The sequence below is a fragment of the Lysinibacillus sp. NPDC093712 genome (assembly GCF_050280025.1).
Classification (GTDB): Bacteria; Bacillota; Bacilli; order Bacillales_A; family Planococcaceae; genus Lysinibacillus.
The window spans coordinates 1-57,671 of sequence record NZ_JBNNUU010000007.1; the positions used below are offsets into that span (position 1 = coordinate 1).

Here is a 57,671-nt window from a genome sequence, read left to right on the forward strand (position 1 = left end):
CATTCGAATTCATGGGACACTAGGCTATTTAACTCCAGTGGAATTCAAGCAACAGACCTTATAATTTTTGTCCAGTTTAGTGTTGACATACCAATATACATCATTCAAAGGAAGTTTTGTTAACTCTTGAATTTTCTTTTGATATATTAATTTTTCAGATTCACTACATCTAATTTTGGCTTAATTGAAACTATACCTTTGCATTTCTACTTTTTTTGAAGTAGAATTAGAGCATGTTAAGCGCTCATATTTATTTATATTAGGTACTACTAAACTAATGCGTTGATACTAACGTGTCTTCAAACAATTAGTATATAGGAGAGTGTTCTTAGCGCTCTCCTTTTTATTTTGTCTATAGCTCACATAAAATCTCGTAAGCTCTCTTCTACTTCCTTAACATTCAATTCTAAATATTGCATTACAGCTAAATTACTGTGTCCTAGCGCTTTACTAGTTAAAGGAATACTTTCTCTTTTTTCTAATATACTCTTTGCATAAGCTCTCCTAATGGCATGTGCATAAATAGTCTTATACCAAACTTTTTCGAATACTTATTCATTTGCTTTATAATGGTACAGTTCGTTGAATTAGACGTACTCATAGATAAACCATTTTGGGTTATAAACATACTTTGAATAATAACCTTGTACTTGTTACGAATCTTTTTGTTGTGTCTCCTATGTAGCTATAACATCTCTAGCAACTCATTATCTATCTAGTCGTATCTTCAATATCTTATGATTCTTTAATGTTGAGCCATCTAAATTCAAACACTTACGTTAAATATCAATTTGCCGCTCCTTCAGCTCACATACAGTATGGATTCGATTACCAGTGCGATATCGCTGTAACATCTCTAAGCCCTAAATGTTAATTTATCAAAGAAATGAACTAGCTTTGTTGATATATTTATAACTATGAATTGTGTGCCGATCTATTGCCAGCAATGTTCACTTGCTTAAATATAACTTCCAATGCGTAAGTAATCGGTATCCAATGATCATACTTCACTTTAAGATGGATATGCTGTGCTTTCCCCATAGAAAAAATGCTTCCTGCTTTTGTCCAAACAAAAAACCTCCTATTCATCGTGTGAATAAGAAAGTTTATAAACGTAAGTATTCAATTAAATTTACCCTTAAAAAAGAAAAAAGTTAGGGAGTCTTTTTGAAAGTCTAACACCTTCAACTATTTACCCAAACTCTGATAAACTTTGATTTAACAGTATTACTACAGTATTACTACTGCTAAACATCTTGTAAGGAGACGGCGGGAGTCGACCCTTCAGTCTAATAAATGTATGATAATCAGAGTTTTTAAGGTTATTTAGCTACTAATGAAATTAATTGACTACCTTAGATAAGAAATGTATTGCGGGGACGAAATAATTAGATCTACTAATTCAGTCTTTGAGGACAGTACCTAAGTTTTTCTTTATTAACAGGCTATTGATCTTAAAAGAAATTGTATAGAAATAGTTGAAATGTACTTTGAATTAATTTGTTTTTAATTATATCTCAGTATAAATAAATAGCTGTTAAACTAATTTTATATTAAAATATACTTTATCGTATTTTTTAATCCATATACATTTGAATTGAAAAATATATCAGGAGGAATATAAATGCAATTAGAGTTATTTGAAGAAATAGCACATAATTTTCAAGAATTTAACAATAAACATAGAATTACAAATTATGTCGACACTTTTAACGTAGATAAATCTGGCGATAAGTTTACTGTTTTATCACTATTTTCAGGTTGCGGAGGACTTGACCTTGGTTTTAAAGGTGGATTTGAGTTTTTGTCTAAAAAATATCCAAAAAACAATTTTGAAATTATCTGGGCTAATGAAATTGTTGAAAAAGCTGCCGAGACATATAAGCATCATTTTGGTGAGCATATTGTTTGTGAAGATGTCAATAATGTACCCTCTGAAAAATTTCCTAAAGCAGATATAGTAATTGGTGGGTTTCCATGTCAAGATTTTAGTCTAGCAGGGAAAAGACAAGGGTTATCTGTTGAACGAGGTAGATTATATTTACAAATGAAGAGGGTTATTGATAGCGTTAAACCAAAAGCGTTTATTGCTGAAAATGTAAAAAATTTATTAATGATGGAAGATGGGTTAATTTTAAAAACTATAATAGAGGATTTTAAAGAAAGTGGTTATCAAGTTTATTTCCATTTATTCCATGCAGCTAATTATGGTGTGCCTCAAAATCGCGAAAGGGTAATTATATATGGAATACGTAATGACCTGAAAGGCGTAGAGACTTACTTACCCAAAGAAACACATTCTCAGGAAAATTGGGTTACCTCGTCACAAGCCATCGATGATTTATGGGATAAATTAGATGATCCAAAAGTTTATAATCATAGAACTAAAGATTATTCAAAAGCAAAATTTTATGAAGGTAAAAAAATGCAAGGAAATACAAGAATAAAAGCTGATAGTATTGCACCTACTATACGTTCTGAGCACCATGGTAATATTGAAGGTCATTATAGAACTATAGGCGATGATGAAAATGATATGATTACTTGGAGAAGATTATCTGTTAGAGAATGTGCTCGACTTCAATCTTTCCCTGATAATTTTGACTTCCCTTGCGCAGCATCAAGTGCATATAAGCAAATAGGAAATGCTGTACCCCCTGTATTAGCATGGCATATAGCAAGTGCTCTTTATTATTCTTTAACTAAATAAAGCAATATATACAGAGGTGGATGAAGTCTTTCAACCACCTCTTTATCTATATTATTCTTCCCATTATTTAATCTGTACTTTTTTCATATTCTATTTCAGTTTTTAATTTATTTAATAATTGTTTTTGTTCTAAATGGCTTAATTTTTCGTATCTCTCCAATAAATTTATAGTGAATTTTTTTATTGTATGGTTAAACCAAGAAACTTTCTTTTTAGTATTAGGTATTGCAATTACATCTAACCATCTATTCACTAATACATTTTGCCAATCATTAATAAGTTCCTGTTTTTTATCTATCAGATCCTTAGGATACTTTATTTTTAGACTTTCAGTATCATTATTAATAAATTCGTCGTTCCAATCCAATATAGTTTTAAAAGAAACTGATGGGCGAGGACTTCTATCAGGAAACTGCATGTTTTCATTTACTGCACATAAGTATCTTCCAATAGTTACATTAAAACTCTTATTTGTATGTTTTACAAAAATAACCCATTCATCACCCTGTATTTGCTGAACACTTGAACCAGGAATACTATTATCTTTCGTTGATTTTAATTCTAACGGCACTAGGTAACTACTTTCTCCATCTGTAACTATTAATAACAAATCCGGATGAGTATAAACAACATTTGGTCTACGTAAATGAATTTTTAATCCTTCTGTAATTTCATTGGGTAAAAGAATCCTTGATACTTTAAAATTGAAATAATATTTATACTCATAAGATGATAAAAGGTTTTCATCTTGATCGTATAACTCAAGTGTTTTATTATGTAAGTTATTCGGAATACTATTAAATTTTGTTTGTAAAATATTTTTTATAGATTCTTTTAGAGGTCTATCAGTATTAGCTTCATCAGAATGGAATGTAACTTTTTTTAATTCTTCAAGGCAAAACTGATTTAAGTAACGTTCTAATTCAAAAAAATAGATATTTAAAAATACACTTATTTGATCTTTAGGAATCAAATTTAAAACCACCTTTCTATATATAAATTATATAATAGAAAAATAGTAATAAATAGAGGGGAATGAAAAATATGGACGATTGTATAATAGTTAGCATAAAACCTAAATATAAACGCTTATTATTCTCTAAAGAGAAAATTCATGAGTTCAGGAATGTTATACCAAAAAAAAATGTGAAATATATATGTGTCTATGAAACATCACCTATTAAAGAATTAAGTTATGTTTTAGTAGTAGATCAACCAATTGTATTACCAAATATGATTCTAGAAGATACCTATGGTAAAGAAAGATTTAATAGTGGTGAAATGAATTGTAAAATAGCTTATCCAATTAACAACATATATGAATTTAACCCGATTAGTTTAGAGGATTTAAAAAGTAATTTTGATTTCATAATACCTCAGTCATTTATATACTTGGATTCAATTCCTAAATTAAAATTATACTTGAACAACGTTGAAGTTACGAATATATGGTAATTATTATAAACTCAATAGAAATTTAATTTATCACCGTTAAAGGGAAGAACCTATATAAAAGAATAAACTATTCTCTTTCAAGCTTGTCGGTAACATTAAAACCCTAAAAACGAGCGTGAACTGCACCCCAATTGTTAGACACATCTAACAATTGGAGGTGCATTTTTTTATAGCTAAATATACTGCAGAGGAAAAATTACAAGCAGCTTTACGATACTTAGAAGGCAAAGAAAGTTCACATGAAATTGCTAAATCGATTGGGACAGATAATAAGGCAATTCTTAATTGGGCTAAGCAATATGAGTATAACGGTGTAGAAGCATTTATAAAATCGTATACAAACTATACAGCACAGTTTAAACTAGACGTACTAAACTTCATGATTGAAAACGGTACCTCCTTACTTGAAACAGCGGCAATCTTCCAAATAGCTGCCCCATCCACGATTCTGAAGTGGAGAAAACAATTCGAAACAAAAGGATTAGATGCCCTTCAATCAAAGAAAAAGGGGCGTCCATCCATGAAAAAAGAAACGAATAAACAAACAAAACAAGCACCGGTAGAAGGCTCACCTGAAGCACTTCAAGCAGAAATCGACCGTCTACGCATGGAGAACGAGTATTTAAAAAAGTTGAACGCCTTAGTTCAAGCCAAGGAAACATCACCAAAGAAGACAAAGTAAAGATCATCTATGAATTAAGGCATAAATACTCGGTGAAGGCACTTGTCGCATTCGCACAGATTCCACGTAGTACGTATTATGACTTAGTGAAGAAACTGAATCGTCCAGATCCAGATACCGACTTAAAGGCCGAAATTCAATCCATCTATAACGAACATGAAGGCCGTTATGGATACCGTCACATTCGTGATGAACTCGCAAATCGTGGACGAAGAGTGAATCATAAGAAGGTACAACGTATCATGAAAACACTTCGTTTAAAGAGCGTAGTCAGAATGAAAAAGTATAAATCATATAAAGGGACAGTCGGTAAAATCGCACCAAATATTTTAGACCGCAATTTTACAGCTGAAGCCCCTAATGAAAAGTGGGTAACAGATATTTCAGAGTTTAAATTGTTTGGTGAAAAACTCTATTTATCCCCTGTTCCAGACTTATTTAACGGAGAAATTTTTACTTACACAATAGGTCATCGACCAACGTATTCACTTGTTTCAGAAATGTTGGAGAAAGCATTAGAGAAGTTACCAGAGGAAGGCTAATTATTGATGCATTCCGATCAAGGCTGGCATTATCAAATGAAGGAATACCGTCACGCACTTGAATCAAGAGGCATTGTGCAAAGTATGTCACGTAAAGGCAACTGTTATGACAACTCGGTGATGGAGAATTTCTTTGGGATTTTGAAATCGGAATTTCTTTATTTAAAGGAGTTTGAAAGTGTTGAGCATTTTAAATTGGAACTCGAAAACTATATTACGTATTACAACACGAAACGAATTAAGGCAAAATTAAAACTGAGTCCGGTACAATACCGAACTCAGTTTACCCAAGCTGCCTAAATGAAATAACCGTGTCTAACTTTTAGGGGTCACTTCAATTGTTATAATAGCTTATATAGTCTTTGACGGTTTGCTCTACGATGGCTGTCGTAGTATTTCTCAAATCGTCTAAGTAGAACGTTTCAGACTTTAACACAGAATGGAACAATTCGATTGGGGCATTATCAGCGGGCGTTCCTTTACGGGACATGCTCATGGTAATGCCTTTTGTTTTTACAGCCTGTTGATAGTCATACGATGTGTACACCGCCCCTTGGTCACTGTGCAACGTACACCCTTCGGGCAAATGATGAAGTTGGGCTAATGTATGCAGCACAAAATCAGTATCTTGGCAGTCACCAATCGAATAGGCAATAATTTCACCATTATATAAATCTTGAATACTTGAAAGATACAACTGTTTCTGGCCAAATGGCAAGTAAGTAATATCAGTTACGAGCTGCTGTAACGGTGCTGTGGCTTCAAAATCGCGATTTAATAAATTCGCTGCGATCGCGTAAGGTTGTCCTGTTCGTTTCCGTTTTTTCACTTTCACGCGACATTGCCAACCATATTTTTGCATGATACGTTGAACAACTTTATGATTGACGCACATTTCTTGACGTAAGAGAGCTGTAATTTTTCTGTAGCCATAGCGAAATTTATTTGCACGACAGAGTTCACCGATACGTCTCTCTATTGCTTGACGCGACCTTGCATCGGTAGATGCTCGTTTCCAACGATAGTAGGTGGATCGGGCAATCTCAAAGTGTAGACAAATATCCTTTACAGACATCACGCCTCTTAGTGATGCAACTAACTGTACAGCTACTTCTCCAACCACTTCCTCTCCAACTCTGCGTACTTTTTTAGCACCTCAATTTGTTGCTTTAAATAACGGTTTTCCAAGGCTAATTTCGTTTGTTCATCGTCCGGTTCAGGACCCTTATTAAAGATATATTGTTTGCCTACAGGTTGTTTCAAACGATTGACTTCGCCATTTCTATACCAACGCACCCACGTTTCGACCTGTGTTTTATGGCGTATATTTAATTCCAATAAAATCGGTTTGGTTTGACAGGTACACCCGCTAATCGCATCTCAATCGCTTTCATTTTTACTTCATAGGGATAACTCACTCTTGTTCCCATAGAAAAAACACCTCCAAATTGAAATTTAAGTATCTATACCCGAATTTCAATCGAAGATGCTTTTTTTATTTGTCTATACCTACTGGGGTCAGTTCCCACAAAAGCAGAGTACTTTATTGTTTTTTATACTCTTTTGTTCAATTACAATGTTTTTACCCGTTCCTTGTTAAGGTTTACAATACCGTTCTTATAATAATGATGTCAGAGAAAACATTACAACTAGGAGGTTTTAATGGAATGGAGTTTTTAACAGTAAGGTCACTAGCCAACCTTATCGGCATGTCGGAACAAACTGCTTACAAGCTATTACGAGAAGGAGTAATTCCAGGACGTGTAAAGGTAGGTAAGTCTGTTCGCTTTAACAAAGAGGTTGTCATGGTTTGGTTACAGAATGGAGGGGCCGCAGATGATGGTAAAGACTGAAAATCTCTATAGCTTTTCACAAGCAGCTGAAATACTTGGGGTAAATATACAAAGCTTTTTGAACTTACAGCTTCCCCTTACGTGAAGGTGATGTTTAATGATTAGCGTAGAGCAGACTAGCACGAATACTAAACTACTTTAATATAAGTTTTACGGAACAAGCTGTTCTTAGTTTCATACAACGTGGAATATTAGAGAAAGCCCCTCGTATTGATAGTGGGTATCACTCACGTTTTAGTAAGTATAATTACAGTGTAAACAAGGATAGCTTAGTACGTTTCTTATTGGATCATGGGGCTACTGAAAAAGAAGTAAACGATAACTTATCAGCATTAGCTATTTAAATTAAAATTCGACCGCTCTCCAATATTTTGACAAAGAGCGGTAATACATAATAAAATTCCATATCTGCTTTAATCGTGGTTTTTACTAAGAGAACACGTTAAAAACTAGCCCGTCTAACAAACGGTGGCGGGATTACCGCATAGTTTTATAGCATTCCCTAGATTTATACCATCGCAGAGCCTTTGGCTGGTGGCCTGACAGAGTTATTTAGAATATACGTGATAAAGCTGCACCTAGGCACGTTGAATATCATGAAGATACCTCAGGATTAGTCCTCAATATCGACATCCCCCTTTATGGGGGGGTGGTATGTTTCCTCAAATTAGCACCATAACCCAACCATTAACCCAATAAATTAAAATAAAAATCGAGCCTGCGAGCTCGGTGAGCGTAGCGAACGAAGACTAGAATAATTCTAGTCTACAACCATGTTGAGTTAAAAGGTTATAGAAACATTGCATTAATTTTAAATAAAAGTTAAACCTATCTTTTAGTCCCCACGCTTCATAGACAATTCTAACCTTTGGCTCAACCTTTCAGGAGATGGGTAGTCACTTTTATTCTTAGGTAAACGAATGTTACCAAAATCAATTCTAGTTTTTCTGTCTACTATAAATATCTCACCATTTGATTTAACGTAAATATTCCCGTCTTCGTATAATTTGTCATGAATTTTACATAGGCAAATACCATTATTCACTGTATCATCCGCACATAAATGGGCTGGATATATATGAGCAGCCACTAAAATTGAAATATCATCTTTCTCACACATAGCACATTGGTTATCATATGCAGAAAGTATCTTAGTTCTAAAACTATTGTCTCTAATTATTGTTCTACTTACTTTTTCTATGTATTCCCTACCTTCAGGATATAGCCTTCTAGCATTAATTGATTCTTTTGACTCAAGTTCGACTGTTCCATCTTCTTTAACAATTGCCGCTGGTAAGAGATTATATCTATTTTTTGTTAAATCTAAAAAGCCCATTGTACCTTTTTTCTCATCGAACAAAATTTGTACTCTGATTTCTCCTCTATTATGTTCATCAAAAGAGAGCAAAATTGGATAAACATTTTCGTCTGTTAATCTATCTAAATACTCTTCGTTTAGTTGACGATTTCTATCTTCTCTAATAGCAGCATTATTTGCTTCAATTAAAAGTTTCTTCGTAAAATATTTACCCTTACTATCAATGTAATGCATAAAATCCCCTCACTGTTCCTGATTATTTATCCCTTTATTAAATAGGCTCTCTGATTTTTGCTGTACTTCTTTAGTACGCTATCCACTCATCTCCGAAGATATTGGCATTATTTACAAAATTAACCAATAAAAAAATATACCTACATCCACTCCAATTATTAGGGATAAAACTTCTACATATTATTTAATTTGGAATAAACCTATGGTTATACTACCAAATATTTTGAACCAATACTAGAGAACTATTAGAAACATCCCCCTTGATTAGAAAAATATGTACAAAATAAATTAGAGTTTTAATATAGACAATCCTAAACAATATATCGCAACTATCCCCTACCATGTTCCGACTACTAAATTACAAAACATATGTGGGGGTATTTTTATTGGAATTAGAAACGTTGAATATTTTTAAAAAATACGGTATTAAGTACAATGCAACGAGCTATTAATAACTATCAACCGAAGGAATGGTTGAGCTTAAAAGAGGGAGCTTCATATGCTGGGGTTAGTTATAACACGTTCATCAATTGAGAGAAATGGGGTTAGAAGTGATAGAAATTGATGGTATAAAACGGGTTTCAAAATCAACAATAGATTCCTTTTTTCATCAACATAGTTCTTAAATACTAAGCGGGGAAACAAAATATTTTATAATTAAGCTATGACGCTGATACTATCATGTCATGGCTTTTATATTATAATATAGACTTAATGCTACGTATTACTAACTTAGAATTATTCCTCTATAAATCTTGCCCTCACAAGAGTAAGAATGAAAATCATGACCAAGAAAAAAGTATCACCAATCAAAAGCTACAAGCTAAAAAAATGGAGAGCTACGATACGAGTTCCCTGCTTATTTAGGTGTTGATGCACTAACAGGTAAGCAGAAGCGCACTATTAAGCGAGGTTTTAAAACATGTAAGGAGGCTTAATTAGCATTAGCTCGTCTTAAGTTAGCTGTTGCGAATGGTACGTACCAACAAGAACGTGCTGAAACGTACCAAGATGTTTACGACTTATGGGTAAAACAATATGAGAAGACTGTGGAAGAAAGCACATATGTAAAAACAACTGGTGTCTTTAAGAATCTTATTTCACCTTCGATGGGTGCTTATAAAATTGAAAAGATACATGTCGTTGTATGTCAGAAACATGTGGATGAATGTGCGTCGAAGTTAAAGAAGTTTCGCATGGTAAAAGCATATGCCGCTAAGGTACTGGACTTTGCTATTAAGCGTGCTATATACAAACAAATCCAATTGCACATGTAGATTTGACCGCTAACACTTCTAAAAAGGCTATAGAAGCAGAGATGATAATGAGAACTTCTACACACGTGAGCAGCTTATTGAGTTCCTAACATGCTTAGAGCGTGAAAGTAACCACAAGGCGTATGTCCTATTTCGCTTACTCGCTTTCAGTGGCATGCGTAAAAGGTGAAGCCCTGGCTCTCACATGGAATGACCTAAACTTCACAACAAACGAACTGCGCATCAACAAGGCCCTTTCACGAGGTAAAGATAGTAGACTATATATAAAATCTACGAAAACAGGTGCTGCACGTACAATTAAAATGGACGACAAGACAATGGCTGTTTTAAAAGAGTGGAAGCAAAAGCAAGATTATTTAGTGCTTGGCTTCAATACACTGCAGCGAAAACAACTTGTATTTAGTAATGAACACAACGAATACATGCAGCCTACAAAAACTCGTAAGTGGATTATACATGCTCAGAATAAATACCAGCTAGGCACAATCACAACACATGGTTTACGTCATACGCATTGCTTATTGCTATTTGAAGCGGGTGCTAGTTTGAAGGAAGTACAAGTTAGTTTAGGTCACACTGAAGTAAAAATAACAATGGATATTTACACACACGTTACACAGAAAGCAAAAGATGAAGCAATTTTAAAGTTTGCCAGCTACATTGAAATCTAATGGGTGACTACGTTTTTGACTACGTTCGATTGATACTCATTGAAACTAGATGATATAGACAAAAAGAAAAAACCCTTGATATACAAGGGTTTTGACACTGTATGAAATCATATGATTTCGAAATATGGAGACGGCGGGAGTCGAACCCGCGTCCAAAGACTCCAATACTTCAGCTTCTACGCGTGTAGTTTGCCTATTTAGGATTCACGTAACATTGCCGACCTTAGAGCCACAAGCGATTGAGAACTATCCATATTTCTATATTCAACAATTTTCTCCACTAGGGAGTATTACATATTTACGAACTTGGTTCAAAGACCTTACTAATTCCATTGTATATCAATTGATTCTCAAATGGAATCGTTTCGTTAGTAACTTCAATTCAGGTGAGTATAACAGGTAACTTATTAATAAAAAAGATACTCTACCTCAATATCAGAAAACCAAGCTCTCATAATGTTATTTTGTCTGGACACTCATTGGAATTCAAATTATTATTTGGCTATCACAAGAATGCTAACAACATTCTTTAACCTTACAATGGTCTTCAGCAATACTTAATCTACTTACTAAACATAATAATTTTTAAAGGAATGTATCTTTCAAGGCTAGATACATATCTTATTTTTAAACTCATCAAAGGATTCTTCAAGCAGTGCAAGAGAGCAAGTCAAAATAGACTGCATCAGATTCATAAAGGGGTTTGTGACCTATCAAATTGATACCTGATTTAACCGTCATTACAATCATTAAGTATCTCAAAGACTTCCTTATACTCGTTTAAATCGACATTGGGAACAATCATTATTTTATCTTTGTTACTACAAATTATCCGTCTACATATTGATTGATACCTATAGCCATTCGCTCTGGAACTATCATTAGACCTTGACTCCATGCTTGATTTTAAGTTATAAAGAGCATAATTTATTTTTCCGATGCATTCGCTATCCCATTCTAAATAATTGAAGCAACGTTCTATACGTTCAGATTCTTCAGACCGTAACCTCCTATAATTATTATATTGTGAGGTTGCGTCTGTGTGAAAGAACCAACTTGATAATTCAAAAATATATTTTTTGAACACTTCTTTACTGTTAAGTACCCGCAAATTTCTTTCATCTTGTTCAAAAGAATCAATTAGTTCAAGAGTTTTATAATTTATGATTTTATCAATGTCCACATGTTCCCTATATTTTTCTAAAACTTCAACTAAAATAACCCAAAATATTTTCTTGAAATCATATGTATTATCATATGGCTCTTTTAGCCACTTTGATAAATCATTCATAATAAACTTGGGGTTGAGCGCAATTGACATTTCGAGTAATCGAGGATAATAGTTATAGAAGTTAAAGAAATATCTCGCATCATTTGAAATGACTTCTACTATGCCATCCCTCACATCTTCATGACTCGATTCTAATATATCATCCCAAAATTTTGTATTTGCATCATTGACTAATTCCCTTCCTACTGCAACCTTCACTAGATTTTTAAATAGTTCTTGGAAGAATTCTTTAGAATTTTTATTATAAATTACATTTACATCATTAATTATTGCATTCACTGTCGCTGGTTTAACTATCTCTGGATATCTATAATATTTATATAGATTTTCTAATTCCCTTAATAAGTATTCCTCACCACCCAGAACATAGAATTTACTTAAATTATCAATTAAATAATTCCAGAAACACTCTACTGTTGCGTTATCAATTGTTATATTCTTTTTCGCATGAGCGCAATCATTTCTGATATTTCTCCAATAATTGTAAGCCACTTTAATCTGTTCTCCATTTGTGAAATGTAAAATTGCCATATCTGTTTTATTTTTTTCATCTACACAAGATGCTTCCACAATTGTATTCAAATGACTTTCCCAAATTTCATCATTTTTTAATTTTTTAATAATTTCATTCTCCCAAAACTTCGGGTTACGTTTAACAAGTTCTTTACCATAAGTACATCCCAAAATTCTATTTCGGATAATAGTTTTAAAGGAAAGGTAAGACATAATAAAAGCTGATTTATATGCTCCAATTTTGTAGCAACGGACAGATTCTTCAAAAAATTCATTAGCTGTGTCTGATTCCTTAAATGGCTGCGTTTCCTCAGCCCATTTTTCAATTCGTAGTTTCATAGATATTCCCTCCATATATAGTGATTACATGTACCATAAATGTATATTTTTTCACCTCACTAGAAGAACGATAGGCTTTTAATACTATTTTCTATTGACTCTTCTGTAATACCAATATAACGCAATGTAGTCTTTTGTGAGCTATGATTAAATATTTCCATGAGTGTTGCTACATCTTTCGTTGCTTGATAGTATGTGTAACCGAATGTCTTACGCATCGTATGTGTTCCTATTGAATGGTTGCCTATCATATCACCAGCTTTAGTAATAATGCGATACGCTTGTGTCGTTGTGATATGACTATCACCTTTACGACTAGGGAACAAATAAATTGCATCAAATGGCAATGTTTCAATATAATCTGCAATATCAGCCATTAAATTGTTCAAATAAACCGTTCTCTCCTTCTTTGTTTTACCTTCACGAATCTTGAATGAAGATTTACCTTTCACTTGTTCCACTTTCAAAGCCACTAAGTCACCACAACGTAAGCCTGTGGAGATTCCTAGCTTAAATAATAGCTGGTCACGTAATCCATTTTGTGACATTCCTAATGCTTCGATTAATTCATTAATTTCTTGTTTACTTTTTATGGGTTGTACATCAATCAACATGCCTTTCTTTTCATTCAAATTAGCCATGATTTTACCCCCTTTTCAATGTATGCTATTTTAATTAATTTTAAAATACCATACATACAATAGAGTATCAATATAAGAATGGCTTCATATCAACATTTCATATGTATGCTAATTTCGAAAAGCATACATTAGTTAACAGTTCCTACTATCATAAATAAAAAATTAAACAAACAAAAATCCCTATGACATTCATAGAGATTTAATAATTTTTTTAATCAACTACTTCTTTTAGAAAAATAGCACTCTGGATTTTCTATATCTCATTACGAATATCAAGTCCGTTTGCTGTTAATGACAACAAATATGTAGTTCAAAATTATACCAATTACAAACAAGTTAATTATTTTATTTATAATAACTTGCAATATTTGAAAAACATATATATACGTATGCTCACCAATAATCGAGATATATTCGGTATATTTTGCACCAATCGGCAAAGTATTTGAGATAATTATACTTAAATAAAAACTCTCTAAGAAACTCAAATCATCAATATTTTCAATAGGAGCAAAAAACATACTATATATAAATGAAAAAACTAAATCAGGTACTATGGAAATAAACATAATCCCAAAACAAATAAATGCTACAATCCTTAAATTCAAAACATTTATTTCCGTTGCTAATTGTTTAATTTTTAAAACTAAAGATAATATATTTCTACATATACCGTAAAGTAATATTAAAGCGAATAACCAACAAAAAAAGATAATCAGAGGAACTGATTGATTATATTTTGTATTAGTAATTAAATATACAACAACTAAAACCCCAAAATAGAAAAATACTATTTGTAACCAAGGAATAGAGAGCTTATATGCTATCCAATCGCCTATATTATTAAATTCAACTTTAAAATTAATGACATCACAATATATTAAAGAAACTAATACAACCAAACTAATTAATATTAAAAATGATGGTTTACTAATTGAGTACAATGGGTTTGAAATAGCTAATAATGCCAACATAACTGATATAAAAAAATTACTTTTAATAAAAGATAGATTCATCACTTACTCCTTAAAATAGTTACTTCCAAGAGATTTTCCACATCGTTTATGTAATATATCACCAGTTAAAACTAAAAGAAACTGAAGTTTTTCCTACATTTCAACCCAAAATGAATTTCTCTACTAGGAATAATAGATATTTCAAATATTTTTAATCTGTATTATGCGTCAATCACTCAAAATAAAAATTGAAGTTATTATGAATTAAGAATCTTCTCTAACTTATCAAACTCTACATTTATTATCTCAAAATTGGTATTTATATTATTCTCTCTTACTGCTTTTCTTCTAAACTCAATATCTTGATTCTGAATGCTCTCTATTTCTTTTATTAATCCCTCTTCCTCAAAAAATTCAGTAGTATTTATTTCGGGGATTGGATAAAACTCAAAAGTTTCTTTATGTAATATAAAACCCCTAATCTTAAACAACGTTATGAGTTCTTTTAGCTTTTTGTCATGTGATAAAAACAAGGGTATAAAATAAGAATTCTTTTTATTAGCGGTAATATTAAATTCCATAACCCTTGGAACCAAAAAATCCCATACTATATTTTCAATTTTCCATAGTAAATCCTTCTGTTTCCCCCCTTTATTAATTTTATTAAGCATCGCTACCGATTTTGGGTTTTTGAAATATTCGTAAGCGACAATCATTTCTCTTTCGTAGTAGATACCTACTTTCTCTATCATGTAATCAATGAGTTTTTTCATTTTGTTTTTTGGGCTTGCTTTACTTTCAAATTGAATTTGCCATATCCCAATTAAAAGTAATTTTATATTTTTATGAGTTTCTATAAATATTCTTAAACCATCTTTTTCTTTATAAATACTCTCAATTAGATAATCTGTATTTAATTGAGCCTCAATAGGAGTAATTTGAAACTCAATTTTTCTTTCATTTAAATATACTTGAGAGTTAATACTTTTAAATAGTTCTAAATGGTATAAATTTCTATATAAAGCTATATGACTTTCATTGGTAACCGAAAATTCTCTCTCACCGGCTAAAAATAAATTATGATAATTCTCGATTAAGTAGAATGTATAATCATAATTGAAATTATTTTTAAGCATGATATCTATAGTTTTATAAACACTTTCTTGCGTGAAATTAGGATTGTTTTGTTGATTTAAAAAGTCATCAATATAGCTTGTATAATTTGTATCTAACATTATTGAATAATCATATTTAATCTGTGTTTCTGGAAACTCTAACATATCATTTATAATTTCTTTATCTAAAAACAATATTTTTTCTGATTGAAAATAGGGAACAAAATCAGTATTTTCTTGGTTCAAGATATTAGTAAGCCCTTCAGGATAAATATCTTTTTCATAATTCTCCATTGTTATGATTAATCTAAAGTCTTTTGTTAAGTCTTCATAAATCTTCCAAGCTGCCATAACCTCTAAAGGATTTTCTGCATCAATCAACTCATATAATAATTCTCCCATTACCATTAATCTATTCCCTCCTATGATAAGTAATGTTTATATCCATTAGGGCTTAACAATTAATATTTCATTTCCCCAATCTCTCAATATTACGTTAGTAATTTCCCTTAAGTTTAATAACACCTTTAAATTTATATTTAAATTCTATTTTTTGATTGAATAGTTTTTTCTCTCTATCTAAACCATAGTATTTATATAATTTTCTAGTCAATTCAATTAAGGTTAACGAGCCATAAGTAATCACATGTTCAATATTTTTTTCTATTATATAAATAGATGAAATCTTTTCATCCGCTTCTTCAAATGCAAATTGTTTACCACCATCTTTAGCATGTGTTTCTGTAGAAAACAACTTAAACAGAAGATAATGCTCTTCACCTAATCCTAATGATTCACACAACTCTCTGAAATTATTATTCCCTTTCTCACTTTGATACCAGTTCTTCTTTTTTTTACCTACATATTCGGTAAACTTTTCATGCATTTCATTTACTTTATCCTCAAATTCTTCTATAAATTTCTCTTTAGAAATATTTAAAAACCGTCTTAATTCTATACTTTTTGCATCTTCTGCAATTATTCCTTGATATATATCTAATTCTTTCTTCTTGACAGAATAAAAATAAGCTTTAGACCTTTTAACAATATCTTTATCTTTTTCTAAAATATAGATTAAATATGCATGTGCTTCTAAAATCCCTCTTGCAATTGCCTCTATTCCGAAAAGTTTGTCTGCCTCTGCTAAATATAAAATAGAATCGAATCTTGATACAATACCATCAAATAATCCCAAGATTACGTAATCTTCTATATTAAAATCTTTTGGATATTTTAGACTAGTAAATTTTTTATCAAGAATTGTCTTCACTACAACATCAACTTGCTTTAATAGTTCCTTACTAAACTGGATATCCATATTTCCCTCCAAAAATATTCACCTCAATACTTGAGTAAAAATACAAACATTGTTTATAGCATCCTATTTCAAATAGGTTACCTTACATAAGTGAATCAATAAGACTATCATCTTTAAAGTATTTGAAATATTTACATGAGTAATTATTTATTGTCATCTATCCATTCCAGCATATGAATTCGATAAAAATTACCAACATATATTTTTTCATGTTTAGGATGAATCCGTTCATAAAGAAAGTCCTAGAAAGTTTGTGCCTTTCTGAATTAGCTATGTAAGTCCCTACTGACAAAAGTAACACAGATTGAATAGTCATATTCTTTATTCGCTAACCCACACATTTTAAATGCCCCTATTTACAACATCAACCATATAAATTAAATCGTTTATACCACTTCCGCTAAATCCAGCTTTAATTACTAATGCTCTCCCTAAAGCTACACCTATTCCAGCTTGAATCTCTTTAAAATTAACGCCCCATCTTTTTATAAATTTAAAATTTAAAACACTCATCATTACATTTGAAATAGAGGCTGCTTGTACTGCTTCTATTATAGGTAATTCACTATCTTTCTCTTCTCCAGCGAATATTGCTGATACACAATCGCCCACAATGTTAATTTATTACAAGTATTGAATATATTAACAATAGCTACAATTTCACTAATGTAAGCTCGATAAATTCTAGCAAGCGTTTTCGATTTTCGTCCTTGTGTCTTAATTAAGTCTGTAGAACCTCTCAAATCTATGAAGAAAGCCGCACATTTAACATATTTTCCATTTTTAAAAGTAAAATCTTCAACCTTTGGAATATCATCAGCTTCATCGTAAGTTATTGGTGAGTTTAATATATCATCCATTTTTTTAGACTTGCATCAAAATCAATTTTTTTTGTATTTGCTCGCATTTAGTTAGCATCCTTTCGTTTAAAACAATATTAATTTTTTCACTCAATAAATTTTTGTTCATAATGCTCAAATCTATCTTGGAAGCCTAACTGATTTAAAATATTACGTGCTTTTTTTAGTCCTTCTGCATTAGGTGAAAAGAGTTTAATATTTTGTTTTATAAGCTCATAAAATTCAACCTTTTTGTCTATTCTCCTCACTACATCTATAATGTCTGAATCCCAAGGCATCCCACCATTAGCGATTGGAAAACTAGAAAACCACTCTTCTATTAAATTATACGCTATATTTAAATTAAACTTTTTAGTATAAGGAACTAATCTCCAATAATATAATTTATTACTTTTCAAATCCAAATGTGTTTTTCCAATTTTGTCACCTAATTCAATAAGATACTTTATTTCTTCCAAAGCTTTTTCAAATTCAAAGGTTTTCAAATTATCTGATAGGAATTTTGCCCTTATGTTAAATTCTACTTCCGTCTTTTTGAATTCTATTTCCCTAACTTCGCTAGACCTCATTGCATCAAGTGATTGCTGTTGTTCTTTTAGTCTTTTTTCTTGTAATTCTATTTCTCCATCTTTAATCTGTAACTTTCTCTCTCTTTCTTCGATAGCAACTTCTCGCCTAACAACCGTTTCAAATCGTTGCATCATTGCCTCTGTTTGTTGTTTGGTTCCTTGTACTATCGAGTTAATTATGTCATTAACATTCAAATCTCCTGTACTATCAAATGAAAACATCGTTTTAACAACTTCAAATTCTTTTTGATTCTCGGATACTTCTTCATTCATACAATCTAAATAAAAATTCTGTTTGGCAAAACCTTCAAAGAAAGAATTTCCTTTTAGTCTTAATACAGATTCCCATCCAATTTCATCAGTTTTAAGATTTGCAGATAAATTACTATGGAATCGTTTTGTAACGAAGATTTCCCCTTCTTCAGCTAAATCTGTATGCTTACTTGCCATATTAGCTATTTTTCCAGCCCAAACTAAGTCTTTTGCTTCTTCTTCTTGGGCTTTCATTCCAACCTGTGTAAGTAAAACCTTTCCATAATCTATTCCTACTCCACATTGTATTTCTTTTCCATTAACTTTTTCCTACACTCTGGATTAAAATAATAATCTATGATTGTTATGATGGCTCGTGCTGCCTCTAAAGCTTTTTCTGTTCCTTTTTTCTCTTTATCGTTGACGAATACCCCCATAACTCTATCCCCAACTATTTGTCTAACTCTACCACCGCTTTTATATACACATAAAACCATAGCACGAACAAACGCCCGATATATTTTCGCCATACTTTTTGCCCAAGAAGTATCAGATAATGTAGTAGAGCCTCGTATATCAACAAACAATATTGCACATTCAACTAATAGTCCTTCGTTCGCATCAGTTAAATCCTCTACAGCTGGAACAACATCGCCTTCATATTCCTCGACTTCCATCGGTGAATCTAAAACTTCTATGATTTTATCACTAATTTCTAACAATTCAACATTTGTAAGTATACTCACGGCTTTCGACTCCCTTTCTTGAAGAATTAAATGTATAATTATTTTGAAGAATGCTACTTTTTGAAAGCATATATTTGGATATTACTATTATAATACAGGATGCAAATTTACTAACAATAATTTACTCTTTTAATGGAAGTAGGTAGATTGCAAATGAAATATGTAAATTATAATAAGGGTGGATTTCAAGTATGGAAAACTAAAATAATAACATAGTTAGACTTTATACTTAGGGGGTAATGAAATGACTAATAACAACAATAAAGTTAGCCATTCCGATGGGCAAAACAGAGAAGAATTGGGTAAAATTTTAGAAAGGATAAACTTCTGGATAAGTAATTGTGATACAAAAATATCATTCGCTTTAGCGTTTGCGGGTGTTTTATTAGCTGGTTTTTTTTCTAGTAGCATTATTACTGGCTCATTAAATACATTAATTGAGAAGACCGCTAAAATAAATATTGCATCATTTTGGGAAGTAGTAGTTTTGATTGTGTGTACATTGGTCTTAATAGTATTTATCATTTGCACAGTTGTAGCTGTCACCTATCTATTTAAGGCTTTAAAAGGAGCAATTGATACTTCTGTATACAAAGAAAGCGGATTAACATCTGATTCGTTGATTTTCTTTGGAACTATAGCAAATCAAACTTTTCAAGCATTTAAAGATAAAACAAACACATCTGACGATAATAAAATGAAGAACGATTTACTGTCACAGATATATATAAATTCGAAAAATTGTGATAATAAATTTAAATTGTATAATATTGGAGTCAATCTTTTAATAATCTCCGTCATATTATTTGTACTACTGAATATTCTTTTTTTGTTTATTTAATAGTGTAAAATACAGTACTTGATAAAATTCAAATTCTTTATTTATCTAAAAGAATAAAGAGTGAATGGAACTTTATTCATTCCATCCACTCTCCTTATTCCTCTATATCTCCAAAAACGCTTCTTAAATATTTTTGTCGCTCTTCACTTAAACTATTAAAAATTTCTTCATTAAAATATTCTTTCATTTCTTCTACTGTACAAATACCTTCTACCTCATCAGTAAAAATTCCATCATCAATTTCACATTCTTTAAATACCAAGACAATAAACCCTTCTATTTCTACAGCTCTATCAAGTGCTATTTGTGCAAATAAAAACGTATCATTGATTTTCTCTTTAATATTGTAAAAATCACTTACTTTTAGCAAGCCATTGGCATTATTAATATAATGCCATACTACACCTGCTTCTCTTTCAATAATTTTTTCTAATGCACCTTTTTCTTCTGCTACATTTTGATAATATGCTGCCAATGATATATTGAAATCACGCTCTATAAATACCTCATAGTCGCATGAAAAACCTTCTAAATCAATCTCATTGCTACTCATCCCAAACCATTCATTCAATTCTTCAATAAAAATGCCCTCATACTGTTCTTGACCTTTATTCGCAAAATCCACTTGAATCACTTTACTTTTATCATTTTTCATAAAATAGCTCCTCCATATTTAATCATGCTTATCCCATTAAATCCTTTAAATTGACCACATTGCCATTCGTATGACCTTGCTCTACTTTATTTTCTATAAAATCCTCCAACTCGCCTTTAATCACACCAAAGCATTGTTGCACACGCTTTGATTTACCATTCTTCTTAATGGGCTTCTTCACAACTCGCCCTTCAAATCCTTCTATATCCACAAACAAATCTATTTCAAAATTCCCTCTATTTTTGGCTCGATAATTATTATTTTTACACCACTCAAAATATAATTCATACAGCTCGTCCAGCGTTAGATAATCGCTTTCTAATAGCTTCAATACTTCCATTTCATTTTGCTGATTTTTATACGTCAATTCCATCATCAATTCGTGCTTCCCATGACGCATTTCATAATCCAACAGCGTGACATTTTCCATCATAAATTTCTTAACAACTTTTAAAGAATTAAGATATTCTTCAATGAGCCTTTCCATTGTTGGTGTAACTGTTAATTGCTTTGTATGATTGATAACATTGCTATAAGCCTTGACACCTAAATGTATCAAGCATTGAATAACTTTTTCATCTGCTACATACATGGCTATTTCCTCACTATTATAAACAGCTTTTTCAGCAACTTTATATGGACAATTAACAATTCTTAACCGCCTTTTAATTGCCTCACCACTCTCATTAAATTGTGGTATAAAGTTACAAGAGAAAATCAAGTTTGCATAGCTGCTTTTAAATTCACTATCTTTAAATTTCCTCTCCATTCTTAAATTATCTTCGCCTGTCAATAGCTTTAGATTTTTCATATCCACGATACCGTTCTTGCCTAGCTCACCACCAATATTAGCCAACTTCCCTTCTAGCAAACCAAGCGTGAAACTTTTATCATTGGATAAATCCTCTAAGCTCACATTACTTACATTCGCTGCACCTAGTAAATTGGTGATAAGACTTAATAATGTACTTTTACCATTACCGCCTTCACCATATAAAATCACAAATTGTTGATGCAATATCCCCGCTGTCATACACATGCCAATATATTCTAATAAAACAGGAATGGATTCCTCTTCTACAATTGTTTTTAAAATATTCATCAATATGTCCATAGATTGCTCATCATACTGCTCACTATAATTGAATGGAATTTGATTCTTTGATAAAAAAGCAGGTGTATGAGACTTTAGCTCATTTGTTTTTAAATCATATAATCCATTCATAAAATTAATTGTTGTAGCAAGTTGATTTTTATATTGATAATTTGTATGTTTTTCGGTATCATCATATTGTGTTAATTCAATGTCCAGTTGATTTAGCACTTCTCTACTATTCTTAATATCGCTATATAACACGCCTAATTTATCTTTGATTTTCTTATTCATTATCTTGTGATAATCCACATAAACACCTTTATCATAGATATAATTCGTATTGCCCTCTCGCATAAAATGCTCTTCTTTTAGTAATTCCTCTGCTACAAGCCAATAATTTAACCGATTATCAATTAAATATTTTTTCATTCGATTTTTTTCAGCGTTGATTGTTTCCATATTGTTATCCTTCAAATTTTTATAATAATCCGCTAATAACTTACTAATAGATTGATAGACGATATCAAAGTCCTTTGCTTTCACATCCAACTCTCTCAACATTTTATTTTTATATCTTATAAAATAATGAGCGTAGCCACGCTCTCGCTCCACCGCATACAACAAACTGAGCAAATAATAATTGAATAGCTCATCTTCATCGAGATTTACAGAAGACTTTAATTGTTTTAAAGCAACTATTTCCTTATCTATTTTTAAACAAATATCTTCTATCTCCAAAACACTCTCTAATTCATCATTAATATGTTCTAAATTAATAAAAAATTCTTTTCTATAGCTATTGTCTGTTTCTTCACTAACCAACTCACCATTTACTTGTTGTTGCAATAAAGCTAATTCACTTTCCATTGCAAGTAATTCTTTCATTTCATCATTACTCAAACTATCAATCCCCTTATTCACCATCCTTTCTATAAATATCTCCATCACTTTCATTTTTTCTTTTAAATCCAAAATACCACTCCTCTAATTTATATTATCTTTACCACTATTCCATCTTATAATATCGATATTCATCTCATCAACCAATTTTCGTACATTTTGAATTTTATTTTAAAAATCATATCAATTATACAAACATATCATCTTTTATGCTTATCACCATAACCTAACCGAACAGGCGATTTGCCTTGATTAAATAAACTACAACTTTTACATAAACTACTTCCATTTACTTTATTACAAAGGAATGGCTTCATTTTTTGTTCAACGAGTGTTTGATATTTTCTTGTAACTTCAGTTGCATTATACCTAGCATCATCCCTACTCCACTCATGCGCCTTATTAAAGCCATCCTTTAGATTGGCGCACAGCATCAGCAATAGATTCCACTCCTCATAACTACATTCGTGCTGTTTATCCACCTTGTGGCGTACCCAATTACAGCGCTCATAAATTAAATCACCATCAGCCTTTTTATCAGATGGATAGCTGCTTTGTTGCTTGCCATGAGCTATCTTGCGCTGCTCCCGTTCAATCGTTTCCTTTAAAAACCTTTTTACATCCTCATATTTTAATTGGTTGGCATCCTCAAAATACTCAATCGTAACCAGCTTCGGTTTATCTTTATTTTTAAGGTTATAAGTAAATGGCACACGCATCATTTTTAACACATTGGACTTATCAATTTTCTTCCCCAGCTTGTTAGCTTCTTGATTGACATACTCGCTAAATAGCCTATAAATCAAATTGATTTCCTTACGTTCCTCAATCGTTTCAAGGCGTAGTACCTCATCAAATTTGTAGTACACATGTAGACCGCCTCCACTATTTACGATTATCGTTGGCTTAATAGGTAAAGACATCATAAAGTCAATTGCTTGCGGGAAGCTATCAAAATATTGATGATGCTGTTCGTTATGATGCCCCTCTATATTGACATCAACATCTAGCCATAACCCAAATACCTCGCTAATGGTTTCCACAGTACCTTTCACACGCTTTAATATATTTTGAGTAAGTGCCTCAATATCAGCTTAAAATAGCCATGAAAATCGTGCTTACTGTACTCATTTAACTTTTGCCACATGGTATCGTAGCTAACTAAACCATTTTGTAATTCAGCTTTCTTCTTATTTAAATTGATACCTAACTCTCTTTCTTTTTGCTCAATATGACGCAACGCTCGTTCCGCTTTTGTGGCTTGATAGCCATACCCTTGATGGATGTACTTTTTATAAAGTGCTGCTACTATTTCATGCTTAGTGTTCTCCTCTCCTACCTTTTTTAATTTTGCTTCCTTTTCTAATTGCAAGGCTAAATTGATTTGAACAGTATACCCTTTAGCTGCTTCTGCTTGAATGTAATCAACCACACTATCTTTATCATGCACATCAATAAACTCAGTTATCTTTGTATCTATATTAAATAATAGAAACCTACCTTTATATTCAATATCACTAGGATATAAATATTCCAAAAAATCATTCATACTATCTATCATCCAATCAATCCTCCTAAACATTTATTTTTACAATCAAATCATAAAACAAACATTTAAGTATCGTCTATAAAGTTTTACGCACTTCCTAAAAAATCGGTTATATCAGTTACACTGGTTACACCTTTTTTACATAAAAGGTTTATAAAAATATTTATTTTTAAAAGAAAAAAATATATGTATATCATAACTATCAAAATAGTGTAACTGGTGTAACCCATATCTATTTATTATCTATTGTCAGTAATATTATGTAGTATTTTATAAGGTTAATAGTGCTATAAACCTTGATATACCAACGTTTACAAGCCCTTTCTTAAATTAAGTATGTATTTCATAATTAATATTTCGTGTAAAAATGAATGTAACCGACATAGGTAAATATGTAACCAACACCCTCAAAAATGTAACTCGGTATGTCTATATGTGCCTTTAATTCATAGCGTTCCATACAATTACATATAAAATTTTGCAATAAAAATACGCTACCCGATATGAGTAACGTTTATTGAACATTTATATGAGATTTTTAATCTGTAATCCAGTCCATAAAACATCTCTTTATGAGAGTGCTAAAAAATAAGATTTATATCGCCCCATTACTTCTTAAGTTTTTCATAATTTGAGGATTATCATTCTCAACACTATAGAAGAAGTTTTCGTCTACATGATTTTCAATATCCCATTCTTCTATACCCCATTCATTGGTAGTAACTAGTATAATTTTTTTAGATTGTGTGCGTTTTATTTCATCCAAAAACTTATTGTATCTTTTTGAATTTTTAAGTACCGATTCGACCGGATAAAACAATGTAAAAGTATCTTCATTGCCTTTTGGGTTATTTTGTGTATGAGTTGCATAACTACTAAAATTCACACTCATTTTCCCCAATTTATAAATAGCGGTTGATTTAATTGAATTAGGTAGCAAATCTTTTTTAAACGCACCATTAATATGGTATGACATATCAGACATAGAACCCGTTCTTATAATCCCTTTATTAAATACTTGATTTAAACAAGAAAGTGTTACTCTTAACTTAGCTTCGTTATCATAACCTCTTACTAGCATTGTTCTTTTATCTGTATCATTTAAAAAGTTTGTTATAGCTTCAATTGCTTTTTGCTTATCAGTCATAATACATCCCCATCCTTCCATCTACTAAATTCGACAAAAGGAGATATTTTCCTTCGATAAAATTCCATTGTTTTTAACAAATAACACACAATATAACTTTTACGAATTTTTAGGAAAGAGTTTTTCATTTCGTTCTTTATCAATATGTTCAGCAACTTCTATAAAAATTCTGTCAACTTTTTCTGGCTTTAGTTTTTTACCTTTTTCTATTTCTATAATTATCCTTTTCCATTCAGCTTTTAAAATTACCTGTTGGATAAAATGTATATTAGCACTTAGGTTATTTAATTCTTTATAATCATCATCTACTGACTGGCTAATGTATTCTGTTAGTAAGTTTGATACTTGATTGAAAAGTACACTAAGTTTTTTAGAATAATCTTCTTTTGGGTTTAGCAACAAATAAATTTTTTGTTTTACGCTCTCTAATTGAAGTAATTTATCAAAATGCGCTTTCCCTTTTTCATCTTCAATCGTTACCTCATCCAAATTATATAAAGTCACTAGCAATGTTAACTCTGACATAAGCATTGTATATTCAACAAAACTATCTCTTATTTTATTCAACCATTTAATTCTTTCTTCACTAATAGTATCAATGTATCGCCTTTGTTTTAAGCTAGTAAAATTTAGTTTTCCAAGAACAGTGTTCAAAAGTAACGTTAAAGCTCCTATCGTTAAAGTAATAATTGCTATTTGTACCGATACCTCTAGTTCTAAAAAAGACACTAATAACACCCCTAAATCGTTTTAATTATTACTACTACACCATTCATGTGATAATTAAAAATACAAATATAGTAAATTAACATAACCAGCAGAAAATGAGTAATTGTAATTGCCAATAGCTATACCTTCTTTTAATTGCTCATCAGTTAATTTATTACCTGAATTTCTTACCATTTCATATGTATTTAATACATTATCTTGAGATTTATCTAAATAACTTCTATCAATATATATTTTACTTAAATAGAATCCCCACTCACCTTTTTTAGCCATCATAGAACCATCATTAAGATATGAAAATACCATTTTTTCTTTATTATTTTTATCAAATATGTAAGTAGTATTTTCAAAAGTCTTATAATCTAAATTAGCAGGAAGTTTTTCAACAAGTGACTTATTTGCAGTCGTTACTTCCTTTTTAAATTCTTCGGTCTTAAACTCACCTTCAGTATCTTCTAAACCAATAATATCTTGGCGTTTTTTTCTTTCTTCTTTAATTTTATCTACATCAGCACTTTGACCACCAGGCGTAAAGCTAATTTTAACATCACCATAAGAAGTCACTTTACTTCCATTATTACTCTGAGTATCTAAAACTTCCTTCTCTACAGCATCATCTTCTTCTAACTCTTCTACTTGCTTTTCAATTTCTAAAATTTCTTTATCCGTTACATTTGATTGATTTTGCTTCATATTTTCTTCAAATTTAAATTTATCTAAGTCTTCTTCTTTTACAACTTCTTCTGTCGGCTTTTCAGCTGGTTTTTCTTTGTCTTTACTAAATACTAAAAATAAACCAACTAATAATAATAATAAAATTAATACAATTGAAGATATTAAAATTATTAATTTCTTTTTATCCATACGAAAAAGTCCTCCTTTCATTTAATCACATTACCAAATTTTTGAAATTAAAACTATAGCTGATAAATAAAACCACCTATAGTTATTAATTGTTGTTATATTTTTTTAAATATCAATTATAATAAATTTTATTTAGTGTAGTAAACTGTATAATTACCACTTGAACTGCCCTCTATTATCAATTTTGAGTTTATTACATTCTCATAAGGTGGGTGTATTTTTGACTTATCAACTGTATAACCAGTTACATCTTTAATTATACTAACAACTAAGTCAGAATCAACATTTTTAGAATATGAGATATTTGCTCTACCATTAGCATTTACAAAAGAAATAATTAAATTATCTTCAGAAAATACTATACGTCCTGATTCAGCCATAGAAACCTCATAACCATTATTTTTAATACTGTTCATAGTTTTATCTGATAATTTAGAAACACTCTTATTTAACTCTGTTACATTAACATCTTTAGATGAAGCACCACTACTCACAGGTAATTTAGCATCACTAAAATCAGAACCATTATCTACAGGTGGTTTTGTATTACCACCGTTGTTATTTCCCCCACCAGTAGACGGTTTTTCAGAACCTAATTTACCAAGTCTTAAACTACTATCAAGTTTTGACATCCCCTTGTTAGCTTGACCTACTAAAGTTAAACCTTCTTCATTTTTATTAGCTACTATTGCAATTCCCGTAGCTTGTTCAATATTAACATTATGCATACGGTATAAAAATGCCGCTACTTGAGCACGTGTTAAGTTGTTATTACTTCCGAAGTATTTAAATAAATCTTTACCTTCAAATTGTAAATTTTGTCCGGTAGTAATCCCTTCACCAATCATGAAATTAATAGAATCAGTAAGGCTATTAGCATTACCTGTTAGATGACTTATTGCTTGAGCAACTACACCACGTTTAACAGTTTTATTTCTTAAACCATTATCAAAATAGGCATTTAATGGAGTATTGTAACTTGCAAGTGAATCATAATAACCATCCGCCCAATGACTAGCAGGAGTAGCTTTAACTAAATCTCCTTTGTCATCTTTTAAACCTAAAAACTCAGCTAACATCTTAGCAAATTGTGATTCTGTAATTGGTTCATTTGGCTTAAATGTTCCATCAGGATATCCCGTAATAATACCTTCTCCCTTAGCCCAATTGATTGCATCATAAGCATAATGCGATTTTGTTACGTCTTTAAATTGACCTACTACCTGTTGAGCTACTTTTGTATTTATATTTCCACTTGAAGCTTCAGCAACAAGACCTTCAGTTCCTAGAGCTCCAACTACTAAACTACTTACTAATAATGCACCATATACGCCTAATTTCATTTTATTTTTCATTTTTATTTCCTCCTAAAAATTTATAGTTTTTTAACAAATGCTGGTATATTTATATTAATATTTTACCTTAATTGTGACAGGAAACAACATAAAATCTAAAAAAATATAAAAATAAGAAGCACTCAAAGAGTACTTCTTAACTTTAGATTATATAATCGAAATCACTTTCAAATCTCAATATAACCCTCATAATCATCAAGGTTATTTGCTATCTCTCAAAATATCCTCCCTAATCTCTTCAAAAAAGCACTTTACTATATCAAATCCATGATTGATATTATTACATTCCTCTTTTCGCCCTAAACAATCCATAACATATTTTTTACCACCATCTTCAAAATACAAAAAATCCCCATCGTTTAAAGTAAAATAATCATAAGTATTATTTATGAATGTAAATGAAACATATCCATCTTCAAAACCTATCTCATAATCATTACTGTAAAAATAATCTTTTATTTCTTTGAAAAATTTATCATTATTGTTTAAAGAAATAATTTTCACATTTTCTTCTATTTTTCTTAATATTCCTTTTATTTCAACTCTATTTTCTACAAAACTAAAATACATATACATTCTCCTGTTCTATATAATAATGCTATTTTTATTCAAGAGGCACTCAAATGAGCCTCACATTACTTATCTCGATTACTAGACTAATGTTTCATATTACAAAATATTTCTCTCTAATCTTCTCCCTCTTCTGCTTTAAAGCCGACAATTACATCATATTCATCTAAAATCAATCGCTCATAATCATAAAATTGTGCGTCAAAATATCTATTTTCTTTGATACAAATAGCTACATTATATTCAAACAAATCTATTAATTCTTCTAATTCGATTTCTCCACAAGTTTCATTTTCAAAAATCTCATATACGTAATCATCGATTTTAACTTTATCAATGCTCATATAATTATCTATTTTTAAAAAATAAACATACTCTCCTCTCGAACCTATTTTGTATATACGACCTAAAACAACTTCATTTTCTATCAAACTATACATCACTAAATCATTAAAATATTTTTCAATCATAAAATCTCTCCTTTTTTAATACATATAACAAAAAATAAATATTAATAATATTATATAAAAACTAAATTTAAACCGTCTATCGAATTTTACGCAAAAACAAGATATTTTTTAAAAAACTAAAAAACCACTATAAAAATAGTGGTTTAAACCAAATTTATTAATTATCAAACTAACAATCAATAATATACAAAACAATTATTTATCAACAAACCTTTTAATCATTAATGGTAAGCGTATATTCTTCCCTTCAATCAACGCTATCTTATCCTCTGATTTATCTACATCAGCCTTTAACAGCTCAATATGACTAGTAAACAACCAACGCATAAAATAAATTTGAGCCGAACTTTTTCTCGTCTTATTAGGAAGTGTGTAATACGTTTTCGGATTTTCATATTTTTTAATCAACCCATCAATTTGCTCCCTATCCTTTAAAAAGATACTTTTATCCACATCTTTATCTGATAAAGACTGATTTATCATGACCTTTGCAAAGGCAAGTGGATAATATATTTTGTACCAAGCCAATCTATAAGCATTAATGACATAAGCAGCAGCGTGAGCTAATGGAAATAAATATCTAACCTTTTTGATGCTTTCAATGAACCATTCCTCTACATGATGCTGTCTTAAAACTTCCTCATATTTTTTCCACTCAATTTGATTAGCGGCTTTATTTTTACTGCTATGCAATTTACCTTTGCGAATGAATTCAACGATTTTATTACTTAAAACTTCTTCTACTCCATATTGCATTAACAATCTTTTAAAGTTCTCTCTACTTGTAATGAGTTCACTAATTTCTTTGCCGTTCTTTAGCAATACGTCCGCATTATCATCCCATAAGCCCTTACCGTGTGTTAAACCGCTAATCGCTACTAAATCGCTAAATTTTTGAGGGCTTACTTGCTTAGTGACATTGGTAGAATAGTTTGTGTTAAATTCACTTATCATTTCAGTACGTCCTAATGCAAATTCCTTCATAACATCACTATCATACATATCAATATCAGTAATACTAACGTCTGTTTCTTTTTCTAAATAATACAACCTTGTATTATCATCTTGGCTCAAAATATCAAACTTTAAAATTGCATCCTGGCTTATATTCTGATTGTAATGTGACATGACTAGCATCATAGCCATCTTTACTATAGGTAATACCACTGTAATAATGCACATCTAACTCTTCTGGAATCACTAACATCCCTCCAGCATGTTGACCGCTGCTAAATGCTACTCCGTTTAAAAAATCTAACGTTTCTTGAAAAACCAAGCTGTCAAAATCAAATGTCAATATCTCTACTAATTGCTCGCCATTATCCTCTTGTTTTAATTTTTCTATATATAGAACGTTAAGATTATTTTTATCAAAATGAATATAATCAATTGGATGTAAATCACCTTCTTCATCTAATTCATAAAAATCACTAACATCATTATCGTATCGTTCTTCTAGCGTTTCTACTTTTATATTTCCCTTCGCTTTATGATACTCCCAAATGATTTTTTTACTTTTCCCCTCGGCAAGTGTGCTAGTTGTGCCAGCTCGTACTATATTGTGCTCACCGAATAAGCTGGTGATAAAATCAATCATATGCTTTTGAATCTCACTACTAAAATTCAAATCTACGTCAGGCGTTTTTTCACCGCCATAGCCCATAAAACTACTCCAATGTATACCAAAACCATTTCCCTTTAAAGAACCACCACAAGTACATTGCTTAACAGGCAAATCAAAGCCGCACACTACGTTTTCATCTCCACTAAACTCTACTTTTTTGCATGTATCACATTGATAATGTGGTGGTAATGGATTAACTTCACTTATGCCCATCACATAAGCGAGTAACATGCTTCCAACACTTCCTCGACTGCCTACTAAGTAACCTTTGCGCTTGCTTTCCTCCCCTAATAAATAGCTGCCATAAAAAACAACCTCATAGCCGCCTTTGTATACCATTTCCAGTTCAAGTTCTAATCTATCTTGGACTGTTTTATCAACATGCTCACCATATAGCTCTTTAAGCCTTCTTTCTACGACCCCAAGCATTTTCTCCTTCTCATTGCCTTCTAACATAGATGGCTTTACTAACGGATGCGTTGGTACTACCTCATAAGGAGAAAATCTATCCAATAATTTGATGGTATTGATAGAAACAATTTCTCTTGCTCTTTCTGTTCCAAGAAAATCAAATTCGTTTAATAATTCCTCTGTTGATTTATAATAAACGTTTGTTCTCGCTAATTCCTTATTTTGAATATATGAATGGAATCTTCCACCATGTTTCTCAAGTTTTAAGCCCTCAATATTAACATTTAATAAATCATCACCAGTTAATTTACCCATTATAAATTTGTTATATAGCTCTTGCTCAATGTCACTAAATTCCTCATCTTTACAAATTTTATTATCAAAATATTGCTGAATGGTGGTGACATTTTTATCTAAAAATACCTTGCTACGATTATCGAACCACAGCATGTCTAAATATTTTTCCTCGTACTTATGAAGGCACAACACCTCACACAAACTGATAACCATTTTATTTTGCTTTTGACAGATACCATCAACAATTTTGATTAATTGCTTCAAGGTTTCTACTGGCACACCCTCAAAATGATGATTACTATATGGGCCATTGAAACCAATCACATCATAATTATCTAAAGCACGCTCATCAAATTTGCCGTTTAGTAGGTTTTCGAAAATGTCTTTGCAATAAAAGCCATTGCTTACGACTAAAATATTTTCTCTATTACCTTTAACATTAATATCATCCCAGCTTAAAACCCTGTTTGTTGTATCAGTATTAACCTTGCTACTTAATTGATTAATAAATAGTAAACCCTCTCGATTTAAGGCGTAGAGTGTGACCATTTGTGGAAAACGTATATCTAGCTGACCTTTTAAAGGCTCGTTACACGCTACTAAATCTTTATTGTGAGCTGTCATATCCTCTAGCAATTTATTAAACAATTTGAAGGTAGACAAGCTATCAGAAACCGCTCTATGATGATTTTCAATCTTGATTCCGTACTTTTCTAACATGCTTTTTAAGCTATAATTCTTGCGTTTTCTTTGCTTCGCTAATACTTCTTCCTCTACAAATTTACTTAAATATAGGGTATCAATTAAGGCAAAATCATTTAATTTCTCATCGAGCCTATACATTCTGCTTCTTACATTGATAAAATTTAAATCAAAATCTCTAGCATTATGCCCAACTAATACATACTTTTCATCACCAATAAAATCATAAAAACGCCTTAATGCTGTTTCTTCATCCACACAATGCTCTACCATTTTATTTGTGATATTTGTAAGGTTACTAATTTTTTGATTGATTTTATTTTTAGGCTTAATCAATTCATTAAACTCTTTAACAACCTCATCGTTTTCTATAATTACTGCTCCTATTTCAATAATTTCATTAAAAAGCGGGTAAATACCTGTCGTTTTTATATCAAATACGAGGTATTTTACATTTCTCAAAAATTTCTCATCTGTTATCTCACTGTTTTTCTCATACAATTTCTCACTATTTACTAAGTAATGCAGATGCCGATTTTGATTAACTATAAAATCAACACCATAAAACATCTTCATTTTTTTGATATTCTCTAAGCGTTTTCTATTTACCTCACTTGGATTGTTCTTATATTCCTCCGCCATCACCTTTTTGTATTGCTTCAATTGTTGCTCAATCAAAGGAAAGCCTCTTACCGTTCCTTTTTCTACAAAGCCCAATCCTTGATAATTAAATCTATTGGTTAGCTCTATAGCGGCTGCTTCTTTTACAATGCTTTGCATGGTGGAATATTGACTAATCGCTCTAAATTCAACTCTACCTATTTTATCTGTGTCTACTCTATGCCCAATATCATTCGTAATATCTTTACAGTCCTCTATATCTACTTGCAATTGCATAGTAGGCGCATTGATATTACCTATATGAGCAGATGTTACACTAAAATTTGTGTACGTTTCGTCTAAACTTGTTTTGCCTTTTAATTCGTAAAAATGCCCTTTAACAAAGAAGTTTTTAATTGTTTCTATACTATCTTTGTCATGCTCTTCATACTTCACAAAAATAATACACTTTAGATTGCTTGCTCCATCATTCAAAACAAAAATGAGATTCTCACCCTTGCCACTACCCCATGCCTTAACCAATACATCACTGACCATTTTTCCACTGACTCTTACAAGGTCATTTTCTTCAACTATTTCATTAATCCTTTTTTCTTTATTATATTTATCCATTATTTGCCCCCTCAATTTTTTAGAAAAATAAAGCGAGTGAAGCACTTACACCCCACTCGCATGAACATATTTAATCAAACTTGATAAAATCAGTATAATTAATATTACCTGTTCCATTTACATTAGCTCGTGTGCTTTTCTCCTCATTTACTTTTACTTCATTTTCCAAAACTTGATGTGCTTCATCTGGTGAAACCTCATCAAGTTTCTCAATTTCGCTTACTACCCCATCAATTTTCTCAATTTTTTCAATAGGTTCATCAAGTTTTTTAAATTCTTGTTTTTTTCGATGAAAATTTTCTATCGCTTTTTCCTTCTCTTGTATGCCATACAGCCAACCAACCTCATTCCTCCCATTCTTTGTGTAGACAACGCTAACGATTTTCAATTCCTTTAACTTCCCCACTAAAAAATCTTTTAATTCCGACTCTTTTATTGCTAAATTATCAAAGTCAATATCCAGAAATCCTATTAAATATATTAATTGATTTTTCCCTATGTCATTCACATTTGCCTCATCATAGACTAATACATTTTTTATTAATCTATAATCTCTATCTACTAAACGCAATTTGAATTTCCACATTTCATACCGATTTTGATTTTTATCTACTTTATCTGATTCACATTCAATATTTTCTATAAGTAAATCATATACATCATCTTTTAATAAACCACCTTTCTTATTTTTCATATTTATTAAATCATTTAAATTAACCATACCATCACCCTTTCTTTCAATCTTACAAACATATATTATTACACAACCATTAATTCCATCAACCAAATTTTACGCAGTTTCAATTATTTATTATGTATTGGTTACAAATTTACTATCATGGGTTACATTTTTACCCTTCTTGGTTACAAAAATAGCTATGCTGGTTACACATAAAAACCGCTATTTTTTCATTTAAATTAGCACATAAAACCTTCATAAACGTTGATATATCAAGGTTTATAACTTATACTTTATTTTTAATATGATTAATTTATCTATTACGGTTACACTGGTTACACTATTTTTAGAGTTATGATATAGATTTATTTTTTTATGTAGTAAAGAAAAAATCCTCATAAACCTTTTAGTCAAATAAGCTGTAACTTGTGTAACCGATGTAACCGCAACAAATAATAAGGTTCTATTATTGTTGTATTCAATGAAGTCCATGAACACAAAAAAACCATGCGTTGATACTCGCATGGCTACATCTATGACCTATGATATTTTGGCTTATTACTTATGTGTAGTTATTGCTATAGGGAAGATTATGCCTTTTCCTTTGCAGGAAGAATCACCTCAAATAAATGTGCTTCTTTATCTACGCCTAATTTCTCTTTATCGGCTTCAGGAACAGCCTCTATTTTCAAGCGTTCAAGTGGTAAGTCAATGCCATCCACTTTTAAGTCATCCACAATTTGATTGATACTAACGGTTGTTTTATGACCACCTTCCGCATTTCTTAAACCGTAAAAAGTATCTTCTTCATTGCTAAATAAAATAAATAACTTTGTTTTATTGCCTTTTTTATCAACACCAAATTTAAAGAAACCTAATTGTTGCTCATCTAAGTATTCTTTTAGGATTTTGGATGTAGTTAGCTTTGTAAACTCTCTACCTGTATCGTTATATACTTGTTTTCCAATTTTTAAGAACATATATTTATTCCCAGCACCATAATATCTACTTTTATCATTTTTGTTATCTTTCCAATTCACAAAACCAGCTCCTTATTACATATCATTATTTAATTATATTATAAATTAAACAATCAACAATTCCAACTACAAAACGAAAAGGTGTTGATTTTATAACCAACACCTTAACATTCATTTAATTTATAAATATTTAAAATCTAACTATACAATCATGCTATAAAGTATATCTATCCTCCGCATCATAAAAATACTTTAACATCATGAATATCTCTTGCTTTGATAGTGTAACCTCACCTATCTTAATCGACTTACCAATGGATAAATTGATAAATGTTTCAAATGTGACTGTTTTAGCTTCTTCATTATAGGTGGCTCTTATCTCATGAAATCCACTTATCCCTGTACTAATGATGGTTGTCATATGTGTAGCTCCTATAAATAATCTCTTAAATCTTTTGCTACTTCTTCAACATCTAAGTCTAAATATTGCGTTGTAACGGCTAAATCACTATGTCCAAGTGCCTTGCTGATTAAAGCTATACTTGCACCTTTATCATGTAAATTCTTTGCATACGCTCTTCTAATAGCGTGAGCATTGATATTTTCTAAATTATATCGCTTCGCATATTTATTAAGTTGCTTAGATATGGCACAATTTGATGATTTACTTGTATTCATTGGTGTACCATTTTGTGTAATAAAGACATTGCGATTATCTGTGCCGAAATGCGTACGAATGCCTTTATTAAGTTCAATCAACATTTTAAGCATTTCAACTACTTCCATATCAATAGGTAACTTTAAGAATTTGTGATTTTTTAATATTGAGCCATCGAGATTTAAGCACATATTTTCAAAGTCAATATGGCGTTCTCTAAGCTCTCCTAATGTGCGAATCCGAATACCTGATTTGTACATCAACTTAATTGCACAAGCATCTCTAAATCCAATGAATGTTGTTTGGTCAATCAATAGAAGAAGCCTATCTATATCTAATTCCTTTGCTCCTTTTTTCACTTCTTTATCAATTTTAATTTGAATATTGCTCCAGAAGCGGTCTTTAATCCAACCATTGTTATAGAACTTACTTAGTACGGCTTTAATGGATTTTAATCGAATTAATTTAGTAGCTGGTGTAACCTCTAAAACATCCAAATAGTGATACAGCTTATTAATATTAATATCCTCCACATATTCGATATGGCACATTCCTACAAATTGCTGAAAAATGTACGCATAGCTTTCAATGGTGCGTTGTCTATTGCCAGCAATACGCATTTGATGAAAAATCGTTTCAAGTGCTTTTTGAATTTCTTTATCATCTTTTCTTAGCTCTTTTTGCTTGTTCGATATAACTACTACATCACCACTTACTGCAAATACGCCATGTTTTCTACTTCTGGACATACAAAAAACCTCCCAATTTTTTAATTAGAAGGTCTAAGAATCGTTCAAATATGTTATTTTTCCACAGAGATGAAAATAGGGATATTGCCCAAGAGTTCAACTCCCGTTCAATATCCCTAACCTCGAAAATCGTTGATATACCGCCGTTTACAGGCTGGTAACTTATGGAGACGGCGGGAGTCGAACCCGCGTCCAAAGACTCCAATACTTCAGCTTCTACGCGTGTAGTTTGTCCATTCGCAATTCGCGTAGCATTATGCCGACAAACAGGCGTCCTGTACGCTAACCTGGAAATCTCTTGCCGGTGACTCAGGTGGCACCATCGACCGTATCCCACTAAAATTGGGCCCCACGTTCTCTACATGGGCGATAGAGAGGCAGAGCGCTTACGAGCTTACGCTGCGAAAGCTAAGTTTTGTTGTTTGCCAGTTATTATATAACTTCCGTTGATGACGGAGCCGAGACCTCCGACGCGCGACCAAAGCTTGAACCATCCCTGTCGAATCCGTAACGTCCCCTTGAATATGATGCGAAGCTTGTTGCCTCGATCAAACAAAGAGCTAGAATTGCTTCTAGTACGGTTGAAGAGTAGTACTACGCTTCAATACATGCTGGCATTAACAATTCATATTATAAAACAAACCCAGCTGTACTTCAAGTATAGTGCCTTATTTACAGATTTATAGTTCTATATCAACTCCTAAAAACACCTTTTGAAAATCATTAATCAAAAGGTGTTTTTTAGGTTAGCGTATATCCACACGAATTGGTTCATCAAAGTAAACATATTTTAATTCCGTTTGACCGTAAAGGATAAACGAATTTAATTTAATCCCCTCATCGAATGTGATTGTTGTATACTTTTTTTCTTTATCTTCTCGGAATCGGGCTGTATCCCATGCTGTTTTATTATTCACTGTAATATGCCAGTCGCTTATTGTCGTTGTCTTTGCGTCTGATGAAATTTCAAGACGTTGGTCGGGTAAGAGCTTCACTTCATATACTGTATCTTTATAAGTAAATGTGTAAGGTAATTGGTCTACTGTTAGCGGGTGTCGGACATCCGTCGGCAACTCAAACTTGGCACCAGTAACAGCTATATAGCCTCCTTCTTGTACACTTGGATAGGCACTAATTGTTTCGGTATGCGCGTAGCGATCATTTTGAATATTGACGTTATCTTCAGGAACCGAGCGTTTTAATTTTCGACCATCGGCGTCAATAACGTCATAAAGTATTTGTGCATTATAACCTGCATAAGCTTCCTTTTCCTTTAGCGGTAAATCAGCTGTATACTTTTCTGCTTGTTGCTCTACAAATGTTGCCATCTCCTCCGTAAATTTTGTTTCAAATTTGAAGAGAGAGTTTTGTGGTCCATGTTGTGCACGGATAAAGTTTACGTCAACGCCGTCTTTCTCAAACGTAGAACGTAGTGTGACAGTCTCTGTTTGGGCTAACAATTCCTTACGATTAATCGGTACTTCCAGCGTCACCTGTCTATCCGTATCATTGATATATTGAAAGTTAAAAAGCAGGGTAAATTCATCATGTGTCATATCAAATAATGCAAACTCATAGGTAATTTCATTTGTTGAATGCTCTGCATAATAGCTGACTTCTTCCCTTTTCCCGTTTGGTAGTATGAGTTCTACATCACCCTCGGTTGATTCCCTGAAAAACAATTCATTGCCATTATAGCCTGATGCAGCTAACGTTACTGTTATGAAAGCATCTGTTAGCTTAACGTCTTTTCCTTTTATCGTAATAGGCGTAGAACTAGTTACAGGCTCCTGTTTTACAGTCGAAATTACTAGAAATAATAATGCGGCTGTGACGAATGCGGCTGCTACAAAAGTTGCCCGCCAGCCGCGCTTTTTTGTAAGAGAAGTTTTTTTCTTTGGTAGTTGACCCATCACTTGATTTGTAAATGAATCGTCCACATGCACTGCAGGAAACAGGGAGCTTATGAGCTGTTCTGTTTCAAGTTGTTCATCCAATAATGCAGAGCAGGTTGCACATGATTGGATATGCTTGTCCATTTGCATCATTTTGTTATCGTCTATTTGTCCGTCGATAAAATCGTGCATTTCTTCAGTTGATAAGCAGTTCATTAGTAATCTCTCCCTTCAAAATAGCGTTTCTTAGCCGTTTCTTTGTTCTATGCAGTCGGTTTCGTACTTCCGATATTGATATATTGAGTGTCTCAGCGATTTCTTCGTAAGAGCAATTACTAGCATACTTCAGAACGAAAACTTGGTACGTTTTGTGTTCCAATGTTTTAAGCCATTGTTGAAGCAACTCGTTCTGTTCTTTTTCGATTATTAACGATTCAGGTGTTTCTAATGAGGGCGTTTCCTCTAGTGGTGTCCGATCTTCTTTATGCTTTCTTTTAAAATCAATCAGTTGATTAAGCGCGATACGAAAAAGCCATGCCTTAAAAGATCCACCTTTAAAATGAACTAAGCTTTCATAGCATTTGATGAATGATTCTTGCGCAATATCTTTCGCCAATTCCTCGTCATTCGTTTGATAGGTCAAATAGCTGACAAGTGGCTGCTTATATGTATCAACAATGATGCGAAATGCTTGTTGATCCCCGGCAATGATTTTTTGTATCAGCTGCATTTCCATGAGACCACACCTCCTTACATTAAAAACGTAAAATCTTTTAAAAAATCTCACCTAAATCAAAACATTCTTTTTATTGGGTTTTAATTGTTCTTGCTCCGCGGGATTCTCCGGAATTAACCTCCTGCTCCGCGGGATTCTCTCCTCATTTCGCGGAATCCTCACCTCATTTCGCGGAATTAACCTTCTGCTCCGCGGGTTTCTCTCCTCATTTCGCGGAATTCCCACCTTGCTCCGCGGGATTCTCTCAACATTTTGTGGATTCTCCCCCGCTTCGCGGAAATATCTCATTGTTCCGCGGAATTAACCCCTCACTTCGCGGAATCCCCACCTCATTTCGCGGAATTAACCTCCTGCTCCGCGGAATCCTCACCATATTTCGCGGAATTATCTCCTCGTTTCGCGGAATTCTACCCTTGTTTCGCGGAATTACCCTCCTGCTCCGCGGAATTACCTACAGCGTGGTAATCGATACTTTTTAGTTGTAGCGAAGGGCGGGCGACTCCTGCGGGAACAGCACAAAAGTAAGACGCAACAGGCGGCGCGTCAGCGACGGTTGCGGCTTACTTTGTGCCCGTGGAAAGCGTCCACCCGCAGCAGAAATCTCTCCGCTTCGCAGATAAGCCCGTGCCCATAGACTTCACCTTGCTCCCGAATATAAAAAAACTCACCACAACAAGTGGTGAGCTCCTCTCTTAATCTATCAATATTGATTTTTTGCTTTGAAGGTACGTTCCATTTCGCGTTTTGCTTCTTTTTTGCGCATGTCGTCGCGTTTGTCGTAGTCTTTTTTCCCTTTGCCGACGCCGATAAGGAGTTTGGCATAGCCGTCCTTAATGTACATTTTCAATGGGATGATTGTGTAGCCGTCACGTTTGACAGCACCTACTAGTTCGCCGATTTGCTTTTTATGTAGGAGCAATTTGCGGGCGCGTAGTGGGTCGTGGTTGAAACGGTTACCTTGGTCGAATGGGCTGACATGCATGTTGCTAATCCATGCTTCGCCGCTTGTGATTCGAACGTAAGAGTCTCGTAATTGGACTTTACCTGCACGAATGGCTTTAATTTCTGTGCCTGTTAGTACCATGCCCGCTTCAATCGTTTCTTCGATGAAGTAGTCATGCCCTGCTTTTTTGTTTTGTGCTAATACTTTCCCAGTACCTTTTGCCATCTTGTTCACCCTCAATTCAAAGGTTGAGCAGGACTTAGCCTGCTCACGCTGGATTTTTTATTTACGTTTTGTTTTTTTCTTTTTGCCTTTTTTGGCGATGCCTTCGTAAAACTTTTGCTTTTGCTTTACGCCTTTTTTCGGGCCTGGGCTTGAGCTATCTTTGCGTTGACCACGTGGATCACGGTCACTTCCACCGCGTTCTCTGCGTTTCGATGAGTCACCATTGCTTTGTTTTTCATCGTCACGGCGACCTCTTCCACCGCCTGAACCTGAACGACTGCTACGGCTGCTGCGCCCATCTTTATTATCATTATAATTTTTACGTGCATGGATTACTGTAGGTGTTGCTTTTCTTGTTCTTCCATAAGACGTTACCATTCCTACGATTTCAAAGTCAATCGATGACTCCTCGATAATGACGTTTGCGACGCGTACTTTTACTTCATCACCGATGCGGAATTGGCGGTTCGTACGTTCACCAATCATAATCATTTGGCGATCATCGAAGCGATAGTAATCGTCGGTCATATTGCTAATGTGCACGAGTCCTTCAATCGTATTTGGTAGCTCGATAAAGATACCGAAGTTCGTAACAGAAGAAACAATTCCTTCAAACTCTTCGCCGATTTTATCAGACATATATTGTGCTTTTTTCAGTGCGTCTGTATCACGTTCTGCATCGACTGCACGACGTTCGCGCTCTGACGTATGGTCAGCAATTTCATCCATTGCCATCGACCACTGTGCAATCGTTTCTTGCGACGTGTCTTTATTAATTAAGTACGTGCGAATTAAACGGTGGACAACTAGGTCAGGGTAACGACGAATTGGTGATGTGAAATGTGTATAGAAATCAGTCGATAAACCGAAGTGACCGATGCTTTCTGGATAGTACTTCGCTTGTTGCATTGAGCGTAGTAGCATCGTTGAAATAACTGGCTCTTCAGGCATGCCTTCAATTGCTGCTAAGACATCTTGCAATGCTTTTGGATGCACTGTATTGCCTGTACCTTTAATTAAAATACCGAAGTTCGTTACAAATTCAAAGAAGCGTTGTAGCTTTTCTGGCTTCGGATCTTCGTGAATACGGTATAGGAACGGTACATTCATCCAATGGAAATGCTCTGCAACCGTTTCGTTGGCAGCAAGCATGAAATCTTCAATTAATTTCTCTGCAACAGTACGTTCACGTATTTCAATATCGACTGGCCAGCCATCTTCATCGACGATTACTTTTGATTCTTTAAAGTCAAAGTCAATGGCACCACGTAACTCACGTTTATGACGTAAAATTTTTGAAAGCTCTAACATATTCTTAAACATCGGTACAAGTGGCTCATAGCGAGCAATTAGCTCTTCGTCTTGTTCCTCTAAAATTTTATAAACATCTTTGTAAGTCATACGCTCTGTCGTTTTAATGACGCTTTGGAAAATTTCATGCGCAATAACATTACCATTGCCATCAATAATCATTTCACACGAAAGCGTTAGTCGATCTACCTGTGGATTTAAAGAACAAATACCGTTCGATAGTCGATGCGGAATCATTGGAATAACACGGTCTGTTAAATATACACTTGTCGCGCGGTCATATGCTTCAATGTCTATTACAGAGCCTTGTGTTACATAGTAACTGACATCTGCAATATGTACGCCAAGCTTGTAAGTACCATCTACATTTTTTGTTACGGTTACCGCATCATCTAAATCTTTTGCATCTGCACCATCAATTGTGACAATCGTTTCATGACGTAAATCACGACGCCCCTCTAAATCGGCTGGTGAAATTTCATCGGGCACTCGTTGTGCAGCAGCGACAACTTCTTCAGGGAACTCTGGTGGAATATCGTGCTTATATAAGATTGATAAAATATCGACACCTGGGTCATTTTTATGTCCTAAAATTTTTGTAATATAGCCTGTTGCTGATTTTAAATCTTCTGGCCATGTCGCGATTTCAACGACCACTTTGTGACCATCAACAGCGCCTAATGTATCGCCTTTCGCGATGAAAATGTCCATTGGTAGTTTTTTATCGTCTAATACGACAAAGCCGAAGCCTCTATTTGCTTGGAATGTTCCAACAAATGACGTTTGCCCGCGTTCTACCACTTTTGTGATTGTACCTTCGCGGCGATCGCCAAATGATTCCTTTAATACACGAATAAGAACTGTGTCGCCGTTAATGGCACCATTTACTTCGTGCGGTGGAATAAAGACATCGTCCATGCCCTCAACATCAGGTGCGACAAAGCCAAATCCTTTTGCGTGGCCGATAAATTTACCGCGTAGTAAATTCATGCGCTCTGGTAAGCCGTAACGATTCGAGCGTGAGCGTACAACTAAGCCCTGCCCCTCCATTCGCACGAGCGTTTTTACGAGCTCCTTAAATTCTTCTGCATCCTCAAACCCAAATTCGTCTTCTATTTCTCCAACGGTTAAAGGTTTATATTCTTCTTCACCGAAAAAATCGAGTAATCGACTTTGTAGTGAGTCTTTTTTGTCCGTCATACTTAATACCCTCCCTCATGTAAAAATCCTAAATCATTTTTAGTGTGCCCAATTTAGGCCATCTAAAAAACGATAAATATCTTCATGTAATTGATCTTTTTCTTGATCTAATGTTATAACGTGCTTTGAGTTTTCATACCACTTGATGTATTTTTCTAGTGACTCAGTTTGATTATATATAATGTTGGCAGATTCTGTCTCTATTACCTCATCATTTGTCGCCTGTACGACAAAAATAGGGGCATAAATCATATCTATTTCTTTTCGAGTCTGCACAATAAACTCACGAAGTTGTTGTAATGATGGCATACCTTTTTCAGCGATTAACGACACTTCTGCATCAATTTCTGTGTCAGTTTTGCCTTCAAATTTTTTGTATTCTTTTGCATATTTCAATACGCCTTCAAACATTACGTCTGTAGTTCGCATCGTCATTGGCGCACACATTGTCACAATGCCTTTTACAGGATTGTTTAGTGCTACATTTAAAGCCATCACACCGCCAAGTGATAGTCCTGCTACGGCAATTTCCTCATAGCCGGCATCTTGTAATTGTTGGTACGCAGCTTTGACATCTTGCCACCAATCAGCTGGTCCTGTTGTAATGAGTTCTTCAGGTTGCACACCGTGCCCTTTATAATGAGGCGCTAATGTAGTATACCCTTTTTTCTCTAAAAATCTACCAAGCATACGCACATCTGCAGAGCTACCTGTAAATCCGTGTAATAATAACACTGCACGCGGTCCTGCTTGAAAGAAAAATGGCTGAGATAATGATTTGTTCATACGCAAGTTCTCCTTCACTGTAAAACATATTCATTCTATTATAGCCATATCCATTATACATTGGCGTAATTTAGCATCTTTCATACGTATAAAATCTACATTATTCGTCTAAGTTCATCTATGTACTGAAAATAAAAGAAAACGCCCAACCATTCGAGGTTAGGCGGAATATCTTCAACTATTATATTTTTGCAATAGCGATTGCTAAAAGAAAGAATAAAATTGATAAAACAATTGTTGCACGGTGAAGAATTAAATCCATACCACGTGCTTTTTGCTTTCCAAATAGTTGTTCAGCTCCACCCGAGATGGCACCTGACAAGCCTGCACTTTTACTAGATTGTAATAAAACTACGACAACCAATGCTAATGATACGATAACTAAAGCTATTAATACTGCTGTATGCATCCACTGCACCTCCCGAACTTTGAAACATCACAACACACTATATTATAACAAAAAAAGGTTCCCATGACAAACACAGATTACAAAATGGTATAACTTTTCCAAATACTATGTACAATACATAAAAGAAATTGACTTAAAAAGGAGAAGACTCAGTCTACTCTACTGATATTATACAAAAAAGTATAGAAATATTTCAAATCTAAAATGCAGTGCCTGGCACCCAAACAATTTAGAATTTTCTTGCATTACGTGTCCTACCTAGAACGCACACATAATAGTGCCAGTCACTCACCCAATTATACTAGGCTACTCCTGCTCCGAACGCACGGAACGTAAGACGCAACAAGCCGCGCGCTAGCGAGGGTTGCGGCTTACGATGTGCCCGAGGAAAGCGCCGCCCGCAACGGAAATCAACGTTGTACAACTCTCTCCATGCTCACTCTACTTCAATCACGCACTAATTGAATAGTGAATAGTGACAGGCACTCACACAATTACAAATATGAGCCAGGCAGTTCCTATGTTTTTTATCACTAAGTAAAAATTCACGTAGACTCCTGCGGGAACGCACGTAATGTAAGACGCAACAAACCGCGTGCTAGCGAGGGTTGCGACTTACGTCGTGCCCGCGGAAAGCGCAGTGAATTTTTACGATTTAGAATAATATGACCCCTGTTAGTAAAAATTCATTCGTTAAAAAAAGACTATAGACAAACAAGTTTGTCTATAGTCTGAAGCTAGTACTAGCTATTCACCTTATTTTAAGTTATAGAAAGTTTTTAAACCAAGATATTCTGATGTTGCACCAAGTTGATCTTCGATGCGTAAAAGTTGGTTATATTTTGCAACGCGATCTGTACGAGATGGAGCACCTGTTTTAATTTGACCAGCGTTTGTCGCAACAGCGATATCAGCGATTGTCGCATCTTCTGATTCACCAGAACGGTGAGAGATAACTGCTGTGTAACCAGCACGTTTCGCCATTTCAATTGCTTCAAATGTTTCTGTTAACGTACCGATTTGGTTTACTTTAATTAAAATTGAGTTACCAACACCTTGCTCAATACCAGCAGATAATTTTTTCGTATTTGTTACGAATAAATCATCTCCTACTAATTGTACGCGAGCGCCAATGCGGTCTGTTAATAATTTATGACCAGCCCAGTCGTTTTCATCTAAGCCGTCTTCGATTGAGATGATTGGGTATTTCGCAGTTAACTGCTCGTACCAGTCAACCATTTCTTCAGAAGTTTTCACAACGCCTTCACCATCTAAGTGGTATTTGCCATCTTCTTTATTGAATAGTTCAGAAGACGCAACGTCCATTGCTAATTTCACTTCTTCACCAGCTTTGTAGCCAGCTTTTTCGATTGCTTCAAGGATAACAGTGATTGCTTCTTCGTTCGAACCAAGGTTTGGAGCGAAACCACCTTCGTCACCTACAGCTGTGTTGTAGCCTTTGTCTTTTAATACTGCTTTTAAGCTATGGAAAATTTCAGCACCCATACGTAATGCATGACGGAAGTTTTCTGCGCCAACAGGCATTACCATGAATTCTTGGATATCTACGTTGTTATCCGCATGTGCACCACCATTTAAGATGTTCATCATTGGTACTGGTAATTGTTTTGAGTTGAAACCGCCAAGATATTGATAAAGAGGTACATCTAAATAATCTGCTGCAGCATGTGCAACTGCCATTGATACACCTAGGATTGCGTTAGCTCCTAGTTTACCTTTGTTTTCTGTGCCATCTAGCTCGATTAAAGCTTTGTCGATTACTACTTGGTCAAGAACTGAGAAATTACCTTCTAATTCTTGTGCAATAATTGTGTTGACATTTTCGACTGCTTTTAATACACCTTTGCCAAGGTAACGAGATTTGTCACCATCGCGTAATTCTACCGCTTCGTATTCACCTGTAGAGGCGCCTGATGGCACGATTGCACGACCAAAAGCACCTGATTCTGTAAATACTTCAACTTCTACTGTTGGGTTCCCACGTGAGTCTAAAACTTCGCGCGCATAAACTTGTGTAATAAATGGCATAATTAATTCTCCTCTTTTTCGATAAGTGATTTACCTGTCATTTCAATAGGTTGTGACACCTCTAATAATTCTAACATGGTTGGCGCTAAATCGGCTAAAATGCCACCATTTCTTAACATTAAATTTGCTTTCGTCACAATTACTGGAACAGGGTTTGTTGTATGTGCTGTCATCGGATTTCCTTCTAACGTTACAACCTCGTCAGAGTTACCATGGTCAGCTGTAATAATAGCTGCTCCGCCTTTTTCAAGAAGGGCATCAACTACTTTTCCTAGACATTCGTCGACTACTTCGATTGCTTTAATTGTTGGCTCTAGCATTCCACTATGCCCCACCATATCAGGGTTCGCAAAGTTTAGAATGATGCCATCAAATTTGTCAGCTGCAATCGCTGCAAGCAATGCTTCTGTTACTTCATAAGCACTCATTTCAGGTTTCAAATCGTATGTCGCAACTTTTGGAGAAGCAATTAAAATACGTTCTTCACCGTCGAATTTCTCCTCACGTCCACCACTCATAAAGAATGTCACATGTGGATACTTTTCTGTTTCTGCAATACGTAGCTGTGTTTTACCATTAGAGGCTAACACTTCACCAATCGTATTTTTTAAGTTGTCATTTTCATAAGCAACTTGCGCGTTCACTTCATCACTATAATGTGTGAACGATACGAATTTTACATTTTGCGGATGTTTTGCTGATAAAGCAAAGCCATCAAATGTTGAATTTGTAAATACTTTCGATAATTGAATCGCACGGTCAGGTCGGAAATTAAAGAAAATAACTGCATCATTATCTTCAATTGTCGCTACTGGCTCTCCATGTTCCTGGATGCTAAATGGAATAACAAACTCGTCAGTTACTTCACGCTCATAGGATTCTGACACGCCACCTTTTGCGCTTTCCGCCGTTTGTCCAACCCCATCAACGAGGGCATTATATGTTAATGCTACACGATCCCAACGTTTGTCTCGGTCCATCGCATAATAGCGTCCATGAATCGATGCGAATTTACCAATGCCAATCGAAGCCATTTGTTTTTCAGTTTCTTCGATATAGCCGATAGCTGTCGTTGGCCCTACATCACGACCATCTAAAAATGCATGTACAAATACCTCTTCAAGCCCTTGTTCTTTTGCTAGCTTTAACAGCGCGAACATGTGCTCATAATGGCTATGTACACCGCCATCTGATAATAAGCCCATAACATGTAGCTTTGACTGATGTGCTTTAACGTGTGCTACCGCATCTAAAAATGCTTGATTCGTAAAGAAATCTCCTTCGCGAATCGATTTATTTAAACGCGTTAAGCTTTGATACACGATACGGCCAGCACCGATATTTAAGTGTCCAACTTCAGAGTTCCCCATTTGACCGTCTGGCAACCCTACTGCCTCACCTGAAGCTGTTAGAGTTGCATGCGGGAATTGGTTCCAAAAGCGATCAAAATTTGGTTTCTTTGCTTGAGCTACTGCATTGCCAAATGTTTCATCACGGAATGCAAAACCATCTAAAATAATTAATGCTACTGGCTTTTTAGGCATTTGCTGCCGCCTCCAATAATTTTAAATATGAATCAGCTTGTAAGCTTGCACCACCGACTAGCGCGCCATCGATATGCTCTTTTGACAATAATTCTTTAATATTATCAGGCTTTACGCTGCCCCCATATTGAATACGTATAGCTTGTGCTGTTGCGTTATCATATAATTTTTCAACAACTGCTCGAATGGCACCACATACTTGGTTGGCATCTTCTGCTGTTGCTGTTTTACCTGTGCCGATTGCCCAGATAGGCTCATAGGCAAGAACCATATGCTCCACGTCCTGTGCGGCAAAGCCTGCAAGAGCTGCTGTAATTTGACTAGCTACCTTTTGCTCGGTCGTACCTGCCTCACGTTCTTCCAGTGTTTCACCACAGCAAATAATTGGCACGATATTATGTGAAAGTGCTGCTGCCACCTTTTTATTGATAGCCTCATCTGTTTCGTTATAATATTCACGTCGTTCGGAGTGTCCTAATATCACATAGTCTACCTCAACGCTTGCAAGCTGCGCCGGGCTAATTTCGCCTGTAAACGCACCTTCATTTTCGTAATGCATTGTTTGAGCACCGATGGCTAGTTCAGATTCACTAGCGACCTGCACAAGTGTTGGTAGAAAAAGTGCCGGTGCGCAAATAACAGCATCTACTTTGTCATTGGAAGGAAGATTATCCTGCACGCTATCGACAAACTGTATTGCCTCTTCAAATGTTTTATACATTTTCCAGTTACCTGCAATAATTGGTTTACGCATCGTTATGCCTCCTATCTATTATTTATCGTTTAATGCCACAATACCAGGAAGCTCTTTGCCTTCCATTAATTCAAGTGAAGCGCCGCCACCAGTCGAAATGTGGTCCATTTTATTAGCTACTTCAAATTTTTCTACTGCCGCTGCGGAATCTCCGCCACCAATTACAGTATAGCCAGCCGTTGCTGCCATCGCGTCTGCAACAGTTTTCGTACCATTGGCAAATGGTTCTAATTCAAAAACACCCATTGGTCCATTCCAAATGATTAATTTTGAATTTTGAATAACTTCTGCATAGCGAGCAGCTGTTTTTGGTCCAATATCAAGACCCATCCAATCAGCTGGGATAGCATCTACATCGACAACTTTAGTCTCCGCATCTTTTGAAAATTCATTGGCTACCACTGCATCAATTGGCATATGTAACTGCACGCCTTTTGCATGTGCTTTTTCAATGAACGATTTTGCTAGTTCAATTTTATCTTCTTCTAATAAAGATTTACCGATATCATGACCTTGCGCTTTAATGAAGGTAAATGACAGACCGCCACCAATAATTAAGTGGTCTACCTTTTCAAGTAAGCTCTCAATAACGCCGATTTTATCTTTTACTTTTGCACCACCAATAATAGCAGTGAAAGGACGCTCAGGATTTGATAATGCTTTACCTAGCACATCTAATTCTTTTTGCATAAGGAAGCCTGATACAGCAGAAATGTGTTTCGCAATACCTTCCGTTGAGGCATGTGCACGGTGAGCAGCACCGAATGCATCGTTAACATAAACGTCCGCTAGTTTAGCAAATTGTTCTGCAAGTGCAGGGTCGTTTTTCTCCTCACCAGCATGGAATCGTACGTTTTCCAGTAGAACGATATCTCCGTTTTGCATATTCGCAACAGCTGTTTCTACTGCTTCACCGATTGACTCATCCAATTTAGTAACAGGTTTACCTAAAATTTCAGCAAGGCGGATACCAACAGCAGTTAAACGCATATCTTCTTTTACTTCGCCTTTTGGACGACCTAAATGAGACGCTAAAATAACTTTTGCGCCTTGTTCAACTAAATATTCAATCGTTGGAATGGCTGCGCGGATACGTGTTTCGTCTGTAATTACCCCATCTGCCATCGGTACATTAAAATCGACACGTACGAAGACGCGGTTACCTTTTACATCAATATCTTTCATTGTTTTCTTATTTAACATGAAGAAACCCCCTTCAAAGTTTTGTAGTACGGACATAATAAAATGTGCTCCACCCATCTTGGCTTTACACACTTCGGACCAAGTTAAAATATACCTTTATTAGCTTTTATAGTAACAAAAGTAACGTTCGGTGTCTCGTAAAAGACAAGGTGACTACTAACTGTTTGCACGATAGTAAGTCATCCATATTTTATCCAAGATATTTGTATTTAAAAAGGAGTAGGGTAAACGTCCCCTACTCCTATTACCCTTGTTTATTATATCTTTTCGATATTATAAAGGCTATACTTTTTGTGCGTAAAAAGCCGTATTATGTCACACTTTTTACTTCAAATTGCGAATTATGACACTTATTTATGATTTAACCCTTGTTGTGCGATATATAATGCAAGGTCCATTAAACGAGTAGAGTAACCAATTTCATTATCGTACCAAGCAAGAACTTTCACCATGCTATTTTCTAAAACCATTGTTGAAAGGCCATCAACAGTTGAAGAGTTATGGTTACCATTGTAATCAATTGATACTAATGGTAGTTCATTGTAGCCTAAAATACCTTTCAGCTCATTTTCTGAAGCTTCTTTTAAAGCCGCATTAATCGAATCTTTCGTTACATCTGCTTTAAGTTCTACAACTAAATCCACACACGATACGTTCGGTGTAGGAACACGCATAGAGAATCCATCAAGCTTACCTTTTAATTGAGGTAATACTTTAGAAACGGCTACTGCTGCTCCTGTTGTTGTTGGAATCATTGACACTGCCCCTGCACGTGCACGACGTGGATCAGAGTGCGGGAAGTCAAGGATACGTTGATCGTTTGTATATGAGTGAATTGTTGTCATCATACCGCGCTCAATGCCAAATTTCTCATCTAAAATTTTAGCTACTGGCGCTAAGCAGTTTGTTGTACAAGATGCATTGGAAATGACATCATCTGTTTTTGGATTGTAATCTTCGTGGTTAACACCCATTACGAATGTTGGCATATCGCCTTTAGCTGGTGCAGATAAAATCGCTTTTTTAGCACCTGCTTTAATATGCAACCCTACTTCATCCATTGAGCGGAAGCGACCTGTACATTCAAGCACAACATCAACGCCAAGCTCGCCCCAAGGTAATTGTGTCGGGTCTTTTTCAGCGTATACTTTCACTGTTTTACCGTTCACTACGAAAGAATCTTCCTTTGCACTTACTTCAGCATCATAGATACCATGTACAGAATCGTATTTTAATAAGTGTGCAAGCTGACCAGCATCTGTTAAGTCATTCACTGCAACTACTTCAAACTCATCATGTTTCATTGCTTCACGAAATACTAAACGTCCAATACGTCCAAATCCATTAATTGCTAACTTTAATGCCATTGTTAATTCCTCCAATAATGTTTTATTGATTTATTTTTACAGTAAACGTTCAGCGATTGCTTTCGCAGCAGCCTCATCTGTTATAAAAATCGTCTGCTTCGGCGCTACCTTAAAGTAAGATAGCATCGCATTCACCTTTTGTTTTCCTGCTGCAACCGCAATAATATGCTTACATTTTTCAACTTGTTCAAGTTGAATGCCAATTGTACGAATACGATGTACAATTTCTCCTTCGGCATTGAAATAATAGCCGAATGCTTCACTAACAGCACCCTTTTCCTCGAGAATACGTAAATCTTCGGCCGATGAATTACGACGAATCGCCATTTCTTCAGCAGAGCCAATACCATGAATAACGCAATCAGCCCGGTCATAGTAAGCCATTATTTCTGTAACCATTGGCTCCATTAACATTGCCTGATATGCCTGTTCACTTAAATGCTCGGGTAAAAACAATGTACGGTACTGTGCTTCCATCTGCATAGCAAATGTTGCAACGAGTGTATTAGCCTGCATTTGCATTTCATGTCCGATACCGCCACGAGCAGCAACAAATGTTACATTGTGCTGACCGTCAACTGGTAGTAAAAACTGCGCTAGCGAAGCTACTGACTTTCCTCCAGTAACAGCTACTACTTGCTCATTAGCAATAGTCGAAAGAAATTGCTGCGCCGCTTCTTTTCCAATTAATGTTAATACAGTTTCATCATCGTTATAATCACCTGGAACAACAAGCACATGCTGTAGCCCTAAATGGTTTTCGAGCGCCTTGCCAAGCTGCGTTAGACCAGACCATTCATAAACTAATGCCCTAAGCTGTTCAATAACTAATTCACCATCACTCGTACATACCATACCCGACTTTTGAGAATCTAATAACCCTTGATCACGTAAAATATCTGTTTCTTTACGGATTTCACGCTCTGTCATCTTGAGTGACTCCGCTAGTGTTCGTCTCCCAATTGGTTGCATTAACTGAACCGATTGCAAAATACGGTATCTCGATTGTAGAAGTGGATTCATTTCTGGAAGTAGTCTTTGCTGTGCCTCAGGTACAGTTAACATCTATATCTACTCCCTCTCACTTTAATGGGACAAATAATAACCCACTATACTAAATTGTGTCCCACTTGTAATTTTATTATAATATGCTTTGTGAAAAAGAGCAAGTAAATAATGGTATGGGCTGCTTTTACACACTTTATACGCGATTATCATAAGGTTTTTTTAATATTCGTTGTTTGTGAAAATAAAAAATCCCGCAACCAATTCTTTCGGCTTCGGGACTGCATGTTTTTATTTTGTGAAAGATAATACGGCGTTTTTCTTGAAACCTGCTAAAGCTTTTGTTGCTTCCGTTTTGTTTGTGTATTCAAAAATACGAACGTCCTTTTGTTCAAATACTGTAATAACCCACATAGTCAAATCTCCCTTTAAGTTTATTTTTGTAATATAACAACCACGTAAATATGTGATACTTTTGATTAACTGTTTTATAACAACCTCTTACTTGATTCCTATTCTACTCCAATTTTTTCAAAAAGAAAGCTTTGTGTGAAGTTCTTCACAAACTGTTCATATTCATAACGCTTTCATTGAACAATTTGTGAATAACATGAATTACAGGTTTAATTATATAATAGAAGAAAAAAAAATCCGCGCTTCCCGAGGTGAATAACGAATTTTTTAAGTGTTATATATTTTTAATTTCATAGATTAGATGCATCGGTTATTCACTGCACAAATGTTCCATCAATGTTACATAGTCTAAATTGCCATATTGTATGACTTCTCCATCCTTTTCTACTACTGGTATCATCAACATATATTTTTCGTGTACTGCATCGTCTTTTTCTATATCGATGACGTCGATTGAGAAACCTAGTTCTTCTTGAACAAGCTTTAATGTACGTAATCCTTCTACACAAAGCTCACAATGCGAACGACTAAAAAAAGTCACGTTCATTTACACACACCCCCTTCCTATTTAGGTGCCAGGCACTCAAACAATTCTGAATTTTGCTAGTAAGATATTATTAATTCCGCGAAGACTCCTGCGGGAACGCACGCAGTGTAAGACACGGGCAAGTAAGCGTTACGTGTACGTTTTAGAAGTGCCAGGCACTCAAACAATTGCCGCAGCGGAAATCAACGGCCATATTCATCTTCAGCTATTATAAATGAAAAAAGACTGTGCAAGTAAAATTTCTGCACAGCCTCATTATCGTTATTTTTTTAAATGACTATCAAAGAATTTAACCATTGCATTATAGAATTCAATGCGGTTTTCTTCGTTTTGGAAGCCATGTCCTTCATTTTCTTTCAGCATATACTCTACATCCACACCTCTTGCGCGTAACGCTTCTACGATTTGATCAGATTCTGCCTGATTAACACGCGGATCGTTTGCACCTTGGGCAACGAATAAAGGTGTTTTAATTTTATCAACATGGAAGACAGGTGAAACTGCTGTTAACAGATCTTTGTCTTTTTCTGGATGCCCTACACGCTCATAGAACATATTACGCATTGTTTCCCAGTATGGTGGGATTGTATCTAACAATGTGAAAATATTTGATACGCCTACATAATCAACTGCAGCAGCATATAAGTCAGGTGTAGACGTAATACCTGCTAAAGTAGCATAGCCTCCAAATGATGCACCGTATATACCGATACGGTCAGGGTCAGCAATACCTTGATCTATTGCCCACTGTACGCCATCTGTAATATCATCTTGAATTTTCAGACCCCATTGCTTATTACCAGCTTGTAAAAATTCTTTTCCGTAACCAGTAGATGAACGGAAATTCACTTGTAACACAGCATATCCGCGATTTGCAAGCAGCTGTACTTCTGGGTTAAAGCCCCACACATCACGAGCCCATGGACCACCGTGTGGATTCACGATAAGTGGTAAGTCTTTAGCCTCTTTGTTTTTCGGTAATGTTAAATAACCGTTAATTGTCAGACCATCACGGCTCTTATAAGAAACGGGATGCATTTCTGCAAGCTCTTCTGATTTTAACCAAGGGCTTAATGTTGCTAGTTCGGTCATTTCATCTGTAGTTGAGTCATAGTAATAATATTTGCCGTACACTATATCACTAGACACGCTGACGATGAATTTTGTCATTTCTTTATTGTAGTCGTTGATGCCTAGTTCGCTTTCTTCAACACCTAGCTTGTTTTGAATTTTGCGGAACAGCTTCTCAAAACTCTCATCGAAGAATTGATAATGTGCTTTATCCGTTACATAGGCACCGAATAAAATTTTATCTTGCTCACCACTATATAATACGCCTGATACGTCTACGTCTTCATTAGACATAATGACTTCTTCGTTACCTTCAAGATCGTATTTCACCACTTCTACTTTATCTCTACCTTTATTAGAAGTTGCATAAATATGCTTATTATCTTTAGAGAAGGCAAGCGGATTTACTTCATCCCCTGCTGCCATTTCAATAAATGGCTTGAATTCATCCTTTTCAGTGTCACGATATAGAATCATTCCTTCTACACCATCAGAAACAACAGCTATACGAATATTACCGTTACGGTCCGCTAACCAATTCGAAATGTTACCAGGATTTTTTGCAACATGCTTTGTTTCGCCTGTCTTCACATTTAGCTTGTACACATCGAATACTGTTGCATCCTCTTTATTCATCATAATTAAAACTTCATCTTTAACACCTTGTAATCCACTTAATACACCTACTGTTACACCTGGATAAGGCGTTAAATCTTTTTCTTCTTTTCCATTAAATGTAGAAGAATAAATGTGGAAGTTTTCATCTCCACCTTTATCTTTTGCATAAAGCAATGTATCATCTTTCCAGAAGAATCCAGCAATATCACGATCTTTTGAATTAGATACACGAACTGGTTCACTATCATCATTCATTTTTTTCACGAAAACATTTGAACGGTTTTCCCATGCTGAGGCAAACGTAATGTAATTACCATCTGGTGATAGCTGATAGCCGAAGTTTCCTGGATTTTTCATAAAATCGTCTACAGAAATTTCTTTAACACCTTCATTATTAGCACCGTTTTTTAAACTCTTAAATGTAGTAAATATTTTAGTAGCGTCTTGTTTTGAAATTGTTTCACTATTTTCTGAAATACTACTAAATAAGCCTAGCTTATTTGCTTTTTCCAGATAGTCTGCTAGTGTTACTTCTTTTTCTTCTTTATCAAGAGCTCTTACTAAAATTCGTGCGACTTCATTACGTTTAATCGTATTACTTAAGTTTTCTAATTCCCCGTCTTTAACCCACTTATTAATTACTTCTTGACGCATTGATTCTGAGCCATGTTGGAATGTTAAAGATGTTACAGCTAAATCAAGAAATTCTTTTGCTGTTAGGCGCTCCTCTTGTGCAATGATAGTATTGCTAGTTTCATTAGCAGCGCGTACTTCCTGTACTGAAACAGGATAAACAACAGAGGCTGTTAAAATGACCGCTAAAGAAGCTGATAAAAATCTTTTTTTCAAAGTAATTCCTCCTTATATCAGTGTTCGTTATATCGTTTGTCGATACAATGAAATTATAACAAAATTAGTTAATTTGTCAATAATTGATAATACTTATTTATTTATCCTTTTTACCCGAGTGAAAAGGACCCTCCTATTAAGGAGAGTCCTTTGATGTTTCGGTGCCTGGCACTTAAATTGTTCGTGAATTGTTTGGGTGCCTGGCACTTAAACAATTTGTCCTTCTAAAGCGTAAAAATCCACTTCGCTTTCCGCGGGCACAAAGTAAGCCGCAACCCTCGCTTACGCGCGGATTGTTGTGTCTTACATTGCGTGCGTTCCCGCAGGAGTCTTCGTGGATTTTTACTTAGTTATAAAAAAACACCTTACAGTTTTCAGAATTTTTTGGGTGCCTGGCACTTATGTGCCAGGCACCCACTCAATTAAAACTTTCGGCTGGCGCCGCCGCCTGCAGATGATCCACCGCCAAAGCCTCCAAAGCCTCCGCCACCGGAACCGCCACCTCTGCCAAAACCGCCTCCAAAGCCACCACCAAAACCTCCTGGATAACCTCCGCGTCCCCTAGATCGTGGTCCTCCACCACCATTTGAGAAAATAATGACAACGAGTACTAAAATAACTAGTAACACAAAGAGCCAATTGGGCATCGACTCATCCTCCACTGCTTGTGCTGGCATCTCTCCCTCCCAATTATATTCTTTTGCTACAGTTTGAAATAATTCGGCATATGTTGCTTGAAATGCTTGATCGACTTCACCGTTACTCGCATATGGATAAAAAGCATCGTCTAAAATACGTCCTAATTTTCCATCCGGTAACGCTCCTTCTAGACCTTGACCAACAGCGATGACTACATCATTATTTCCTTGTCCTTGCCCAAATGTAGCCAATAATAGGACACCATTGTTTTTCTTTGCATCTCCAATGCCCCAAGCTCGAATTAATTTCGTTGCATACATTTTAGCCTCTTGCCCTTGAATGCTATCTACCGTTACAATCATTATTTCTGCACCTGTGCCTTTATCTAATTGCTCAGAATAATGATTGAGTTCTTCCTTTACAGAAGTTGAAAGCACATTCGCAAAATCATGAATGTACGTATTTTTCATTGGTGTGGGCAACTGCGCTTGTGCACTGTTAGCTGTTACAAACCACATTAAACAAGCAACTAAAAGCGTTACCGTCAAACGTTTCATTATTGTTTACCTGAATCACTAAAATCAACTGCAGGTGCTTTTTCAGCTCCAGCTGCTGCCTTAAAGTATTCCTTTTGTTCGAAGCCAAATATACCTGCGATAATATTACCTGGGAAGCGTTTTACTTTTTTATTAAAGCCTTGTACTTCATTATTATAATCTTCACGTGCTACTGCTAATCGATTTTCAGTCCCAGCAAGTTCATCCATTAATTGACGGAAATTTGCATCGGCTTTTAAATTCGGATAATTTTCTACGACTACAAGCAATCGACTAAGTGCACCATTTAATGCATCATTAGCACTCGCTTGTTCCTCTGGTGTTTGTGCATTACCCATCTGTGCACGAGCCTCTGTAATGCTAGCAATGACTTCTTGCTCATGATTAGCATATCCTTTTACAGATTCCACTAAATTCGGAATTAGATCATAGCGGCGTTGTAGTTGATTTTCGACTTGAGCCCACTTCGAATCCACATTTTCCTCCGCCGTCACAAGGCCATTATATTTTGGAATAAATAGTAAAGCTAATACAGCTAAAACAATGATGATTATTCCCACAGGTCCAAGTACTTTTTTCAATTTTATATCCTCCCTTAACTTTCTTTTCTTATACCTCTAATGTGTTACAAAAAAACATCACTATGCTAAATATATGCAAACGGATTTATATCGTATGAAACTGGACTAACAAGACAT

At 34.3% G+C, this 57,671-nt stretch carries 50 protein-coding genes, 1 other RNA gene and 3 pseudogenes; 8 read left to right on the forward strand and 46 right to left on the reverse strand.

Features of this window, described 5'->3' with window-relative positions:
• Positions 1-915: 915 nt before the first annotated feature.
• Positions 916-1,041 (reverse strand): hypothetical protein, encoded by a 126-nt coding sequence (locus ACQKNX_RS20060; RefSeq protein WP_427430387.1) that lies wholly within the window; start codon positions 1,039-1,041, stop codon positions 916-918.
• Positions 1,042-1,624: 583 nt separating this feature from the next.
• On the opposite strand from ACQKNX_RS20060, the gene ACQKNX_RS20065 reads away from it, so the two are divergent.
• Positions 1,625-2,710, forward strand: coding sequence for a DNA cytosine methyltransferase (locus ACQKNX_RS20065; protein WP_427430388.1), 1,086 nt, complete (start codon positions 1,625-1,627; stop codon positions 2,708-2,710).
• A 67-nt stretch (positions 2,711-2,777) separates the two neighbouring features.
• Here ACQKNX_RS20065 and ACQKNX_RS20070 read toward each other — a convergent pair whose 3' ends face one another.
• Positions 2,778-3,683, reverse strand: coding sequence for a hypothetical protein (locus ACQKNX_RS20070; protein WP_427430389.1), 906 nt, complete (start codon positions 3,681-3,683; stop codon positions 2,778-2,780).
• A gap of 71 nt (positions 3,684-3,754) precedes the next feature.
• Between ACQKNX_RS20070 and ACQKNX_RS20075 the strand changes: the two genes are divergently transcribed.
• Together ACQKNX_RS20075 and ACQKNX_RS20080 are read left to right on the forward strand one after the other, a co-directional pair.
• Positions 3,755-4,165: a hypothetical protein gene (locus tag ACQKNX_RS20075; RefSeq protein ID WP_427430390.1), complete on the forward strand. Its 411-nt coding sequence runs from the start codon at positions 3,755-3,757 to the stop codon at positions 4,163-4,165.
• A gap of 169 nt (positions 4,166-4,334) precedes the next feature.
• Positions 4,335-5,689, forward strand: a pseudogene (locus ACQKNX_RS20080) (IS3 family transposase).
• A gap of 34 nt (positions 5,690-5,723) precedes the next feature.
• Here ACQKNX_RS20080 and ACQKNX_RS20085 read toward each other — a convergent pair.
• Positions 5,724-6,819, reverse strand: a pseudogene (locus ACQKNX_RS20085) (IS3 family transposase).
• Between the two features lie 237 nt (positions 6,820-7,056).
• On the opposite strand from ACQKNX_RS20085, the gene ACQKNX_RS20090 reads away from it, so the two are divergent.
• Positions 7,057-7,242: a helix-turn-helix transcriptional regulator gene (locus ACQKNX_RS20090; RefSeq protein WP_427430391.1), complete on the forward strand. Its 186-nt coding sequence runs from the start codon at positions 7,057-7,059 to the stop codon at positions 7,240-7,242.
• Positions 7,243-8,077: 835 nt separating this feature from the next.
• Here ACQKNX_RS20090 and ACQKNX_RS20095 read toward each other — a convergent pair.
• Positions 8,078-8,794, reverse strand: coding sequence for an HNH endonuclease (locus ACQKNX_RS20095; protein WP_427430392.1), 717 nt, complete (start codon positions 8,792-8,794; stop codon positions 8,078-8,080).
• An 884-nt stretch (positions 8,795-9,678) separates the two neighbouring features.
• Between ACQKNX_RS20095 and ACQKNX_RS20100 the strand changes: the two are divergent.
• From ACQKNX_RS20100 to ACQKNX_RS20110, 3 genes and pseudogenes are all read left to right on the forward strand, one after another.
• A pseudogene (locus ACQKNX_RS20100) lies at positions 9,679-9,732 on the forward strand (Arm DNA-binding domain-containing protein); the annotation flags it as partial.
• 111 nt (positions 9,733-9,843) lie between these two features.
• The gene (locus tag ACQKNX_RS20105; RefSeq protein ID WP_427430393.1) at positions 9,844-10,071 is read left to right on the forward strand and encodes a hypothetical protein; all 228 of its coding nucleotides are present in this window, start codon (positions 9,844-9,846) and stop codon (positions 10,069-10,071) included.
• A gap of 122 nt (positions 10,072-10,193) precedes the next feature.
• Positions 10,194-10,742, forward strand: coding sequence for a site-specific integrase (locus ACQKNX_RS20110; protein WP_427430521.1), 549 nt, complete (start codon positions 10,194-10,196; stop codon positions 10,740-10,742).
• 730 nt (positions 10,743-11,472) lie between these two features.
• Here ACQKNX_RS20110 and ACQKNX_RS20115 read toward each other — a convergent pair.
• The 8 genes from ACQKNX_RS20115 to ACQKNX_RS20150 all read right to left on the reverse strand — a co-directional run bounded on the left by ACQKNX_RS20115 (position 11,473) and on the right by ACQKNX_RS20150 (position 19,342).
• Entirely contained in the window at positions 11,473-12,885 is a 1,413-nt protein-coding gene (locus ACQKNX_RS20115; RefSeq protein ID WP_427430394.1) for a hypothetical protein, read from the reverse strand.
• Positions 12,886-12,944: 59 nt separating this feature from the next.
• Entirely contained in the window at positions 12,945-13,526 is a 582-nt protein-coding gene (locus tag ACQKNX_RS20120; RefSeq protein WP_427430395.1) for a tyrosine-type recombinase/integrase, read from the reverse strand.
• 272 nt (positions 13,527-13,798) lie between these two features.
• Positions 13,799-14,542, reverse strand: coding sequence for a hypothetical protein (locus tag ACQKNX_RS20125; RefSeq protein ID WP_427430396.1), 744 nt, complete (start codon positions 14,540-14,542; stop codon positions 13,799-13,801).
• 197 nt (positions 14,543-14,739) lie between these two features.
• Positions 14,740-16,005 carry a hypothetical protein gene (locus ACQKNX_RS20130; RefSeq protein WP_427430397.1) on the reverse strand — a complete coding sequence of 422 codons (1,266 nt, stop codon included), beginning with the start codon at positions 16,003-16,005 and terminating at the stop codon, positions 14,740-14,742.
• Positions 16,006-16,093: 88 nt separating this feature from the next.
• Positions 16,094-16,915: a DUF5677 domain-containing protein gene (locus ACQKNX_RS20135; RefSeq protein WP_427430398.1), complete on the reverse strand. Its 822-nt coding sequence runs from the start codon at positions 16,913-16,915 to the stop codon at positions 16,094-16,096.
• A 342-nt stretch (positions 16,916-17,257) separates the two neighbouring features.
• Complete coding sequence (locus ACQKNX_RS20140; protein ID WP_427430399.1) at positions 17,258-17,527, reverse strand: hypothetical protein; 270 nt, start codon at positions 17,525-17,527, stop codon at positions 17,258-17,260.
• A 334-nt stretch (positions 17,528-17,861) separates the two neighbouring features.
• Positions 17,862-18,851: a hypothetical protein gene (locus tag ACQKNX_RS20145; protein ID WP_427430400.1), complete on the reverse strand. Its 990-nt coding sequence runs from the start codon at positions 18,849-18,851 to the stop codon at positions 17,862-17,864.
• 38 nt (positions 18,852-18,889) lie between these two features.
• Positions 18,890-19,342: a hypothetical protein gene (locus ACQKNX_RS20150; protein ID WP_427430401.1), complete on the reverse strand. Its 453-nt coding sequence runs from the start codon at positions 19,340-19,342 to the stop codon at positions 18,890-18,892.
• A gap of 244 nt (positions 19,343-19,586) precedes the next feature.
• On the opposite strand from ACQKNX_RS20150, the gene ACQKNX_RS20155 reads away from it, so the two are divergent.
• Positions 19,587-20,183 (forward strand): Pycsar system effector family protein, encoded by a 597-nt coding sequence (locus ACQKNX_RS20155; protein WP_427430402.1) that lies wholly within the window; start codon positions 19,587-19,589, stop codon positions 20,181-20,183.
• Between the two features lie 94 nt (positions 20,184-20,277).
• On the opposite strand, the gene ACQKNX_RS20160 is transcribed toward ACQKNX_RS20155, so the two are convergent.
• The 34 genes from ACQKNX_RS20160 to ACQKNX_RS20325 all read right to left on the reverse strand — a co-directional run bounded on the left by ACQKNX_RS20160 (position 20,278) and on the right by ACQKNX_RS20325 (position 57,554).
• Positions 20,278-20,838, reverse strand: coding sequence for a hypothetical protein (locus ACQKNX_RS20160; protein ID WP_427430403.1), 561 nt, complete (start codon positions 20,836-20,838; stop codon positions 20,278-20,280).
• Positions 20,839-20,866: 28 nt separating this feature from the next.
• Positions 20,867-22,906, reverse strand: coding sequence for a DNA primase family protein (locus ACQKNX_RS20165; RefSeq protein ID WP_427430404.1), 2,040 nt, complete (start codon positions 22,904-22,906; stop codon positions 20,867-20,869).
• Between the two features lie 128 nt (positions 22,907-23,034).
• Positions 23,035-23,877 (reverse strand): PriCT-2 domain-containing protein, encoded by an 843-nt coding sequence (locus ACQKNX_RS20170; protein ID WP_427430405.1) that lies wholly within the window; start codon positions 23,875-23,877, stop codon positions 23,035-23,037.
• 17 nt (positions 23,878-23,894) lie between these two features.
• Positions 23,895-24,395, reverse strand: coding sequence for a hypothetical protein (locus ACQKNX_RS20175; RefSeq protein ID WP_427430406.1), 501 nt, complete (start codon positions 24,393-24,395; stop codon positions 23,895-23,897).
• Positions 24,396-24,978: 583 nt separating this feature from the next.
• A complete protein-coding gene (locus tag ACQKNX_RS20180) occupies positions 24,979-25,530 on the reverse strand; it encodes a hypothetical protein (RefSeq protein WP_427430407.1) in 552 nt (183 codons plus the stop codon).
• A 99-nt stretch (positions 25,531-25,629) separates the two neighbouring features.
• Complete coding sequence (locus ACQKNX_RS20185; RefSeq protein WP_427430408.1) at positions 25,630-26,259, reverse strand: hypothetical protein; 630 nt, start codon at positions 26,257-26,259, stop codon at positions 25,630-25,632.
• 54 nt (positions 26,260-26,313) lie between these two features.
• Complete coding sequence (locus ACQKNX_RS20190; RefSeq protein WP_427430409.1) at positions 26,314-27,123, reverse strand: hypothetical protein; 810 nt, start codon at positions 27,121-27,123, stop codon at positions 26,314-26,316.
• A gap of 128 nt (positions 27,124-27,251) precedes the next feature.
• Entirely contained in the window at positions 27,252-28,478 is a 1,227-nt protein-coding gene (locus ACQKNX_RS20195; RefSeq protein WP_427430410.1) for an S-layer homology domain-containing protein, read from the reverse strand.
• 201 nt (positions 28,479-28,679) lie between these two features.
• Positions 28,680-29,048: a hypothetical protein gene (locus ACQKNX_RS20200; protein WP_427430411.1), complete on the reverse strand. Its 369-nt coding sequence runs from the start codon at positions 29,046-29,048 to the stop codon at positions 28,680-28,682.
• Positions 29,049-29,164: 116 nt separating this feature from the next.
• Positions 29,165-29,518: a hypothetical protein gene (locus tag ACQKNX_RS20205; protein ID WP_427430412.1), complete on the reverse strand. Its 354-nt coding sequence runs from the start codon at positions 29,516-29,518 to the stop codon at positions 29,165-29,167.
• Positions 29,519-29,713: 195 nt separating this feature from the next.
• Entirely contained in the window at positions 29,714-30,646 is a 933-nt protein-coding gene (locus ACQKNX_RS20210; RefSeq protein WP_427430413.1) for a hypothetical protein, read from the reverse strand.
• Entirely contained in the window at positions 30,597-33,785 is a 3,189-nt protein-coding gene (locus ACQKNX_RS20215; RefSeq protein WP_427430414.1) for an exonuclease domain-containing protein, read from the reverse strand. The genes ACQKNX_RS20210 and ACQKNX_RS20215 overlap by 50 nt, the downstream gene beginning before the upstream one ends.
• A 70-nt stretch (positions 33,786-33,855) precedes the next feature.
• Positions 33,856-34,506 (reverse strand): hypothetical protein, encoded by a 651-nt coding sequence (locus ACQKNX_RS20220; RefSeq protein WP_427430415.1) that lies wholly within the window; start codon positions 34,504-34,506, stop codon positions 33,856-33,858.
• Between the two features lie 548 nt (positions 34,507-35,054).
• Positions 35,055-35,504 (reverse strand): hypothetical protein, encoded by a 450-nt coding sequence (locus tag ACQKNX_RS20225; protein WP_427430416.1) that lies wholly within the window; start codon positions 35,502-35,504, stop codon positions 35,055-35,057.
• 154 nt (positions 35,505-35,658) lie between these two features.
• Entirely contained in the window at positions 35,659-35,865 is a 207-nt protein-coding gene (locus ACQKNX_RS20230) for a hypothetical protein (RefSeq protein ID WP_427430417.1), read from the reverse strand.
• Positions 35,866-35,876: 11 nt separating this feature from the next.
• A complete protein-coding gene (locus ACQKNX_RS20235; RefSeq protein ID WP_427430418.1) occupies positions 35,877-36,851 on the reverse strand; it encodes a tyrosine-type recombinase/integrase in 975 nt (324 codons plus the stop codon).
• A 162-nt stretch (positions 36,852-37,013) separates the two neighbouring features.
• Positions 37,014-37,369, reverse strand: a transfer-messenger RNA (tmRNA) gene (gene ssrA / locus ACQKNX_RS20240).
• Between the two features lie 228 nt (positions 37,370-37,597).
• Positions 37,598-38,962 carry an anti-sigma factor family protein gene (locus tag ACQKNX_RS20245; RefSeq protein WP_427430419.1) on the reverse strand — a complete coding sequence of 455 codons (1,365 nt, stop codon included), beginning with the start codon at positions 38,960-38,962 and terminating at the stop codon, positions 37,598-37,600.
• Positions 38,943-39,482 carry an RNA polymerase sigma factor gene (locus tag ACQKNX_RS20250; protein WP_427430420.1) on the reverse strand — a complete coding sequence of 180 codons (540 nt, stop codon included), beginning with the start codon at positions 39,480-39,482 and terminating at the stop codon, positions 38,943-38,945. The genes ACQKNX_RS20245 and ACQKNX_RS20250 overlap by 20 nt, the downstream gene beginning before the upstream one ends.
• A 700-nt stretch (positions 39,483-40,182) precedes the next feature.
• Positions 40,183-40,650, reverse strand: a complete 468-nt coding sequence (gene smpB / locus ACQKNX_RS20255) for an SsrA-binding protein SmpB (RefSeq protein WP_340822545.1) — start codon at positions 40,648-40,650, stop codon at positions 40,183-40,185.
• Positions 40,651-40,707: 57 nt separating this feature from the next.
• Positions 40,708-43,161, reverse strand: a complete 2,454-nt coding sequence (gene rnr / locus ACQKNX_RS20260) for a ribonuclease R (RefSeq protein WP_427430421.1) — start codon at positions 43,159-43,161, stop codon at positions 40,708-40,710.
• Between the two features lie 39 nt (positions 43,162-43,200).
• Positions 43,201-43,947, reverse strand: a complete 747-nt coding sequence (locus tag ACQKNX_RS20265; RefSeq protein WP_427430422.1) for an alpha/beta hydrolase — start codon at positions 43,945-43,947, stop codon at positions 43,201-43,203.
• A gap of 181 nt (positions 43,948-44,128) precedes the next feature.
• A complete protein-coding gene (gene secG, locus ACQKNX_RS20270; protein WP_173479464.1) occupies positions 44,129-44,356 on the reverse strand; it encodes a preprotein translocase subunit SecG in 228 nt (75 codons plus the stop codon).
• A 756-nt stretch (positions 44,357-45,112) separates the two neighbouring features.
• Positions 45,113-46,405: a phosphopyruvate hydratase gene (gene eno / locus ACQKNX_RS20275; RefSeq protein WP_427430423.1), complete on the reverse strand. Its 1,293-nt coding sequence runs from the start codon at positions 46,403-46,405 to the stop codon at positions 45,113-45,115.
• A 2-nt stretch (positions 46,406-46,407) separates the two neighbouring features.
• Positions 46,408-47,949, reverse strand: coding sequence for a 2,3-bisphosphoglycerate-independent phosphoglycerate mutase (gene gpmI / locus ACQKNX_RS20280; RefSeq protein WP_427430424.1), 1,542 nt, complete (start codon positions 47,947-47,949; stop codon positions 46,408-46,410).
• A complete protein-coding gene (tpiA, locus tag ACQKNX_RS20285; protein ID WP_427430425.1) occupies positions 47,942-48,703 on the reverse strand; it encodes a triose-phosphate isomerase in 762 nt (253 codons plus the stop codon). Before tpiA ends, gpmI begins: the two co-directional genes overlap by 8 nt.
• Positions 48,704-48,721: 18 nt before the next feature.
• Positions 48,722-49,906 (reverse strand): phosphoglycerate kinase, encoded by a 1,185-nt coding sequence (locus ACQKNX_RS20290; protein ID WP_427430426.1) that lies wholly within the window; start codon positions 49,904-49,906, stop codon positions 48,722-48,724.
• 350 nt (positions 49,907-50,256) lie between these two features.
• A complete protein-coding gene (gap, locus tag ACQKNX_RS20295; protein ID WP_427430427.1) occupies positions 50,257-51,273 on the reverse strand; it encodes a type I glyceraldehyde-3-phosphate dehydrogenase in 1,017 nt (338 codons plus the stop codon).
• Positions 51,274-51,309: 36 nt separating this feature from the next.
• Entirely contained in the window at positions 51,310-52,338 is a 1,029-nt protein-coding gene (locus tag ACQKNX_RS20300) for a sugar-binding transcriptional regulator (RefSeq protein WP_427430428.1), read from the reverse strand.
• A gap of 231 nt (positions 52,339-52,569) precedes the next feature.
• Positions 52,570-52,692, reverse strand: coding sequence for a hypothetical protein (locus ACQKNX_RS20305; RefSeq protein ID WP_255313811.1), 123 nt, complete (start codon positions 52,690-52,692; stop codon positions 52,570-52,572).
• A gap of 310 nt (positions 52,693-53,002) precedes the next feature.
• Complete coding sequence (locus ACQKNX_RS20310) at positions 53,003-53,239, reverse strand: glutaredoxin family protein (RefSeq protein WP_427430429.1); 237 nt, start codon at positions 53,237-53,239, stop codon at positions 53,003-53,005.
• Between the two features lie 261 nt (positions 53,240-53,500).
• Entirely contained in the window at positions 53,501-55,777 is a 2,277-nt protein-coding gene (locus ACQKNX_RS20315; protein WP_427430430.1) for a S9 family peptidase, read from the reverse strand.
• A 422-nt stretch (positions 55,778-56,199) separates the two neighbouring features.
• Entirely contained in the window at positions 56,200-56,973 is a 774-nt protein-coding gene (locus ACQKNX_RS20320) for a TPM domain-containing protein (protein WP_427430431.1), read from the reverse strand.
• Positions 56,973-57,554 carry a LemA family protein gene (locus tag ACQKNX_RS20325; RefSeq protein ID WP_427430432.1) on the reverse strand — a complete coding sequence of 194 codons (582 nt, stop codon included), beginning with the start codon at positions 57,552-57,554 and terminating at the stop codon, positions 56,973-56,975. Before ACQKNX_RS20325 ends, ACQKNX_RS20320 begins: the two co-directional genes overlap by 1 nt.
• Positions 57,555-57,671: the final 117 nt, after the last annotated feature.

What these genes read in the sequence shown, in the direction of transcription:
- ACQKNX_RS20060 (WP_427430387.1), bottom strand. Translation starts at nt 1,041, where the DNA reads ATGGGGAAAGCACAGCATATCCATCTTAAAGTGAAGTATGATCATTGG.
- ACQKNX_RS20065 (WP_427430388.1), top strand. Translation starts at nt 1,625, where the DNA reads ATGCAATTAGAGTTATTTGAAGAAATAGCACATAATTTTCAAGAATTT.
- ACQKNX_RS20075 (WP_427430390.1), top strand. Translation starts at nt 3,755, where the DNA reads ATGGACGATTGTATAATAGTTAGCATAAAACCTAAATATAAACGCTTA.
- ACQKNX_RS20090 (WP_427430391.1), top strand. Translation starts at nt 7,057, where the DNA reads ATGGAGTTTTTAACAGTAAGGTCACTAGCCAACCTTATCGGCATGTCG.
- ACQKNX_RS20095 (WP_427430392.1), bottom strand. Translation starts at nt 8,794, where the DNA reads ATGCATTACATTGATAGTAAGGGTAAATATTTTACGAAGAAACTTTTA.
- ACQKNX_RS20110 (WP_427430521.1), top strand. Translation starts at nt 10,194, where the DNA reads ATGTCCTATTTCGCTTACTCGCTTTCAGTGGCATGCGTAAAAGGTGAA.
- ACQKNX_RS20115 (WP_427430394.1), bottom strand. Translation starts at nt 12,885, where the DNA reads ATGAAACTACGAATTGAAAAATGGGCTGAGGAAACGCAGCCATTTAAG.
- ACQKNX_RS20120 (WP_427430395.1), bottom strand. Translation starts at nt 13,526, where the DNA reads ATGGCTAATTTGAATGAAAAGAAAGGCATGTTGATTGATGTACAACCC.
- ACQKNX_RS20125 (WP_427430396.1), bottom strand. Translation starts at nt 14,542, where the DNA reads ATGAATCTATCTTTTATTAAAAGTAATTTTTTTATATCAGTTATGTTG.
- ACQKNX_RS20130 (WP_427430397.1), bottom strand. Translation starts at nt 16,005, where the DNA reads ATGGTAATGGGAGAATTATTATATGAGTTGATTGATGCAGAAAATCCT.
- ACQKNX_RS20135 (WP_427430398.1), bottom strand. Translation starts at nt 16,915, where the DNA reads ATGGATATCCAGTTTAGTAAGGAACTATTAAAGCAAGTTGATGTTGTA.
- ACQKNX_RS20145 (WP_427430400.1), bottom strand. Translation starts at nt 18,851, where the DNA reads ATGAAAGCCCAAGAAGAAGAAGCAAAAGACTTAGTTTGGGCTGGAAAA.
- ACQKNX_RS20155 (WP_427430402.1), top strand. Translation starts at nt 19,587, where the DNA reads ATGACTAATAACAACAATAAAGTTAGCCATTCCGATGGGCAAAACAGA.
- ACQKNX_RS20160 (WP_427430403.1), bottom strand. Translation starts at nt 20,838, where the DNA reads ATGAAAAATGATAAAAGTAAAGTGATTCAAGTGGATTTTGCGAATAAA.
- ACQKNX_RS20175 (WP_427430406.1), bottom strand. Translation starts at nt 24,395, where the DNA reads ATGATAGATAGTATGAATGATTTTTTGGAATATTTATATCCTAGTGAT.
- ACQKNX_RS20180 (WP_427430407.1), bottom strand. Translation starts at nt 25,530, where the DNA reads ATGACTGATAAGCAAAAAGCAATTGAAGCTATAACAAACTTTTTAAAT.
- ACQKNX_RS20190 (WP_427430409.1), bottom strand. Translation starts at nt 27,123, where the DNA reads ATGGATAAAAAGAAATTAATAATTTTAATATCTTCAATTGTATTAATT.
- ACQKNX_RS20195 (WP_427430410.1), bottom strand. Translation starts at nt 28,478, where the DNA reads ATGAAAAATAAAATGAAATTAGGCGTATATGGTGCATTATTAGTAAGT.
- ACQKNX_RS20200 (WP_427430411.1), bottom strand. Translation starts at nt 29,048, where the DNA reads ATGTATTTTAGTTTTGTAGAAAATAGAGTTGAAATAAAAGGAATATTA.
- ACQKNX_RS20205 (WP_427430412.1), bottom strand. Translation starts at nt 29,518, where the DNA reads ATGATTGAAAAATATTTTAATGATTTAGTGATGTATAGTTTGATAGAA.
- ACQKNX_RS20210 (WP_427430413.1), bottom strand. Translation starts at nt 30,646, where the DNA reads ATGTCACATTACAATCAGAATATAAGCCAGGATGCAATTTTAAAGTTT.
- ACQKNX_RS20215 (WP_427430414.1), bottom strand. Translation starts at nt 33,785, where the DNA reads ATGGATAAATATAATAAAGAAAAAAGGATTAATGAAATAGTTGAAGAA.
- ACQKNX_RS20220 (WP_427430415.1), bottom strand. Translation starts at nt 34,506, where the DNA reads ATGGTTAATTTAAATGATTTAATAAATATGAAAAATAAGAAAGGTGGT.
- ACQKNX_RS20230 (WP_427430417.1), bottom strand. Translation starts at nt 35,865, where the DNA reads ATGACAACCATCATTAGTACAGGGATAAGTGGATTTCATGAGATAAGA.
- ACQKNX_RS20235 (WP_427430418.1), bottom strand. Translation starts at nt 36,851, where the DNA reads ATGTCCAGAAGTAGAAAACATGGCGTATTTGCAGTAAGTGGTGATGTA.
- ACQKNX_RS20245 (WP_427430419.1), bottom strand. Translation starts at nt 38,962, where the DNA reads ATGAACTGCTTATCAACTGAAGAAATGCACGATTTTATCGACGGACAA.
- ACQKNX_RS20250 (WP_427430420.1), bottom strand. Translation starts at nt 39,482, where the DNA reads ATGGAAATGCAGCTGATACAAAAAATCATTGCCGGGGATCAACAAGCA.
- smpB (WP_340822545.1), bottom strand. Translation starts at nt 40,650, where the DNA reads ATGGCAAAAGGTACTGGGAAAGTATTAGCACAAAACAAAAAAGCAGGG.
- rnr (WP_427430421.1), bottom strand. Translation starts at nt 43,161, where the DNA reads ATGACGGACAAAAAAGACTCACTACAAAGTCGATTACTCGATTTTTTC.
- ACQKNX_RS20265 (WP_427430422.1), bottom strand. Translation starts at nt 43,947, where the DNA reads ATGAACAAATCATTATCTCAGCCATTTTTCTTTCAAGCAGGACCGCGT.
- secG (WP_173479464.1), bottom strand. Translation starts at nt 44,356, where the DNA reads ATGCATACAGCAGTATTAATAGCTTTAGTTATCGTATCATTAGCATTG.
- eno (WP_427430423.1), bottom strand. Translation starts at nt 46,405, where the DNA reads ATGCCATTTATTACACAAGTTTATGCGCGCGAAGTTTTAGACTCACGT.
- gpmI (WP_427430424.1), bottom strand. Translation starts at nt 47,949, where the DNA reads ATGCCTAAAAAGCCAGTAGCATTAATTATTTTAGATGGTTTTGCATTC.
- tpiA (WP_427430425.1), bottom strand. Translation starts at nt 48,703, where the DNA reads ATGCGTAAACCAATTATTGCAGGTAACTGGAAAATGTATAAAACATTT.
- ACQKNX_RS20290 (WP_427430426.1), bottom strand. Translation starts at nt 49,906, where the DNA reads ATGTTAAATAAGAAAACAATGAAAGATATTGATGTAAAAGGTAACCGC.
- gap (WP_427430427.1), bottom strand. Translation starts at nt 51,273, where the DNA reads ATGGCATTAAAGTTAGCAATTAATGGATTTGGACGTATTGGACGTTTA.
- ACQKNX_RS20300 (WP_427430428.1), bottom strand. Translation starts at nt 52,338, where the DNA reads ATGTTAACTGTACCTGAGGCACAGCAAAGACTACTTCCAGAAATGAAT.
- ACQKNX_RS20305 (WP_255313811.1), bottom strand. Translation starts at nt 52,692, where the DNA reads ATGTGGGTTATTACAGTATTTGAACAAAAGGACGTTCGTATTTTTGAA.
- ACQKNX_RS20310 (WP_427430429.1), bottom strand. Translation starts at nt 53,239, where the DNA reads ATGAACGTGACTTTTTTTAGTCGTTCGCATTGTGAGCTTTGTGTAGAA.
- ACQKNX_RS20320 (WP_427430431.1), bottom strand. Translation starts at nt 56,973, where the DNA reads ATGAAACGTTTGACGGTAACGCTTTTAGTTGCTTGTTTAATGTGGTTT.